This is a genomic window from Roseinatronobacter alkalisoli, assembly GCF_028745735.1.
GTDB lineage: Bacteria > Pseudomonadota > Alphaproteobacteria > Rhodobacterales > Rhodobacteraceae > Roseinatronobacter > Roseinatronobacter alkalisoli.
The window spans coordinates 1-57,671 of sequence record NZ_JAQZSM010000010.1; the positions used below are offsets into that span (position 1 = coordinate 1).

Genomic DNA, 57,671 nt, shown 5'->3' on the forward strand with positions numbered 1-57,671 from the left:
TTCGGGAAGTAAGGCGCCAAACGCGATATCTGCGCATCGCTTAACCAGAAAAGATCAGACATATCACCGCTCCGTTTTCGGGCGGTGAATCACGATGCACGCATGAAATCAATGGGTCCTGACCCTAGCGCCGTGTGAAGTTTGAAGGGTCTGTAAAGACTGATGCCAGTCAAGGTAAAATATGCCGACCCAGTAGGTGAAAAATCAAAGTTCCCGCCTTCATCAAGAAAAATGTATAACGAAGGAAGTTCTTGTGGCGCCACAGTGACGTTTGAATTTATTTCCATTTATCAAATATATTCCAATTAGATTTAGCAGCTGAATTTTGCTTATAGGTCTTCAACCATCACCACACCCCCAAGCGATTTCACTGCGCCCTTGATCTGTGGTGTTATCGCGAAATTCAGCCCTGTATCGATATCGATTTCGCGCGCCCTGGCCAGATCGGCCACGCAGAAACGCACTGGCCCCTGACCGCGCGCCGCCTGTGCCTGCCCCTGTCCCAGCAACTTGGCGACCATTTCAATCGCGGCGGCGTTTTCAACATGAATACGCAGCCCCGCACCGCCTGCGTCGGCCACAACAGAATCAATCGGCTGGATACCCCGCGCGAGCAGTTTGAGGGTTTCAGCTTCCATCGTCGCCTCTACCGTCAGAACGACATTCTGGCCGGTTTCAAGATATTGGCGTCCTGCTTCCAGCGTGTCAGAAAACACCGTCACTTCATAAAGCCCGGTCGTGTCTGACAGCTGAACAAAGGCAAAGCGGTTTCCACGCGCGGATTTACGTTCCTGCCGACCGGACACGGCACCCGCTATCCTTGCCACGAAAGCGCCGCCAGCGGCTTTCTTTTCGACCTCGGCCAAGGTCATGACCTGTTTGCGTTTCAATGCCGCCACGTAATCGTCCAGCGGATGGCCGGACAGATAGAAACCAATGGCCTGATGTTCATGTGCCAACCGTTCAGTCGGCAACCAGTCATCGCATTGTGACAGGCGGGGTTCGGGAATATCTGCGCCCGCTTCACCAAACAGCGACACCTGATTGGATGCCCGCGCGTCATGGATTGCTGCGGAATAGCTGACCAGCCCGTCAAGACTGTCAAACACCCGCCTGCGGTTGCGGTCAAGCTGATCAAACGCCCCGGCCCGCGCCAGCATTTCCAGCGCGCGTTTGCCCACGCGCTTCAGGTCCACACGGCGCGCAAGGTCGAACAGCGTGGCGAAGGGTTTATCGCCACGCCCGTCCACGATCAGGCCCATCGCATCCAGACCCACATTCTTGAGCGCGCCAAGCCCATAGACCAGCGCACCGTCCTGCACATCAAAGCGCGCGCGCGACCGGTTGACACAAGGCGGCACCACAGTAATGCCCATCCGGTCCACTTCGCGCTTATAAACAGCGAGTTTTTCCGTCAGGTGGATATCGCAGTTCATCACACCGGCCATGAATTCAACCGGGTAATTCGCCTTAAGAAAGGCTGTCTGATAGCTGACCACGGCATAGGCCGCCGCGTGGGACTTGTTGAAGCCGTAATTGGCGAATTTCTCCAGCAGGTCGAAAACCTCGCCTGCTTTTTTTTCGTTCACCCCGTTTGCCACAGCGCCTTTGACAAATTTCGGGCGCTCCTTGGCCATTTCCTCGGCGATCTTCTTGCCCATAGCGCGGCGCAACAGGTCAGCGCCACCAAGCGAATACCCCGCCATGACCTGTGCGATCTGCATCACCTGTTCCTGATAAACGATGATGCCCTGCGTTTCTTCGAGGATGAAATCAATCGAGGGGTGGATCGATTCCAGCGGCTTCAAACCGTTCTTCACCTCGCAATAGGTGGGAATATTTTCCATCGGGCCGGGACGATACAACGCCACCAGCGCCACGATATCTTCGATACAAGTGGGCTTCATGCGCCGCAGCGCATCCATCATGCCCGAACTTTCCACCTGAAACACGGCCACTGTGCGGGCGCTGGCATAAAGTTTGTAGGTCGCGTCATCATCCAGCGGAATGGCCGATATATCCAGATCGACGCCACGCCGTTTCAACAGATCAACCGCGTTCTGAATGACCGTCAGGGTTTTCAGGCCCAGAAAGTCGAACTTGACCAGCCCAGCCTGTTCCACCCATTTCATATTGAACTGCGTGGCAGGCATGTTCGATTTGGAATCGCGGTAAAGTGGCACCAGTTCATCCAGGGGGCGGTCCCCGATCACCACCCCCGCCGCATGGGTAGAGGCATTGCGCAGCAAGCCTTCGACCTGTTGGGCATAGGTCAGCAGCCGGTCCACCACTTCTTCGGTTCTGGCGGCTTCGCGCAGGCGCGGTTCATCGGCCAGCGCCTTTTCAATGCTGACGGGCTTCACCCCTTCCACCGGGATCATCTTGGACAGTTTGTCCACCTGACCAAACGGCAGTTGCAAAACGCGCCCCACATCACGCACCGCCGCCTTGGACAGCAGCGCGCCGAAAGTGATGATCTGGCCCACCTTGTCATCGCCGTATTTGTTCTGGGTGTAGCGGATGACCTCTTCGCGGCGGTCCATGCAGAAATCGATATCGAAATCCGGCATGGACACACGTTCGGGGTTCAGAAACCGTTCAAACAGCAATTGATAGCGCAGCGGGTCCAGATCAGTGATGGTCAGCGCATAGGCAACCAGACTGCCCGCACCCGACCCCCGCCCCGGACCCACCGGAATGCCGTTATCCTTGGCCCATTTGATAAAATCGGCAACAATCAGGAAATACCCGGGAAAACCCATCCCTTCGATGATGCCCAGTTCAAACTCCAGCCGTTTTTCATATTCCGCGACCGGGGCAGCATGGGGAATGACAGCAAGGCGCGCGGCCAGCCCTTCCTTTGCCTGACGGCGCAGTTCCTGCACCTCGTCATCGGCAAAGCGTGGCAATATGGGCGCGCGCATTTCGGCCTTATAGGCGCAGCGCCGCGCGATTTCGACAGTGTTTTCCAGCGCTTCCGGCAGATCGGCAAACAGGGCCGCCATTTCTTCGGGGGATTTCAGGTAATGCTGGGGCGTCAGGCGGCGGCGGGGGGCGGCCTGATCAACATAAGATCCCTCCTTGATGCACAAAAGCGCGTCATGGGCCTCGTACATCTTGGTTTTGGGGAAATAAACGTCGTTGGTGGCGACCAGCGGCAGGCCCAACTCATAGGCCATTTCCACGAACGGGCGTTCAGTCACGCGCTCCGCTTCCATCATCTGGCCGTCTTCGCCCGCGTGGCGCTGCAATTCGACATATAGCCGATCCGGATAGGTGGCGGCCAGTCGTTCCATCAACGCACGCGCCTTTGACAGCTGATTGGTCTGGATCAGCTTGCCGACCGCGCCTTCCGCCCCGCCGGACAGGCAGATCAGCCCTTCGGCATGCTGTTCCAACTCTTCCAGCGTCACCTGTGGCACGGGCCTGTCCTTCGGCAGATACAGGCAGGAGTTCAGCTTCATCAGGCTCATATATCCGGCCTCGGACTGCGCCAGCAGCACCACCGGGGCGGGCATGCGCAGCTTTTCACCGGGGGCGGGCGGGTCATAGGCAACCGAAATCTGGCACCCCAGAATGGGCTGCACGCCCGCGCCCGATGCCAGCACCGAAAATTCCAGCGCGGCAAACATGTTGTCCGTGTCGGTCACTGCAATTGCGGGAATACCCTGCGCGGCGCAATCCTTGACCAGCTTTTTCAGCGGCAAGGCCCCTTCCAGCAAGGAATATTCGGTATGTGTGCGCAGATGAATAAAACGGGGAGTCTGTGTCATGGGTCCACCATAGGGGCGCGGGCGTCGCCCTTCAATTGCAACGGCAGGCCAGCGGCCACGAAAACAACCCGGCTGGCAAGGGCGGCCATGCGCTGGTTCAGCAGACCCGCTTCATCGCGGAACCTGCGGGCAAGGGCATTCTCGGGCACAATGCCAAGACCAACTTCATTAGATACCAGCCAGACCGGCGCCTTGCACGCGGCAAGCACGGCTTCCAGCCCCGCAATCTGGTCGCGCAGGTCATGCGCAGCCAGCAGGTGGTTTGTCAGCCAAAGGGTCAGACAATCCACCAGAACCGGTTCACCATCCGGCAGATTTGTCAGGCGATGGGCCAGATCAAGCGGCGCTTCATGCGTGTGCCAGCCCGCCGCGCGGCGGTCCTGATGGTGCCGGATACGGTCGCGCATTTCGTTATCAAACGCCTGCGCTGTGGCGATGTAGTGCCAGGGCGCGGGCAGCGCGGTGATGTCGCGTTCGGCAAAAGCGCTTTTGCCGGACCGCGCGCCGCCAAGGATCAGGGTAAGGTCATGTTGCATCTGTGAACACCTGCGCGGAAAACGTGATCCATTGGCCAAAGGGCAGGTCCGACTGCCATGCACCATCGCCCATGATCAGACTGCGTGCGCATTTTATGACCCCATGGTGGGTGACGACAAGGGTTGCGGGGGCCGCGTGGTCACGCAGTGCCGCAAGCGCGCGCACACGCAGTGCCGCCACGCTTTCGCCCCCATGCGGGCGCGCATGCAGCACATCACCGGCCCATGCATCAAGCTGCGCGCGCGGAATATCATTCCATGGCTGGCCTTCCCATGTGCCGAAATCCATTTCGCTCAGCCGGGGGTCGACGGACAGGGGAATCGCCCGCGCATCCGCCACATGCCGGGCCAGTCGCAGGCAGCGCATCAAGGGCGAAGAGACAACCCGCAACACATCAGGCAGCGTGTCGACCAAGGTTTGCGCCGCGTCTGCAAAGCATGGCGCAAGGTCCGGATCGCTGCGCCCATAGCAAATGCCGGGTGCCATATCGGGCCGCGTGTGGCGCAGCAGGATCATAGCCATGCCGCAACCCCGACGAGGCAGGTTGTGGCCGCAATGACCTGCGCCGCGCCAAGCGTATCACCGGTGTCGCCCCCCAGTTTGCGCCGCGCGACCCGCAACCAGAACGCAGACACGCCCCCGCTGATGAAAACAGCCACCAGCAATGCCGGAGCCGGAACGCGCAGCACCAGTCCCAGACCGAGGGCACATAAAACCGCGCCCAGCGTCAGCACCAGTCCAAACACGCCCAAGGGGCGGTCTAGCCCTGTCCCTGCCCCGCTGACCCGCAGATACCGCCCTTGCCCAAGGGCCAGCGCCATGACAGATCGACTGAAAACATGCGCAAGCACCAGCGCGCCCATGGCCCGGTCCAGCGGCATCAACGCCAGACAGGCCGCTTGCAGCGCCAGCGCCATGATCAATGCAAGAACGCCGTAACTGCCAATGCGGCTGTCGCGCATGATATCAAGGGCACGTTCCGCCGTGCGCCCGCCGCCCATACCATCGGCGGCATCGGCCAGCCCGTCTTCGTGCAGCGCCCCGGTCAGCAGCAGCATCGCGCCCAGCGTCAGCAGAACCGCAATCCCCTGTGGCAGGACCTGCGCCGCCAGCCACAGAATGGCAGCAGCCAGCACCCCCAACACCAGACCAACGATTCCAAACCAGCGCGGAATACGCGCCCAGCGATCCGCGCTGTAGGTTTCCGCATGCCCTGCGGGAAGGCGGCTCAGGAATTGCAGGGCCAGGGCACATTCGGCCAGATTGTTGCGTATATGGGCCATTGCGTCAGCCTGTGCTGACACCGGCGCTTTCGAAACTGGCCATGTCACACAGCATCGCTGACGCAGCCCTGACAAGGGGCCAGGCCAGCACTGCGCCTGTGCCCTCGCCCAGCCGCATATCCAGATCCAGCAATGGCGACGCGCCCAGCCACTCCAGCGCCGCGCGATGTCCCGCTTCCTGCGAGCAGTGGCAGAAAATCATCGCAGGCCGGATATGCGGGGCACGCGCCAGTGCCGCCGCAGCCGCAGCCGTCGCGATGAACCCGTCGACCAGCACCAGCCGCCCGGTTTCTGCGGCTTCCTGCATTGCGCCTGCCATCATGACAATTTCAAAACCGCCATATTCAGCCAATATGGCATCGGGCGTCATGTCCTGCGGGCAGCGCGCCGCGGCCTGTTCCAGAATGCGGCGTTTATGCGCCAGCGCTGCATCATCAACACCGGTTCCCCGACCCACAAGACCATGCAGGTCCAGACCGGAAAGTTTGTGCAACAACATGCTGGCCGATGCCGTATTCGCGATGCCCATTTCCCCGAACGCAAGCGCATCTGCGGTGGTTTTGCGTGCAATCTCTGCGCCATGCGCAAGCGCATTTGCCAGTTGGTCGCGGGTCATCGCAGGGCCGTTCAGAAAACTGGCACTACCCGCAGCGATCCGATGCGACAACAGATCCGGGTGCGCAATGGGCGCACCCGCGATACCGGCATCCACGACCTGCACAGGCACGTTCTGGGTCGCCGCAAAAACATTCGCCGCTGCGCCGCCCGCAAGGAAATTCAGCACCATTTGCGCGGTCACTTCCTGCGGATAGGCGGACACACCTTCATGGGCAATGCCATGATCGGCGGCAAAAATCGTCAGGATGCAGCTTTCGACACGTGGCGTCAGGCTATTGCGGAACGCGGCAATCTGCGCGGCAAGCGTTTCGATCCGCCCCAAGGCACCGACGGGTTTGGTTTTGGTGTCAATCGCATGCTGGATTTCAGCAGGGCCAAGGCGATGGGTCTGGTCGGTCATGGGCGTCCTGATCTGGTTGGCAAAGGATGATGCGGCAGCCAAGCCTGCAAAAGCGCGGCCCCGCCAGATTTCCAGCCATGACAGTAAAGCGCAGCCCATCATGATGCAATCTGAAAGCAGGGGCGCGGGCTATTGCAGGAATGCTGCCTTGCCACATGAAGCCGCTGCATTTCCGGTTAAGGGTTTTCAACATGGATCAGCGCTGTTTCGCGCCGCAAACCGGTTGCGTCTACCGGTTCCGACTGCGGTCTAGCCAACCTCTGCGCGCTGCAATAGCTGGGCATTCACAGTGGCGGTGAAATCACTCAACGAGAAGGGTTTTGCCAGAAATACCGAATTGTCGATCCGCGCCTGCGCGGCAGAGCGGCTGTCTTCGGCATAACCGGAGATGAATATGACCGGTGTGTCCGGGTATTTTGCCCTGATTTTCTTCACCCATCCTGGCCCGTCAATGCCCGGCATGATGACGTCCGTCACAAATAGATCAGGACAAATATCGTCATCGGCCAGAATTTGCAGCGCAGCCTCGCCGGATTCCGCTTCCAGCACGCGGTAGCCCTGAAGCTGCAATGCCCGCGCCGCAAACGACCGCACCGGGGCCTCATCCTCTACCAGCAGAACAAGGCTGCGGCGTTTGCCCGGTTGTGCGGCCATGACCGTCCTGGCCTGCGCGGGCCTTGGGGTGATTGTCGCGGCGTGCTGCGGTTTGAAATACAACCGGACCGTTGTTCCGGCCCCTTCTTCACTGTCGATGAAGATGAATCCGCCCATTTGCTTGACCAGACCATAAACCGTGGACAAACCCAGCCCGGTCCCTTCACCCAACCGCTTGGTTGTGAAAAAAGGTTCAAACAGTTTCGACAGGTTGGCCCTGGGAATACCCTGTCCCTTGTCGCGCACCTCAATAACGGCGTAATCACCGGGCGGAAGCGTGACCTGATCACGGCAAAGCCCGTCCGGCAAGGAGTGAATCGCGGTTTCGATCACCACTTCGCCGCCCTGCGGCATGGAATCCCGCGCGTTCACGACCAGATTGACCAATATCTGTTCGAACTGCCGACGGTCCGACCGGATGGCAATCTGCTGATCCGCATAACGCAGGGTCAACGCAAATTTAGCGCCCAGAAGCCGGTTCAGCAGATGCACCAGTTCTGCCAGCGCCACCTGCAGGTCCAGCGTCTCAAACTGCAAGGTCTGTTTGCGCGAAAACGCCAGTAACTGCCGCACCAGTGCCGCCGCCCGGTTGGTGTTTTGCTGGATCTGCATCAGGTCCGGGTAATCCACATCGCTGCTGTCATGGCGCATGAGGATCAGTTCACAATGCCCGGAAATCGCCGTCAGGAGGTTGTTGAAATCATGGGCAACACCACCAGCAAGCTGACCGATGGCCTGCATTTTCTGACTTTGGGTGAATTTCGCTTCCAAGGATTTCAACTCCGTCGCGTCGTTCATGACAGCAAGCGTAAATCCGGCCGGGCCATGTGCAAGTTCGCGCAGCGATACCTGAATATAGGTTTCAACCCCGTGCCGGACCAGCCGCATGACTTCCGTGCTGCGTTTCAGACGGCCTGAACGGACATCTTCCATCCATTCGGCAATGGGCCTGCCCAATCCTTCCAGCCGGTCGCTGAACAAGACCTGTTCATGGATGTTGATATGCAAAAGACGTCGCGCTTCCCTGTTGGCGAAGGCGATCGTGCCATCCGGGGCGATATGGGCAATGGCGACAGGCAGTTGGTTCAGCGCGGCATCGCTGTCGGGCGGCGCGGTTCCCGCAGGTTGCACGGGAAGAAAGAAAACCGCTTCATTCCCGTCCGGTTCCGGCATGCGGCAGGCAAGCCGGTCTGCCCCTGTATGGGTCAGTTGCACAAGTGATGCCCGGTTCATATCGGGCAGATCAGACGCAACAATGTCACCAATCTGATCTGGTCGCATATCAAGACGAGAGTCGAGCGTGGGCGAAATGGACAGAATTTTTCCCGCCTGATTTAACCGCGCCCATTCCAGACATAGTTCAGCCGGTTCATTCACGGCGCTGGTGCATGCGATACGCCACAGAAAATCGCCGCCCTCCATCAGGACAACTTCGACATTATACGGATGCGCGCCAATACTCAGGCTACGCGACGCATTCCCCCGCGCGCTTGCCTGATCATGCAATCGCGCAATGAAGCTGTCCACCCTGGCGCAATAATCATCCAGCAGCGGCGCCAGATCAGGCCCGGCACCAAAACGCGCGCGGGCGCTGTTATTTCGCCACAGGATGCGACTGTCCCGCGATGACACCAGAAAACAGGACGCGGCAGAATTATCCAGAAGCCCCTGAACGGCCGTCACTTCGTGGCGGCGCAACGCGCTGAACACCATCTGGCACACCCGGAGAAGCCCTGCGACGATGACGAAGGACACACCTGTTGCTGCGCCCGCCATCGCAATGGCACCACCGGCGAACAGCAGCATGGCCCCGACGGCTGCCACCCCCCCTGCAAGCGCAAGATAAAGCAGATGACGGGGGTGAATCTCGGACACAAAATGCATTTTCTTCTTACATGTTGACAGGCATTGCGCACGGCATGCCCCGAAACGGTAACCTGAGCGCAAATGTGACACAGCGCCCTTTAGAAATGGTTAACGCAGCTTCCCCATGAAGTAACCTTTGGCGAAATATGTGTGGGGTATTTCAGCCGCAGTGTTGCAGCACAGCCAGAAAAAAGCCGTCACCCCCGTCCAGCGGGGTAAATTGCTGTTGCGAAACAAGCCGGAATGCCGGTTCGCGGTCCAGAAATCGCGTAATCTGCTGGGTGTTTTCCGACATCAGCAGGGAACAGGTCATATAACCCAGCACCCCGCCGGGCCGCAGATGGTCCGGTGCCTTGTCCAGTATGTCAGCCTGAACCTGCAACAGGGAATTCAGCATCGCACGGTTCATAGTCCATTTTCCAGCGGGCGCACGCCGCCAGCTTCCGGAACCGGAGCAGGGCACATCCAGCACTACAAGGTCGAACCGCCCCTGCGGCGCATGTGTCATATCGATGGTAACACCAGCGCGCCCGGCGCGTGCTGGAATATCCTTCATGCGGGCCGGGTCTGCGTCATGCGCGGTGACCTGCGCACCGCGCGCCGCAAGTGCCAGCGCCTTGCCGCCGCCACCGGCGCAATAATCCAGCACATCTGCGCCGTCCGGTATAGGAAGCGCCTGAATGACCGCCTGTGACGCGGCATCCTGCAATTCAACCAGCCCATCCATAAATGCGCTTGATTGCCGCACGCGGCGGGCATTTTCGGTCACTTCCAGCGCCGTTTCAGCAAGGGGGTGAGGCCGTGTGCCAATCCCCTCCTGTGCAAGGCGCGCCGCAGCGGTGGCGCGGGTGCCACGCGCCAGATTGACCCGCAGAAAAACCGGTGCGCGGTGCTGCAACGCCTGCAGGACGGGGCGGAACTGATCGTCCAGACTGACCTGCAGGTCCGGCGCAATCCAGTCCGGGCAATCAAGCGCAACATTATCGGGCATGGGCGACACTGCCGGAAGGGACTCGTCGGGCAATAGCGGGGATGGTGCATATCCCTGCCCGGTGAAAACTGTTTCCGGGTCCATACCCCTGGCCCGCAGCAGACCAAGCACCAGCCCCCGCCCGGTTTCCGCCCCGCCGACATGGGCAAAGGATCGTTTGCACCGCAGGCAGTCAAAAACATGGTCGCGAATGGCCGCACGGTCCCCGGACCCTGCAAAACGGTTGCCCCTTGCCCAGGTGGTCAGGGCCTGTTCGGCAGCTGCGCCATTCAGAATATGCTCCAGAATATCAATTGCGGCTTGCAGACGTGCGGCGGGGGTCATCGTGATCCTCTGGAAAACACTGGTTGATGCGCCATAGCAAGTCTGCGGTCGCTTGACCAGAACGCCCCACAAGCCCATGCGCAAGGCCCCTGACACCAGTCAGGGGCCGACAGGGCGGGCGGGTGGGGCGCATGGGCTTGTGGGGTCGCACCCTCACAACCTTAGCTGTCAGGCGCTGGCGGTATGGAATAGGTCAGTGATGCGCGCGCAACCGGGTTCTCCATCCCTTCGGAATAGATCAGACAGTCCCCGACGGCCAGCGCCCGCCCCAGTTTCAGAATGCGCGCCTGACAGACCAGATCAACGCCTGATGCGGGTTTGCGCATGAAATCGATTGAACAATTCGTGGTCACACTCAGGGCTTTTGGCCCGACCATGGACAGGATCGCCAGATAGACAGACACATCAGCCAGCGCAAACATGGCAGGGCCGGAAACGGTTCCGCCCGGTCGCAGATGGCGTTCATCATGCAACAGGCGCACGGTTACCCTGTCCCGCCCGACATCATCGATGGCGAACATTCCGGCCACTTGCCGGAATTCGGTTTTCAGAAATTCCGTCAGCGTTTCGCGGTTCATTTTCATGTCCGTCCCCTGTTCCGATTGACTTTTGCCGACACCCCTGCGCCGCTATAGTCTGCGCAGCACGGGAGGAATGACAAGATGAGCGATGCAATTGTCCGATGTGACGTCACGGCAGGGGTGGCGCGGGTCACGCTGAATTCACCCGGGAACCTGAATGCCCTGTCGGACGCGATGCTGGCCGCACTTTCAGCGCAGCTTGAAGCGCTGTCGCAACAAAATACCGTCAAGGCCATCATCCTGCGTGGCGCGGGCAAGGTATTCTGCGCCGGTCATGACCTGAAGGAAATGCAGGCCGGGCGGGCGGCACCGGACAAGGGTGCTGCCTATTTCGCGGATCTGTTCGCGCGCTGTGCGGCCCTGATGCAGATGATCCCCGCGCTGCCGCAACCCGTGATTGCCGAGGTTCACGGCATTGCCACTGCCGCAGGCTGCCAACTGGTTGCAAGCTGCGACATGGCCGTGGCAGCCGAGGGCACAAGGTTCGGGGTGAATGGGGTGAATATCGGCCTGTTCTGTTCTACGCCCATGGTGGCGCTGACCCGCAATATTCCGCGCAAACTGGCGTTTGAAATGCTGACAACCGGTCAGTTCATCGACGCCACGCGCGCCGCGGAACTGGGTCTGGTCAACCGTGTCGTGGCCGCGCACCAACTGGAATCCGAGACAGCGGCGCTTGCACAGACAGTGGCCGCGAAACTGGGGGATGCGGTGAAAACCGGCAAACAGGCGTTTTATGCGCAGGCTGAAATGTCGCTGGCCGACGCCTATGCCCATGCCGGGCGGGTCATGGTGGAAAACATGCTGTGGCGCGACACGGATGAAGGGATTTCCGCCTTTCTGGAAAAGCGAAAACCCGACTGGGCGCAGTAACCCGTCGCGTCTGGGGCGGCCCTCATGCAGAAGGCCGCCCCTGAAATATCAGTTTACAATCGCGGCTTCCGTTGCGGCGCGGATTTCGTCTTCGGTGACGCCGTCAGCAGTCTCGATGATTTTCAGGCCACCCTCGACCACATCCAGAACACCCAGATTGGTGATGATGCGCTTGACCACGCCCTGCGCGGTCAACGGCAGGGTGCAGGCTTTCAGCAGTTTGGATTCGCCCGCTTTGTTGGTGTGATCCATCACCACCACAATACGTTCCACCCCAGCTACCAGGTCCATCGCCCCGCCCATGCCCTTGACCAGCTTGCCCGGAATCATCCAATTTGCAATGTCACCGTTTTCGGCAACCTCCATTGCACCAAGGATGGCCATGTTGATCTTGCCGCCGCGGATCATGGCAAATGATTCAGCACTGTCGAAATAGGCAGTATGCGGCAATGCTGTCACGGTCTGCTTGCCTGCGTTGATCAGGTCTGCATCGACGTCTTCTTCGGTCGGGAAAGGGCCGATGCCCAGCATCCCGTTTTCCGATTGCAGGGTCACTGTCACACCTTCGGGGATATAATTCGCCACCAGCGTCGGAATCCCGATGCCAAGGTTCACATACATCCCGTCCTGCAATTCCTGCGCCGCGCGGGCGGCCATCTGGTTGCGGTCCCAAGCCATGTTGCGTTCCCCCTTATGCCGCACGCGTGGTGCGTTGTTCGATGCGTTTTTCGTGTTCACCCTGAATCATGCGATGGACATAAATGCCCGGCAGGTGAACATGATCGGGATCGAGGGTGCCGGGTTCGACAATCTCCTCAACTTCCAGAACACAGAACTTGCCGCATTTGGCCGCCGGCGGGTTGAAATTGCGGGCCGTCTTGCGGAAAATCGCGTTGCCGGTGGTGTCCGCCTTCCATGCTTTGACGATGGAAAGATCAGCCATGATGCCGCGTTCCAGAATGAAGGTTTCGCCACCGAATTCCTTGTGTTCCTTGCCTTCGGCAATCTGGGTGCCAACGCCGGTGCGCGTGTAGAAGCCGGGAATACCCGCGCCGCCTGCGCGCATGCGTTCGGCCAGCGTGCCTTGCGGGTTGAATTCCAGTTCCAACTCCCCCGACAGGTACTGGCGCATGAATTCAGCGTTTTCCCCCACATAGGAGGACATCATTTTCCGGACCTGGCGGGTTTTCAGCAGCACACCAAGGCCAAAATCATCCACGCCCGCATTGTTGGATGCGATGGTCAGATCTTTGGTGCCGGCGGCCCGTATGGCGTCAATCAGCAGTTCAGGAATGCCACACAGGCCAAATCCACCTGCCGCAATTGTCATCCCGTCGAATAACAGCCCGTCCAAGGCCTCTGCGGCAGTGCCGTAGACTTTCTTCATTGCTTCACTCCCTTCATTCCTGATCTGGACCAAACTGATGGCGTGACCCTGAGATTAAGTCAATCTTTGTGCAACCTGCTAGCGTGATGACATCATGCCGTGCTGCTTGATTTTGCGGATTTCTTTTTTGGGCTGGCTTTCTTAGCGGCAGGCTTTTTCGCGGGCGCTTTTTTGGACGCCGCAGCTTTTCTGGCCTTGGGCTTGGCGGTGGCCTTGGCATTGACCAGTTCAACCGCCTGATCGAAGGTTATGGTGTCAGGGTCCATATCCTTGGGCAGGGTCGCATTCACCTTGTCCCATTTCACATAAGGACCATAGCGCCCCTTCATCACGGCCAGTTCCCCACCATCGGGATGCGCGCCCAGCGTTTTCAGTGGTTCCGCCGCAGTGCGCCCGCGTGTCTGCTTGGCGGCCAGCACTTCGACCGCACGATTCATGCCAATGGTGAACACTTCGTCCACTTCGGGCAGGTTGGCGTATTTCTTGCCGTGTTTGACAAACGGGCCATAACGCCCGATCCCGGCCTCGATCAACTCGCCATCTTCGGGGTGGGGGCCGACCGGACGCGGCAGGGCCAGAAGCATCAGCGCACGTTCCAGATCAATGCTATCCACTTCCCACCCTTTGGGCAGCGATGCGCGGGGCGGCTTGGGGATGTCTGTCGTTGCCTCTCCGCGCTGGACATAGGGACCGAACCGCCCGGTGCGCAGCGAAATCGGATCGCCCGCGTCATGGCCCAGCAACTTGCCATCCCCCGAAAGTTCGGCATTCCCGTCATCTTCGCCTGCAAGCGGGCGGGTATAGCGGCATTCAGGGTAGTTGTTGCACCCGATGAATGCGCCGCCGGACCGCGCGGTTTTCAGGTTCAGCCGCCCTGAACCACATTTCGGACAAGACCGCGGGTCACTGCCATCCTCGCGCAGCGGATACAGGTGCGGTGCCAGAACTTCGTCTATCTTTTCAAGAACTTCGGTTATACGAAGTTCAGATGTTTCCGCAATTGCGGCGGAGAAATCACGCCAGAAACGCGACAGAACTTCCTTGTAGTCGCGTTCACCGGCGGACACATCGTCAAGCTGTTCTTCCAGCGCTGCGGTGAAATCATATTCCAGGTAACGCTTGAAATAATTGACAAGGAAGATGGTCACCAACCGGCCCTTGTCCTGCGCGATCAGGCGGTTCTTGTCCTTGATGACATAGCCACGATCCTGAATCGTGGTGACAATGCTGGCATAGGTGGACGGACGGCCGATGCCCAGTTCTTCCATCCGCTTGACAAGCGTGGCTTCGGTATAGCGCGGCGGGGGTTGGGTGAAATGCTGTTCCGGTGTGACGCTGCGCTTGCCCAGCGAGTCGCCCTGCGCAAGCTGCGGCAGGCGCTTGTCATCATCATCCACAACATCGTCGCGGCCTTCTTCATAGACTTTCAGAAACCCGTCAAACAGCACAACCTGACCTGTGGCGCGCAGGCCCACTTGCTCGTCACGGCTGCCGATATCCACAGTGGTGCGTTCCAGACGCGCGGCTTCCATCTGGCAGGCGATGGTGCGTTTCCAGATCAGGTCATACAGTTTGCGCTGGTCGGCATCGGCAATCTTCAACCGGTCGGGACTGATGGACATGTCCGTGGGGCGGATACATTCATGCGCTTCCTGCGCATTCTTGGCCTTGTTTTTATACATGCGCGGGGATTTCGGAACATATTCCGTCCCAAAGCGGTCCTTGATGACATCGCGCGTGGCCATCACGGCCTCTGGTGCCATGTCGATACCGTCTGTCCGCATATATGTGATATGACCCGCTTCATACAGGCGCTGCGCGGTGGACATGCAGTGCTTTGCCCCCATGCCGAATTTGCGGCTGGCTTCCTGTTGCAGGGTTGATGTCATGAAAGGGGCCGAAGGGTTGCGGCTGCCGGGTTTTGCCTCGACCGAGGTGACCGTCAGATCGCGCGACTGCACGGCCTGCACGGCGATTTCCGCAGCTTCCGATGTCGCAAGGTCGAACTTGTCCAGACGCTTGCCCGCAAGGCTGATCAGCTTCGCGCTGAAATCCTGCCCGCGCGGGGTGGTCAGACCGGCGGTCACACTCCAGTATTCCTGGCTGCGGAAGGCCTCGATCTCCATCTCGCGTTCGACAATCAGGCGCAGGCACACCGATTGCACCCGCCCCGCCGATTTGGCACCCGGCAATTTGCGCCAAAGCACGGGCGACAGGTTGAACCCAACCAGATAGTCCAGCGCGCGCCGCGCCAGATAGGCGCGCACCAGTGGCATGTCCACTTCGCGCGGGTTCTTCATGGCTTCGGTCACGGCGGTTTTCGTGATCGCGTTGAAGACTACGCGCTTGACAGAGGTGGTTTTCTTGATGGCCCGCGATTTTTCCAGCGCTTCGGTCAGGTGCCAGCTGATCGCTTCACCTTCGCGGTCGGGGTCAGTTGCCAGGATCAGTTCATTGTCGGTTTTCAGGGCTTCGGCAATGGCCTTCACATGTTTGCGGGAATCACTGGCAACTTCCCATTTCATGTCGAAATCATGCTCTGGATCGACCGATCCATCCTTTGGCGGCAGGTCGCGAACATGCCCGTAAGACGCAAGAACCGTGAATCCCGGCCCCAGATATTTGTTTATTGTCTTGGCCTTGGCGGGCGATTCGACGACGACGACTGCCATTAAATTCCTCGGTTATTTCATGCACTGGCGGGGTTGCACCGGCTGGCCTTAATGTGAGGGCGAGGGGGGGAATGTCAATGCAGCGGGACTCAAGAGCACAAGTTTGCGCTAAACTGCGACACGGGCAGACCCGTCATATTGCCCGCAAACGCGCGCAATGGCCCGCAATATCAGTGATGGGTTTGCGGCCTGCTGACCAGTCCGCCGGGGTGGCGCTGCACCACGCCTTGCAACTCCAGCGTGACCAGCGCCGGTGAAATCTGTGCCGCCGACATCTGCAGATCGCGGATCAGCTGATCTTCGGCAGTGGGGGTCGGGCCAAGCAGGGCGAGGATGCGGGCATCCAATTCATGCGGGGCGGTGCCCGTTGGTGAATTCGTGCGGGCTCCGCTGTCTGCCCGCCGCTTTGCGGTCTTGTCCTGCGTCACGGGCTTGTCCTTGGCCACCATCGCTGGCGGCTCATCGCGCAACCGCTGCAGAACTTCCAGAATGTCATCGACATGGCGCACAAGTGTTGCGCCATCGCGAATGAGGCGGTTGCAGCCACCCGCACGCCCATCAACCGGATGCCCCGGCACAGCCATGATTTCACGCCCCTGATCCAGCGCATCGCGCGCCGTGATCAGCGTGCCGGATTTTTCGGCGGCTTCCACGACGATCACGGCGAGCGCCAGACCGGATATGATGCGGTTGCGGGGCGGGAAATGGCGTGCCTGCGGGTAAAGGCCCATGGGCATTTCGGACAGGCGCAGCCCCTGATCGGCAATGGCAGCGGCAAGAACCGTGTTTTCCGTGGGATAAATCACATCAACCCCGCCACCCATAACCGCGATCGTGCCGGTTTTCAGACTGGCGTGATGGGCGGCGGCATCAACCCCGCGGGCCAGACCGGACACTATCGTATAGCCTTCATGCCCCAACCCTTCGGCCAGGGTCCGGGCCATGCGCGTTCCCAGGCTGGACGCATTGCGCGCGCCCACAAGGGCAACCATCGGCTGCAGGATGGGTCCGCGCCTGCCCATGCACCATAGAACCGGGGGCGGATCGCTGATGCTGGCCAGCGTTGCGGGATATGCTTCTGTGCCATAGCACAACATGCGCGCACCCTTGGCACGGGCAAGGTCAATCTCAGCGCGGGCCTTATCGATGGAAAAGGGCGCATAGGTATCAACCCCGGCAGCCTGCGCGATTTTCGGCAGGGCATCCAGCGCGGCGTCGGCGGTGCCATGTTCCGCCATCAGCCGAAAGAATGTCGTCGGCCCGACACGCGCAGATCGAATGAGGCGAAGCCAGGACAGCCTGTCTTCTTCCTTCGTGGGTGGGGTGAAGGGTGGGTGAGAAGAAAACAAATCTTTCGCCATCCGTATAACCTCGCCTCATTCTTGCCTCAATTTGCACAGCGATGGTTAAAACATGGTAAAGATTCGCAGCGATGCGGGTATGTTTTTCAAAATATCCGAATTTTCACATCGCACTGCCGCCAACGGTCAACCCGCCTATCATCAATGTCGGCTGGCCCACGCCGACGGGCACCCATTGCCCCGCCTTGCCACAGGTGCCCATGCCGGGATCAAGTGCCATGTCATTGCCGATCGCACGAATTTTGGTCAGCGCGGTCGCACCATCCCCGATAAGCGTGGCGCCTTTGACCGGGGCGCCGACCTTGCCATCCTTCACGCGGTACGCCTCTGTGCAGGAAAAGACGAATTTGCCATTGGTGATATCCACCTGCCCGCCGCCGAAACCGACTGCGTAAATTCCGTCCTTCAGGCCAGCCAGAATTTCGTCAGGGGTTGCATCGCCACCCTGCATATAGGTGTTTGTCATCCGTGGCATTGGCGCATGGGCATAGGATTCGCGCCGCCCGTTTCCGGTGGGGGCCACGCCCATCAGGCGGGCATTCTGGCGGTCCTGCATATAACCCACCAGCACGCCATCCTGAATAAGGACATTGCGTGCGCCCGGCGTACCTTCGTCGTCAATTGTGATGGAACCGCGCCGGTCCGGAAGGGTGCCGTCATCCAGCACGGTAACCCCTTTTGACGCAATCTGCTTGCCCATCAGCCCCGCAAAGGCCGAACTGCCCTTGCGGTTGAAATCCCCTTCCAGCCCGTGGCCAATGGCTTCATGCAGCAATATGCCGGGCCAGCCCGGGCCAAGCACCACATCCATCACACCAGCGGGCGCAGGTTCAGCGCGCAGGTTGACCAATGCAATACGCAGCGCTTCACGCGCCATGGCCTGCCAGACATCGCGCGCCATCACGCCATCCAGCCCCGCGCGCCCGCCACCACCGGCACTGCCCGACTCTCGCCGGCCGTCCTGTTCCACGATAACCGATATGTTCAACCTGCTCATGGGGCGGGTATCGCGCAGGCGCTGGCCTTCGGGGCGCAGAATCTCCACTTGCTGCAAGGATGCGGCCATCGACACCGAAACCTGAACAACACGCGCATCGGATGCGCGCAGAAAATCATCAATCTCGCGCAGCAGGTCCAGCTTGACGGAAAATGCCGCACCGGAAATCGGGTCTGCATCGGTATAGCGCCGCTGGTTGGTGGGGCTGGGCGCATCGGCAAGCATGCCACCCCCACCCCCTACAGCCAGGCGCGCGGTCTGCGCGGCACGGCGCAGGGCGTCCATGGTCATATGGGTAGAATGGGCGTAACCCGTTACCTCGCCATGAACGGCACGCAGGCCAAAGCCTTCGGCAGCATTATAACTGGCGGATTTCACGCGCTGGTCATCCAGAAGCAAGGATTCCGAAACGCGGCGCTCCAGAAATATTTCACCGTCATCGGCACCGGCTGTGGCATCTTGTAGCACCCTCAGCGCCTGCGCTTCGTCAAGCATGGTGTCAAAGGGGCGGAAATCTGTATCACTCATGTATATTTTGCCTTCTGTTCAGCGGGATGCCGCGCTGCGGCGCAGTCTGACATAGTGTCGTTGATCTGGATCAAAAACGACATTCTGTCGCATCGTTTTGCTTGTTCTATGTTCTGGAATATGATTTTACAAAGGCAAACCTCAATGGGATTCCGCGGCATGCCGTAATTGCGGATGTGCCAAGGCAAGCGGCAAGATCGCCGCATAGAAGAACGGGAAAAGAAATATGCGCCTTTTCAAAGCCATAACGCCAATGCTCGCTGCGCTTCTTTCGGTTGCTGCCGTAACAAAAGCTGCGGCCGACGACCTGTTGCCGCAGCTGCCGGTTCTTGGTGCGCCTGAACAGGACGGGATAGCGCTTCAGACCCCTTTCACCGCACTGGCGCGTGAAGTCCAGTTTCTGGACAACCTGTTGTTATGGATCATTGTTCCGATCACGATTTTCGTAACTGGTCTGATGATCTGGGTCATTGTGTTTCACAACCGCCGTGCAAACCCGGAACCTGCACGTTTCACCCATAACACGCCGATTGAAATTGCTTGGACCGTCGTGCCCGCGCTGATCTTGCTGTTTATCGCGCTGTTCACATTTCCCGCGCTGCGCCATCAGCAAATCATGCCCGAAGCGGATGTGACCATCAAGGTAACCGGCTTTCAGTGGTACTGGGGCTATGAATATGTCGATCATGACATCGAATTTTCGCAGTTCATACTGGAGCGCGATGAACTGGCCGACTATGGCTATACGGATGATCTGTATCTTCTGGCGACTGACACCGCGATGGTTGTTCCCGTCAACAAGAACATCGTTTTGCAGGTAACCGCCGCTGATGTGATCCATGCCTGGGCCATGCCCGCCTTTGGCGTGAAACAGGATGGTGTTCCGGGGCGTCTGGCCGAACTGTGGTTTAATGCCGAGGAAGAAGGCATTTATTTCGGCCAGTGTTCAGAACTTTGCGGTATTTCACATGCCTATATGCCGATCACAGTGAAAGTGGTCAGCGAAGAGGAATACATCGCATGGCTGGAACGTCAGGGCGCGGAATTTGCAGATGCGCCGCGCGCTGCGCAGCCTGTTCAGATCGCGACGTCGAACTAAATCAAGCAATGTCCGGGGCCAGCCGCGCCGGACAGCCACACCCCATCAGGTGAAGCAAATGACCGATATCCGTGCCGATATCAGCTATAGCGACGAAAAAGAGGCCCGTTTCAGCGACTATGTGGCGTTGCTGAAGCCGCGTGTCATGTCGCTTGTCGTGTTCACGGCACTGGTTGGTCTGATTGTTGCGCCGGGCGCATTGCACCCGATCGAGGCATTGGCCGCGATTATCTTCATTGCGCTGGGTGGCGGGGCTTCCGGCGCACTAAACATGTGGTGGGATGCCGATATCGACCGCGTGATGAAACGCACATCCGGGCGTCCGGTGCCCGCTGGCCGCGTTGCCGCAGGCGAAGCCATGGCGCTGGGTTTCGCGTTGTCGGGCATTTCGGTCATCATGCTGTGGCTGGCGACGAATGCGCTGGCGGGGGCGCTGCTGGCGTTTACCATCTTCTTCTATGCCGTGATTTACACGATGTGGCTGAAGCGCGCTACGCCGCAGAATATTGTCATTGGCGGTGCCGCTGGTGCCTTCCCCCCGATGATCGGCTGGGTCGCGGTGACAGGCAGCATCAGCATTGAAGCCTGCCTTATGTTCATGCTGATCTTCATGTGGACGCCGCCGCATTTCTGGGCCTTGGCGCTGTTCATGAAAAGCGACTACCACAAGGCCAATGTGCCCATGCTGACAGTCACTCACGGGCGCAAGGTCACGCGGGCGCATATCCTTGTCTACACTGTCGCGCTGATCCCGTTTGCGCTGGCGGCAGGGTTTACATCTATCGGCGGGCCGGCCTATCTGCTGCTGTCGCTGGCGCTGAATGCAGTTTTCCTGCAAGGCGCATGGGCCATATGGCGCCGCACCGAGCTTCAGGCCGAAGCGGACGGATATGCCGTTGAAAAACGTGTGTTCCGCTTTTCGCTGGCCTATCTGTTTCTGCATTTCGGGGCGTTCCTTGCCGAAGCTGCCCTGTCGCGCCTGCCTGCCTATGCCGAATTCGCCGCAAGCTTCAAAATACTGGAACTGTTCTGATGGCCATTACCCGCGAACACGAACTGCATAAGCGCCGGTCCGGGCGCAATGTCGGGCTGGCGCTGGTACTGGTAGCTTTTATCGTGCTGGTATTCGGGCTGACTATCGCCAAGGTGCAAAGCGGGGCAAGCCTGCAGGCCTATGACCACAGTTACAGACCTTCCCTTGATCCGGACAATGTAAGGTATCCGCAACGATGATCACATTCTGGAACCGGATGACTGGCATACAGAAAACCACCGTGCAAACCGTTGGCGTGGTGCTGTTCATGGGGGCAATGGGTTGGGCGGCCGTGCCCCTTTATGACCTGTTCTGTCGCGTGACTGGCTATGGCGGCACCACAAACACCGCCACCGCATCAACCGGTGTTGTCCTTGACCAGACGATGCGCGTGCGCTTCGACGCATCCGTGGCGCGCAATTTCCCGTGGCAGTTCAAACCCGTAGACCGGGTTGCGGAAATCCGCATTGGTGAAGTCGGCCTTGCATTCTACGAAGCATATAACCCCACCGACAAACCCATCGCCGGGGCGGCAAGTTACAACGTCAGCCCCTATGAAGCAGGCCGTTATTTTACCAAGATCGACTGCTTCTGCTTCGAGTTGCAGGTTTTGCAGCCCGGCGAATCGGTGCTGATGCCGGTGACCTATTTCGTTGATCCAGACATTCTGGATGACCGCGACGCGCACGGGACGCATACGATCACGCTGTCCTATACTTTCCACGCAACGGATATTCCGGCGGATTACGTCACCCCGGAACCCGCAATGACAAACTGAACTCGCGCACAAGACCGAGCAATACGAGGGAACTTTCACAATGGCGCATGAGAAAAACCACGATTATCACATTCTGCCGCCGTCAATCTGGCCATTCGTGGGGGCCGTTTCCGGCTTCGTGATGCTGTTTGGCGCCGTCATGTGGATGCAGGACAATGGCCCATGGATGTTCCTGATGGGGCTTGTGGGCGTGCTGTACGTCATGTTCGAATGGTGGAAGAACATTGTGATCGAAAGCCATTCCGGCGACCATACACCGGTCGTCGTGATCGGCCTGCGCTACGGGTTTATTCTGTTCATCATTTCGGAAGTGATGTTCTTTGCAGCATGGTTCTGGAGCTTCTTCAAGCATGCGCTGTATCCCATGCACCCCGAAGGACTTAGCCCCGCTGTGGATGGCACGTGGCCCCCTGCCGGTATCGAAACATTCGACCCCTGGCACCTGCCCCTGATCAACACGCTTATCCTGCTGTTGTCGGGCTGCGCCGCGACCTGGGCACACCATGCGCTGGTGCATGGCGGCAAACGCGATGACGTGAAAATGGGGCTGTGGATTGCGGTTGGTCTGGGCGTGATCTTCACCTTCCTGCAAGCCTATGAATACACCCATGCGGGCTTTGGCTTTGCGGGCAATATCTATGGCGCCAACTTCTTCATGGCGACAGGGTTCCACGGCTTCCATGTTATCGTCGGCACCATCTTTCTGGCGATTTGCCTGATGCGTGTTTATGCGGGCCATTTCACCGCCGAACGCCATGTGGGCTTTGAAGCGGCCGCATGGTACTGGCATTTCGTCGATGTGGTCTGGCTGTTCCTGTTTGCGTCGATCTATGTCTGGGGGGCCTAGGCGCGTTTAACGCGCCAGCCAGAACAATCACAAAGCGCGGGCCGAAAGGCGCGCGCTTTTCACTGTAAACCGTGGGGGCATATGCTGAAGCAGATCCTTATTCCGGCAATCTTCGGCCTGATCGGCACGGCAATTCTGGTCAATCTTGGCCTGTGGCAATTGTCGCGCGCCGATGAAAAAGCCGCGCTGATTGCGGAAATGGAATCGCGCATTTTTCAGCCGCCTGTTGTCCTGCCCGATGCGCCGGACCCGGAACAGGACCGCTACCTGCCAATAGAGGTGTCGGGGCGTTTTACAGCGGATCACAGTTTCGCAATGGCGGCGCAGCGGGCGCAGGGGCCTGGCTTTCACCTGATCACGGTGCTGGAAACCGACAACGGGCGGCGCATCATGGTGGATCGCGGTTTTCTGCCGGAAGCCGCGCGACAGGGGCTTGTCGTCGAATCAGGTGATGTGGTGTTGGCCGGAAACCTGCACTGGCCGCGCGACGCCAACCGCTACACCCCGGATTTCGACGCGGGCCGCAATCTGTTCTTCGCGCGCGATGTCGGCCAGATGGCAAACCTGTTGCAGGCAGAGGAAATGCTGGTGGTTTTGCGCCGTACATCTGAACCCAGCCCCCCTGCAACCCCCGTGCCTGTCTATGAGGTGCGCTTGCCGGACAACCATCTGGGATATGCTATGCAGTGGTTTTTGATGGCAATTGCATGGCTGGGGATGACAGTTTTCTTTCTGTGGCGTATCACGCGGCAACGCGATGAAGGATCAGACCGAACATGAAGTATATTTCAACCCGTGGCGCAGCCCCTGCGCTGAACTTTGAAGCAACAATGCTGACGGGGCTTGCCCGCGATGGTGGGCTGTATCTGCCTGATCATGTGCCGCCGATGACGCAGGCCGAAATCGCATCCCTTGCCGGTCTGAGCTATGAAGAACAGGCCTATGTCATCATGCGCCCGTTCATTGGCGACACGTTCGCCGATGACGAATTCCGCAGCCTGATTGCCCGCGCCTATCAGGGGTTCGGCCATCCGGCACGGGCACCGCTGAAGCAACTGGCACCAAATCATTTCCTGCTGGAACTGTTCCACGGCCCGACACTGGCATTCAAGGATTTTGCCATGCAGCTGATCGGCCAGCTGTTTCAGGCCGCGCTGGCAAGATCGCGTGACCGGGTGACAATTGTGGGCGCAACATCCGGCGACACCGGGTCCGCCGCGATCGAGGCGTTCAAGGGCCTGGACAATGTGGATGTGTTCATCCTGTTTCCCCATGGCCGCGTGTCCGATGTGCAGCGCCGCCAGATGACCACACCAGCAGAATCCAATGTCCATGCGCTGGCCATCGACGGTGATTTCGATACCTGTCAGGCGCTGGTCAAGGATATGTTCAACGATTTTTCATTCCGCGACGGGGTAAAACTGGCGGGCGTGAACAGCATTAACTGGGCGCGGGTTCTGGCGCAGGTGGTTTATTACTTTTCGGCGGCAGTCAGCCTTGGTGCGCCCTATCGCGCTGTCAGTTTCACTGTCCCCACGGGGAATTTCGGTGATATTTTTGCAGGCTATATCGCACGGCAAATGGGGCTGCCGATTGAAAAGCTGATTGTCGCCACCAACCAAAATGACATTCTGCACCGCGCCATCACATCGGGCGGGTATGTGACGGATGGGGTCAAACCCTCGATCAGCCCGTCGATGGATATTCAGGTCAGTTCCAATTTCGAACGCGCGCTGTTCGATGCATACGGGCGGGACGGGGCGGCTGTGGCGCAGTTGATGGATGAACTGAAATCGAGTGGTGGGTTCCACATCTCTCAGGGGGCGCTGGAATTCCTGCGCGAAATCTTCACCTCTGGCCGCGCGTCCGAGGGGGAGACATCGCAAACCATTTCCCGCATTCACGCCAATACCGCCGAAATTCTGTGCCCGCATTCCGCTGTGGGCGTTCATGTCGCGGAACAGAATCTGTCAGCCACCCCGATGGTCACGCTGGCAACTGCGCATCCCGCCAAATTCCCTGATGCAGTCGAATCGGCCATGGGCACCCGCCCTGCCCTGCCCGAACGCATGGCCGACCTGTTTGACCGTCCCGAGCGCGTGACCCGGCTAAGCGGCGATCTTGCCGAATTGCAGGCCCATATCCGGGGAAACATCCGTAAATGAGCATCCAGGTCACAACATTGTCCAACGGGTTCCGGATTGTCACCGAACCCATGCCGGGGCTGGAATCTGCTGCGATCGGGCTGTGGATTGAAGCAGGCGCACGGCATGAAGGCGCGCATCAGAACGGTGTCGCGCATTTTCTGGAGCACATGGCCTTCAAGGGCACGGCACGGCGCAGTGCCCTGCAAATTGCCGAGGAAATCGAAGATGTGGGCGGGTATATCAACGCCTACACCTCGCGCGAGATGACGGCCTATTATGCGCGGGTACTGCGCGCCGATGTGGCGCTGGCACTGGATGTGCTGGCCGATATCGTACTGAATCCGGCCTTTGAGCAGCGCGAAATTGAAGTTGAACGCGGCGTTATCCTGCAGGAAATCGGTCAGGCGCTGGACACGCCTGATGATGTGATTTTCGACTGGTTGCAGGAAGCGGCGTATCCGTCGCAACCGCTGGGGCGGTCCATTCTTGGTCCCAGTGCTGCGGTTTCGGGGTTTTCCAAGGATGATCTGCGCGCCTTTGTCGGCACCCATTACGGGCCGGGCCAGATGATCCTGTCAGCGGCGGGTGCGGTTGATCATGATGCGCTGGTGCGGCTGGCCGAACCGCTTTTCGGGCATCTGCCCGCCAAGGCATTCCAGACCGCCGAACCCGCGCGTTTTCATAATGGTGAACGGCGCGAAACCCGCAATCTGGAACAGGCGCATTTTGCCTTCGCGCTGGAAGCGCCCAGTTACAGGGCCGATGACTTCTACACCTCGCAGATATTTTCGGGGGCATTGGGCGGGGGCATGTCGTCGCGCCTGTTCCAGCGCCTGCGCGAGGATCGCGGCTTGTGCTACACGGTCTTTGCGCAATCGGGGGCCTATTTTGATACCGGAATGATCACGATCTATGCCGGAACCGGCGCAGATGAAATTTCGGATCTGGCATGGCTGACGATGGATGAGTTGAAGCGTGCCGCCGACACGCTGTCTGAAACAGAGATTGCGCGCGCCCGCGCCCAGATGAAGGCCGGGTTGCTGATGGGGCTGGAAAGCCCGTCGGCACGCGCCGAACGGCTGGCGAAATTGCTGTCAATCTGGGGGCGGGTGCCTGATATTTCCGAAGCAATCGCACGGATTGACGCCGTGACAGCCGAAGGCACACGCGATCATGCGCGCGCATTGCTACAGGGCAGCCGCACGGCGCTGGCGCTGTACGGGCCGATTGAACGCGCGCCACGTCTGTCGGAACTTGGCGAGAGGCTGGTTGCCTGATGCTGGGTCTTCGCGGCAAGCTGATGCTGGAAACCGAAAGACTTTTCCTGCGTCTGCCGCAGCATTCCGATTTTCGCCAATGGTCCGGGCTGCGCCACCAGTCTGCCGGGTTTCTGACGCCTTGGGAACCCACATGGTCAGACGATCATCTGACACGGCGCGCCTTCACCAACCGTGTCAGTTGGGCCGCGCGCTGCCACAAGCAGGACACGGCCTTGCCGCTGTTCATTTTCCGGCGCGCGGATTCGTATCTTATCGGTGCAATCACATTGGATAATATCCGCCGTGGACCGGCGCAGGCCGGCACGCTGGGGTATTGGGTGGGCACCCCCTTCGCCCGGCAAGGGTATATGCGCGAAAGCATTGCGGCTTTGGTACATTATGCGTTCACGGCAATGGACCTGTCACGGATCGAAGCAGCCTGCCTGCCGGAAAACGCGGCATCGCGCGGGGTGCTGGAACGCTCGGGGTTCAAGTATGAAGGCGTCGCGCAAAGCTATTTGCAGATCAATGGCAGGTGGCGCAATCATGTGCTTTATGCCAATTTGCGCCATGACCGGCGCGGGCGCACGGATGTAGGCTAGGCCACAGACCCCCGCCCGGAATGCCCGGCACACCGACAGACGTAAGGACGCCGATGACCCTGACCCCTTGCACCGCCGATTTTCTGAACGAATTGTCGCCCAGACTGCCCGAAGGCACATTGCGCGCGCCCGCGCCGCGTTTTCTGGAAGAACCGCGCGGTCGCTGGCAAGGACAGGCCGGTGCGGTTGCCTGCCCGAGCTGCACAGAAGATGTTGCAACCATCCTGCGCGCGGCCAATGACGCGCGGGTCGCGGTGGTGCCATATGGCGGGGGCACGGGCCTTGTGGGTGGTCAGGTCGCGGCTGACGGCGCTTCGCCACTGGTACTGTCGCTGGAACGGATGCGCAATATACGGGCTGTGCATCCCGCAGAGAATGTTCTGATTGCTGAAGCGGGCGCTATCCTTGCCGATGTGCAGAAGGCCGCGGAAGATGCGGGCCGCCTGTTTCCCTTATCGCTGGCGTCCGAAGGGTCGGCGCAGATCGGCGGCTTGCTGGCCACGAATGCGGGCGGCGTGAATGTGCTGCGCTATGGAAATGCGCGCGATCTGGTGCTCGGGCTGGAAGTGGTCATGCCTGATGGTCGTATCTGGAACGGGCTGAAACGCCTGCGCAAGGACAATACCGGCTATGACCTGCGGCATCTGCTGATCGGGTCTGAAGGGACGCTTGGCGTGATCACTGCGGCCAGCCTGCGGCTGTTTGCACGCCCTGCCCGTCAGGGGGCCGCGTTGATGGTGGTGCAAAACCCTGCTGCGGCGCTGGCCCTTCTTGCCCTTGCCCAAACGCGGCTGGCAGAAGGAATTTCCGCGTTCGAGCTGATCAGCGGCATGGGTCTGGAATTCCTTGCGCGGACCATGCCACAGGTGCGCCAGCCTTTTGCAGCACCGCCGGAATGGATGGTCCTGATCGATCTGGGCCTACCACAGGGAATTGACCCCTCCGGCGCGCTGGAAGCGCTGTTTGCCGATGCGCTGGACGCGGGGTTTGTCAGTGACGGGGTAATCGCGCAGAACATGTCGCAGCGCGCGGAATTCTGGTCCTTGCGCGAATCCATTCCCGAAGCAAACCGCCATATCGGGGCCGTGTCGAGCCATGACATATCGCTGCCCCTGTCCGCTGTACCGGAATTCATTGACCGCGCAGGTCCGGCGCTGGCCGGAATCGGGGAATTCAGGGTCAATTGCTTTGGCCATCTGGGCGACGGGAACCTGCACTACAATGTTTTCCCCACCCATGGCCGCAGCCGCGCCGACCATGACCACCAGCGCGACCGTATCAAAACATGCGTGCATGATCTGGTGCATGACATGGGTGGGTCCGTCAGTGCAGAACACGGGATCGGACGACTTAAAACCGGCGATCTTGAAAAATACGGCGATCCGGTGAAGCTGGCGGCAATGCGCGCGATAAAGCACGCGCTGGACCCCAACGGCATCATGAACCCCGGCGCGGTGTTAACCGATACCGAAATGCAGCGCGAATAAAACCGCAGCACCACCGAAAATCGTCAGAACCGCATTCTTTGTCCATAAGCTGATCGCAACTGTGGCAAGGGCCGCGCCCAGGCGTACAGGGTCCAACTCGCCCCCCGAAGCCTGTGGAAACAGGATCAGCGGCGTGATCATTCCGGGCATCACAGCAACCGCAGTATAGCGCAGATGGCGCAGCACCCATTCGGGCAAATCCCGGTTGCCGATTATCCCCAGAAAGGAAAGCCGCAGCAGATAAGACCCAAGCCCCAACCCCACGATGACGGTCCATATCTGGGTGGTGGTAAAGCTCATTCCGGCCCCCTGTTGCGGGACATGCGGCGTTCCACCTCTGCCCCGGCCATCATGGCCAGCGCGGCGGCAACCAGAAGCCCAAGGTTGAACGGCATGAAGCTGAAGACCAGCATCCCGACAATCGACACAAGCGCTGCAATAACATGCGCCAATGTACGCAGCATCGGCACGATCAGCGCCAGAAAGGTAATCGGCACCGCAAAATCGATGGGCAGCCCTGCAGGAACGGCCGTTCCCAATGCAGCCCCTGCCCATGTCGCAATATACCACGGCGGACAGATCGGGGTGACAACGCCCATATAATAGGCGAATTTACGTCCCGTCGACATATCCGGAGCCTGGTCATATTTCAGGATTGACGCGGCATAGGCCTGATCCACCATGAAATAGGCAACCACACTGCGCCGCCACCAGCTGATCGGCCCCAGATGCGGGGCAAGCGATGCAGAATACATTGCCATGCGCAAATTCACCGCCAGCGACGCGGCCAGAACAATCAACACAGGGGCATTCTCGACCATCATCTGCAGGGCCACAAACTGCGCTGCACCCGCGATGACCAGCACCGAAAAGCCCATTGTCTGCGCGATGTTCAGGCCAGCTTCGGTTGCGACAATCCCGAACACTGCACCAAAAGGCACAATGACCAGAATGAAGGGCGTTCCGTCCCGGAATCCTTGCCAGAAATCACGCGAATAGGTCATCTTGGCGCTTTGGTCCCGCGAAATGTTTTTGACATTGCCCGTCGCGGCACGCCTTGCCCGGATACTGACAATCCGGCGGGAACATACCAACGGTTTATTTCATGTGTTCAGAAAGACTATCCCTGTCCGAACAGGGTTTCAAGGCGGTTTCAGCGCGAAAAAATACCGCTGACCCGCCCCAGCAGCATGAATGCGCGGGCCGACCGCGTGTCTGACATGGCAACAATCTGCGCGTCATCAGCCTGTTTCTCGAATTCGGAAAACACCTTGTCGAATTCACGCAGAAACAGATGCACTGCCTGTCTGAAATCAGGGTCACTGCGCATCCGCCCGGATGTCAGCGCCAGGCAGGACCGGTCCCGTATGCCGCCCAGCGGCGCAATCAGCGCGCCGCGCGTGCCATTTGCGAAAGCACGCCAGAATTCAGGGCGGGCGCGATCAGGGCGCAGGTCATCCATATAGATGCCTTCCTGCGCCAGACGTGTCAGAACATCCTGCGCCGCGCGCACCAGCGGCGCAGACCGGGTGTCCGACAGCGCCTTGCGCAATGCGTCAAACCCGTCGGTGTCGTTTTCATCTTCGGGAAAATGCAGGGCGCGGATCAGTTCGGCGGCTGTCGGCGCATCAGCCTGCGCTTGCGCCATGCCGCCCAGCGCCAGAAGAGGCTGCGCGTCATCCGAACCGGCGGAGGTGGCGCTGCGCGGTTCTGCCCCCCCGTCGTGCGCGCGGTGCGAGAAGAACAGCGTCAGGCGCGACTCGGTTTCTTCCTGCGCGCTGGACAGTGCGTCAATACGGCTTTGGGCGACAGGCGACAGCGGCAGGGTGTCGTGCTTCTGTTCGGAGATGACGCGGCGCAATTCATCGCATAGGCGCTGCAACTGCACCGTTTCGCTGCGCAAATCTGCGGCTGCCCTGATCAGATACAACACGCCTGAAACCAGCGCGGCAGGCATGAAGAATACTGCCGCCAGCAGACTAATGGTCGCACGCTCCATGCTGCCGAAATCCGTGGTCAAGGCAAAGCCCGCCGCCGCCAGAAGCCAGATTGCGATCCCCACCGCCAGCGCAGTGCCGGTTTTTGACCCCGATATCCCCCGGCCTGACGGGGGTGTGGTGTCAATGGGGATGGGCGCGCGGGCCATTGGCTAGCCGTACTTTATTTCCAGGATTTCATAGCTTTTGGTGCCGCCGGGTGTGCTGACATCAACGCTGTCGCCTTCATCCTTGCCGATCAGCGCGCGCGCAAGCGGCGATTTGATGTTCAGAAGGCCCTTTTCCAGATCTGCCTCTGCCTCGCCGACGATCTGGAAGTTGCGCTCTTCATCGGTGTCTTCGTCCAGCAACTTCACGCGGGCGCCGAATTTAATCGATCCCGACAGTTTTGACGTGTCGATGACATCCGCCCGTGACAGGATGGCTTCCAGTTCCTTGATGCGCCCTTCGATGAAGCTCTGCTTTTCGCGAGCGGCATGGTATTCGGCGTTTTCGGACAGATCGCCATGTTCGCGCGCTTCGGCGATGGCCTTGATGATGGTCGGCCGGTCCTGCGATTTCAGTTGGCGTAACTCGGCATCCAGCAGTTGCTGACCAGCGCGGGTGAGGGGCAGTTTTTCCATGTCACGTCACCATTATAATGTAAAAGACCGCCCGCGGCGAAGGCCGGGGCCGTCCAGATAAGTCACCCCATCAGAACGCAGCCTTGCCCGGATTGCAAGAGGAATGACACCGCCCGGTCCTTACGGTTGCGCGAACAGGTCGTTTCCGGCGGTTTGGACGCCGCGTATCCATTGACCACAATACAACACCTGCGCTAGGTCAACTGCGACAGATCGTGTCCCACATGCCAAGCCATGCGCAATAACAGGAGCCACCATGACCGGGATGATACGCGAAACCATGGAATATGATGTCGTCATCGTAGGTGCCGGACCTGCGGGTTTATCAGCCGCAATCCGGTTGAAACAGCTTGATGCCGACCTGAATGTCGTCGTGCTTGAAAAAGGGTCCGAGGTGGGCGCGCATATCTTGTCGGGTGCGGTGCTGGACCCTTGCGGACTTGACGCGCTGATCCCCGACTGGAAGGAACGCGGCGCGCCGGTCACGGTGCCGGTGCGGCATGACAATTTTTACATGCTGGGCGAAGCGGGGCAAATCCGCATACCCAACTGGCCGATGCCGCCCCTGATGAACAACCATGGCAATTACATTGTGTCCATGGCCAATCTCTGCCGCTGGATGGCGGAACAGGCCGAGGAACTGGGCGTCGAGATATTCCCCGGCATGGCCTGTTCGGAACTGGTTTATGACGGTGACCGCGTCAAAGGCGTGGTCGCAGGCGAATTCGGCAAGAGTGCGGATGGAACGCCCGGCGATGGCTATGAACCGGGGATGGAGCTGCACGGCAAATATGTTTTCCTGTCCGAGGGGGTGCGCGGGTCGCTGTCCAAGGAAGTCATGGCGAAATACGACCTGTCACAGGGCAAGGAGCCGCAGAAATTCGGCCTTGGCATGAAGGAAATCTGGGAGATCGACCCCGAAAAGCACCGCGAAGGCACAGTCACCCACACGATGGGCTGGCCGCTGGGCGGCAATGCGGGTGGCGGCAGTTTCATTTACCATATCGACAACAATCAGGTCTATGTCGGGTTTGTCGTGCATCTGAACTACGCCAACCCTTATCTGTCGCCCTATCAGGAATTCCAACGCTTCAAGCATCATCCAATGGTGGCGGAGCTTCTGAAAGGTGGCAAGCGCGTGGCGTATGGTGCGCGCGCCATTTCCGAGGGCGGCTATCAGTCCATTCCCAAACTGGTGTTTCCCGGTGGCGCGCTGCTGGGCTGTTCGGCAGGGCTGGTCAATGTGCCGCGCATCAAGGGCAACCATAACGCCATGCTGTCAGGAAAGGCAGCCGCCGAAGCGGCGTTTGACGCCATCAGCGCCGGGCGCGAAGGTGATGAACTGACCGCCTATGAAACTGACCTGCGCAAAGGGCCTGTCGGGCGAGACCTGTGGAAGGTGCGCAATGTCAAACCCATGTGGTCGCGCTGGGGCCTGCTGCCCTCGTTGAAACTGGGTGGTCTGGACATGTGGACCAATACGATCGGCTTTTCACTGTTTGGCACCATGGCGCACGGCAAGACCGACGCCGCCGCCACGGGAGAGGCCAAGGACCACACCCCGATTGATTACCCGAAACCCGATGGCAAACTCAGTTTTGACCGGCTGACCAACGTGGCCTTCAGTTTCACCAACCACGAAGAAAGCCAGCCCGCACACCTGACGCTGAAAGATGCGGATGTACCGATCAGCGTCAACCTGCCGAAATACGCGGAACCTGCGCAACGCTATTGCCCTGCAGGTGTGTATGAAGTGGTCACCGAAGAAGGCAAAGACCCGCGCTTTGTCATCAACTTCCAGAACTGCGTGCATTGCAAGACATGTGACATCAAGGATCCCAGCCAGAATATCCATTGGGTGACACCACAAGGCGGGGACGGGCCGAATTACCCGAATATGTGACGGTGGTTGTCTGACGTTTCTGTGCGCGGGTGGCTTTTTCCAGTATGGGCGATTGCCACCTGCCGGACGGGGCACTAGTCTTGGCGGAACCGCAATTCAGACGGAGCGCGCGCCTCGTGTCAAGTTTCCGCCATCTGGCTTCTGCCATCAGTATTGTTACCCTTCTGGCCGCCCCTCCAGTACTGGCCCAACAGCCGGAACCTGCGGGCGGGCCTGCGGAGCCGCCAGATCTGGCTTCAGGTCTGGCCGGGGCATATCTGGCCGGGCGCGTCGCGGTTGCGTCCGATAATTTCCTGCAGATGGCGCTGAATTACGACCGCATTTTGCAGGCTGACCCTGAAAATGCCGGTTTCCGTGAACTGGCCATGCAAGGCTATCTGCTGGCGGGCGATTTTTTGCGCGCCGCGGAACTGGCAGCAGAGGCAGTGAGCCGCGAAAGCGGCAGTCAGGTTGCACAGATCATTCTGCAGGCTGATGAATTCAAGCGCGAAGCCCATGGTGCCGTGCTTGCGGCCATGGAAGATGGCCGACAGACCGGCCCCCTGACCGATGCATTGGCCAAGGCATGGGCCTATCTGGGCATGGGCAGCATGTCGGACGCACGCACCGCCTTTGATGCAATCATCAATGACACGCCCGATCTGGCCCCGTTTGCGGTCTATCACAAGGCACTGGCGCTGGCCTATGCCGGTGACATGGAAGGGGCCAGTGACTTGCTGACCGGCGATGTGGACGGACCTGTCAGCCTGAGCAGACGCGGCATTGTCGCCCATATCACCATTCTGTCGCAACTGGGCCGGTTTGACGCTGCACTTGAACTGGCCACAGGCATGTTCGGCCAGAACCCGGAAGGGGATGTTGCGCAGATCATGGCAGAACTCGCTGATGGCAGGCCAGTTCCGTTTACCATTGTCCAATCCGCGCGTGACGGCATGGCAGAAACGTATCTGCTGCTTGCATCCGCGCTGATCGGTGAACAGGGGGACTGGCTACCGCTGATCTATGCGCGCCTTGCGCTGGCGCTGCGCCCTGACCACCCCGATGCCATCCTGCTGGCGGGCGAGTTGCTGGAACAGGTGGCGCAATATGATCTGGCGCAGCAGGTCTATGACCAGATGCCACAAGATGACCCCCAGTTCCTGAACGCGCAACTGGGCAAGGCGAATGCGCTGTATCGCGCGGGCGACACCGACGCGGCAATCGACTGGTTGCAGGGCTTCGTTGCCGACACGCCGGATTCTATCATGGCGTTCAGCACCCTTGGCGATATGCTGCGTCAGGAAGAACGGTTCGAAGAAGCCGCCGCTGCCTATGCCCGCGCCATCGACCTGATTGGCGATGTAGAAGAACGGCATTGGATGCTGCTGTTCACCTACGCCATTGCACTGGAACGCATGGGCGACTGGGACAGTGCCGAAACCCAGTTTCGCCGCGCGCTGGAATTCGTGCCGGATGAACCACAAGTGCTGAACTATCTTGGCTATTCGCTGGTCGAACAACAGCGCAATCTTGATGAAGCGCTGGACATGATCGAACGCGCGGTCGCGGGCGAACCGGACAGCGGCTATATTGTTGACAGTCTGGGTTGGGCACTGTTTCGGATGGGGCAGTATGAAGATGCGGTTCCCGTGATGGAACGCGCGGTCGAGCTGATGCCGAATGATCCGATCCTGAACGACCATCTGGGCGATGTGTACTGGGCCGTCGGCCGCCACCGCGAAGCGCGTTTTCAATGGAGTCGCGCCATTTCATTCGCCCCGCATCCCGACCTGGACCTTGACCGCGTGCGCAGCAAGCTGGATGTCGGGCTTGATGCTGTTCTGGCCGAGGAGGGCGCGCCTGCGCTGGGCGCATCCAACGAATGACAACCGGCGAAGATGCACCGGCAAAGGTCAATCTGTCCTTGCATGTGACAGGCAGGCGCGCAGACGGGTATCATCTGCTGGATTCGCTGGTGGTGTTTACCAGCGCGGGCGACAGGCTGGATATGGCCGCCGGAACCGGCCTGCGAATCAGCGGGCCGGAAGCATCGGGCCTGTCGGCGGGACCGGACAATCTGGTGACCCGTGCCGCGGCATTGATGGGCATGCAGGAGATTGGCCTGCATCTGAGCAAAGCACTGCCTGTCGCGTCCGGCATCGGTGGCGGATCAGCAGATGCGGCGGCGGCGTTACGGCTTCTGGCGCGGACATGCGGCAAGCCGCTTCCCCCCATGGCAGACATTCTTGCACTTGGCGCGGATGTTCCCGTCTGTCTGGCGGGGCGGCATTGCCGGATGCAGGGCATAGGCGAGGTTCTTGACCCGCTGCCGCCCCTGCCGCCCGTCTGGCTGGTTCTGGTCAATCCGCGCGTTCAGATCAGCACGCCGCAGGTATTTCGCACGCTGCCCTGCCGTGACAATGCCCCGATGCAGGCCACATTGCCACAATGGCGGGACACGCCGGCGTTTGCCGCATGGCTGCGCGATCAGCGCAATGATCTGGAATCGCCCGCACGGGCATTGGCCCCGGTGATTTCACAGGTGTTGCGGGTGTTGGCTGCGCAACCGGAATGCGCGCTGGCGCGCATGTCGGGGTCAGGGGCGACCTGTTTTGGATTTTTCGCAACCGAAATGGCCGCCAGCCTTGCCGCACAGGCGGTGCAGGCATCGCATCCGGACTGGTGGGTCAGGGCAACGGGTATTCTGCCGCACCGGTCAGATCAGTTGACGCGCGCCACAACGTAATCGGCCAGATCGCGCAGCATTTGCCGCAACGGGTGGTCCGGCAATGGGTCCAGCGCGTCCTTGGCGCGCTGCGACCATGCGATGGCTTGCGCGCGCGTGGCCTGCATTGTGCCATGGCGTTCCAACAGCTCAAGCGCGTGGTCCAGATCGCCCTCGCGCTGATTGCCTCTGCCGATGGTGCGCGCCCAGAAGGCGCGTTCATCGCCATCTGCCGCCGCAATCGCGCGGATGACCGGCAGCGTGACCTTACCTTCGCGGAAATCATCGCCGATGTTCTTGCCGATACCATCGCCTGCCCCGCCATAGTCCAGATAGTCATCAACAATCTGGAAACTGATGCCCAGCGCATCGCCATAGGCAACCAGCGCCTGAACCTGCGGGTCCGGCGCGGCGGCAATAACCGCACCCGCTTCGGTGGCGGCGGAAAACAGCGCCGCTGTCTTGCCGCGGATCACGCGCAGATACTGGTCTTCGGTGGTGTCGATATTCTGGGCGGTGGTCAGTTGCAGCACTTCGCCTTCGGCGATTGTGGCCGAGGCATTTGCCAGAATGTCCAGCACCCGCATGGACCCGCATTCCACCATCAGCTGGAACGCACGCGCAAACAGGTAATCACCCACCAAAACGGAGGATTTGTTATCCCATAACAGGTTCGCTGTCGCCCGCCCGCGCCGCTGCGCGCTTTCGTCCACCACATCATCATGCAGCAACGTGGCCGTGTGAATGAATTCAACCGTTGCGGCCAGGTGGTGGTGATATGGCCCGTGATATCCGCATAAATGGCTTGCGGCCAGAACCAGCATGGGACGAATCCGCTTGCCGCCCGATTCAATCAGATGGGCGGTCACTTCCGGGATGCGCGGTGCATGTTCCGATGCCATGCGCGCGCGGATCAGCTTGTTCACTTCGGACAGATCATCGCGCAGATACTCTGCCAGAACGTCATGCGGGGCCCTGCTGATGTGCTTCGTATCCATTGCTATTGTGATGTCCTGTCTCGACAAGTTTGCCCAATGGCAAATAAGGTGTTTTCATGAAAGAGCTGTTGCGCACGACTGACCCAACGATCATTCCCTTCGCTACCGCCCTGCTTCAGGGCGAAGGTATAGAGGTGTTCGATATAGACGTCCATATGCACACGATCGAATCGACATTGGGCATGATGCCGCGGCGCCTGATGGTTCGGCGTGAAGATCACTTCATGGCCGTATCTGTCCTGCGTGAAAACGGTGTGCCCCTGCATGACTGAACAGTTTTCCGATGACGTCCTGACGCAGGATGCGTTCCTGAACGGCCGCGTGATGGCCCGTCAGCCGCGCCATGGCTACCGCGCTGCGACCGACCCGGTTTTCCTTGCGGCCAGTGTTCCCGCCCGCGCGGGCCAAAGCGTGCTGGAACTGGGCTGCGGGGCGGGCGTGGCGTCGCTTTGTCTGGCGGCGCGTGTGGGCGGGCTGAGCCTGGCAGGTGTGGAATTGCAACCCGCCTATGCAGCACTTGCGCGGCGCAATGCGGCGTCAAACGGGACGGACATGACAGTTTGGGATGCCGATCTGACCGCAATGCCGACGCAGTTGCGCAACCAGCGCTTTGACCACGTGATCGCCAACCCGCCCTATTATGCGCCGCATGGCCCTGCAGCGCAGGATGCGGGCCGTGACCGCGCCTTGCGCGAGGAAACACCGCTGAAGGATTGGATGGATGTCGCCCTGCGCCGGGTGCGTGATGGCGGATATGTCAGTTTCATCCATCTGAGCGAACGCCTGCCCGAATTGCTGGCCGGTTTTGCGGCGCGCGCATCAGTTATGGCCTTGCCGTTGGCCGCACGCACGAAGCGGCCCGCGCGCCGGGTAATCGTACAGGCCCGCAAAGGTGGGCGCGCGCCATTTGTCCTGTTGCCGCCGCTGGTCATCCATCAGGGCGACGCCCATCCCGGCGATGGCGAGCATTTCACCGATCCTGTCCGCGCCTTGATGCGCGATGCGTCTGCGCTGGACCTGGCCGCGATGGCGCAGGCCTAACTGCTTGCCCCTGCGGCGTCTGCGTTGCATACAAAACCCATGACACCGCAGCTTGATTACCAGACAATCAACGAGATATTCCGTCGCTTTCATGCGGCCGACCCCGAACCCAAGGGGGAGTTGGAACATGTCAACGTCTTCACCCTTGTCGTGGCTGTGGCGCTTTCGGCGCAAGCGACCGATGTGGGCGTGAACAAAGCCACGCGCGCCTTGTTCCGGATTGCAGACACGCCCGAAAAGATGCTGGCACTTGGGGAAGACGGGCTGGTTCAGCATATCAAGACAATCGGCCTGTTCCGCAATAAGGCAAAGAATGTCATCAAGCTCAGCCGTATTCTGGTTGAAAAATATGGCGGCGAAGTACCGTCCAGCCGCGCTGCGCTGCAATCGCTGCCTGGCGTCGGGCGCAAGACCGCAAATGTCGTGCTGAATATGTGGTGGCGCATGCCCGCGCAGGCAGTGGACACGCATATCTTCCGCGTTGGCAACCGCAGCGGCATTTGTCCGGGCCGCGATGTGAATGCTGTTGAGCGCGCGATAGAGGACCACATTCCCGCCCAATACCAGCTTCATGCCCATCACTGGCTGATTCTGCATGGCCGTTATACCTGCAAGGCCCGCAAGCCCGCCTGCGCCACCTGCCTGATCCGCGATTTATGCCTGTATGAGGAAAAAACCCTATGAAAACCTACCAGATTGCCGGTATCGGCAATGCGATTGTTGATGTGATTTCCACAGTGGATGACCGGTATCTGGACCGGATGGACATTCATAAGGGCATCATGCAGCTTGTGGACCGCGACCGCGCAGAAGACCTGTTCGCCACCATGGACGACCGCGCGCAGGCATCGGGCGGATCGGTTGCCAATACATTGGCGGGCGCGGGAAAACTGGGGCTGAAATCCGCATTTCTGGGGCGGGTGAATGCCGATGAACTGGGCCGGTTCTACGCGCAGGACGCTGAGTCAATGGGCACACGCTTCGTCAACGCGCCTGTGGCGGGCGGTGAATTACCAACCTCGCGCTGCATGATTTTTGTCACGCCGGATGGCGAACGCTCGATGAATACTTACCTGGGCATTTCATCCGAATTCGGCCCGGATGATGTGGATGAAACAGTCATCGCTGACAGCGATATCGTGTTTCTGGAAGGGTATCTGTTCGACAAGGACAAGGGCAAGCAGGCCTTTCAGAAGGCAGCGCGCGCCTGCCGCGCTGCGGGCGGCAAGGCCGGTATTGCGCTGTCGGACCCGTTCTGCGTGGACCGCCACCGTGACGATTTCCGCGCCCTTGTCGCGGGTGAAATGGATTTCGTTCTGGGCAATGAACAGGAATGGGTGTCGCTGTATCAGGCGAATGATCTGGATGACGCGCTGGCGCAGGCGGCACGGGAATGCCCGCTGCTGGTCTGCACGCGGTCCGGTGATCCGGTGGTGATTATCCAGAACGGCACGCGGGTTGAAATACCGGTCACCATGGTCACCCCGGTAGACGCGACCGGTGCAGGTGATCAGTTCGCGGCAGGGTTCCTTTACGGGCTGGCAACAGGGCGCGACATGCAAACCGCAGGGCGCATGGGCTGCATCGCAGCGGCAGAGGTCATCAGCCATATCGGTGCCCGCCCGAAGACAGACCTGCGCGGCGCGTTCAGGCGCGCGGGGCTTGTGGACTGACATTCGGGGGGCACGCAATCCGCCCGGCGCGGGTGGTTACTGTCTGAATCGGGGTTTTAGAACTCCCAAAGGCGCGGAGCAAAGGGCGCAAGCCCGCCGCGCCACCGGTGGGCCGTCCTGCGGCCTGCCGGTGGCGCAGGCTTTGTGAATCCCCCGACACCCGCTTCAAGCTTGATAACCAGCCGCCTTTGCGCGTCCACAGCTACCGGGCAAATCCCGGTTGTGCCAGCGCGCTTGCCAGTGCTGCCACCGCCTGCGCCATCACATCAGGGGTGACATATTCATCGGGGTGGTGGCTGACACCGCCGCGACAAGCCGTGAAGATCATGCCAACAGGGCACAGATCAGCCATGGCCGATGTGTCATGTGTCGCCCCTGATGCAAGCGTCATCCCCGTGCCTCCCCCGGCGCGCACAGCGCCTGTCAAGGCAAGGGTCATTTCCGTATCGCAAGGGGTGGCCGCTTGTGCGTAGCTGCGGCGCATGTTCAGGGCTAGGTTTCGATCCGCGGCGATCATTTGTGCCTTTTGTTCAATCTGCGCGCGGGTTGTGGCGCGGCTGTCATCATGGGGCGCGCGAATCTCAACAGTCAGCGACACATCGCCCGGCACCGCGTTGACGACATTGGGACGGGTGTGAATGCTGCCCACTGTGGCGAGGACACCATCAGCGCGGCGCGCGACACCCTCTACCGCCAGCACCAGTTCAGCGGCACCGGCCAGCGCATCCCGCCGCAGCGCCATCGGTACAGTGCCGGCATGCGCGGCACTGCCGGTCAGGGTCACGCTATGGCGTTCAATTCCGCAAATGCCCGAAACAACGCCCAGCGCCTGCTGCGCCTGCTCCAGAACCGGCCCCTGTTCCAGATGGCATTCGATCCAGCCCAGACAATGCGACGGATCGCGCTTCAGGTCCGGCAGCGCATCTGGATTCAGGCCGAAATCCTGCATGGCGTTGCGCAGGCTGATGCCGTCACGGTCGCTCAGCTCCAGCGCCGCCATGTCGAATGTGCCCGCCAATGCACGCGGCCCCATCAGCGCGGTTGGAAAGCGCACGCCTTCTTCATCGGCGAAGGCCAGAACCTCGGTCGCAAATGGCAGGGACACGCCGTCTTGTCGCAGTTTCATCAGCGCAAGCACCGCAAGCACAACGCCCATGATCCCGTCATAGGCCCCGCCTTCGCGCACCGAATCCTGATGCGACCCAAGCAACAGGGCGGGCGCATCCGCTGGTCCGTCGCGTCGGCCAATCAGCGTGCCTGCGGCATCCAGATGCACGGCAAGCCCCGCAGCTTCCATCAATTCACGCAGCACGGCCAGCGCAGCGCGGTGCTCCGGCGTAAACGGCAGGCGCGTTACACCGGCGCCGGGTTCCGAGCAGGCCGCCAGCCGGTCCAGCCAGTTCTGCGCCACCATGCCCCAATCAGTTTCAGTCATGGCCGCGCTCCGGGTTGTTGCGCGTGGGAACAGTAGGCAACCATTCAGCATAGGCCCCGGTCTGGCTGCGTCGGTACAGGTCATGCAGCTCGGAAAGCGGGTCTTGCGCCCAGTCAATGCGCAAATTCAGCGGCGGCGCATCATCGGACACAATCAACAACGCGGCGGATTGCAGGCCGCGACTGTCCCCGCCCGCAGCTTCGGCGGCACGCAGCCCGGCCAGCAGGCGTTCGGCAAATGTGCCGGTCGTAGTCAGGAACCCGCTGCGCAGTGCATCCAGAACCTGCGGACCGGCCAGCATATTACCCGACACCACAAATCCGTTATCCCCGACCGATCCGCACCATGGCGTGTTGCGCTGCCCGCTATGGCTGGCTGTGCCGCCATGGCGGTCCAGTGCGGACAGTTGGCGCCAGGCACGCCCCCTGTCCACTGCGGTAACCTGGGTCACCGCCTGTTCGGCGGATTGGCCCGATCGCATGCTTTCCAGCGCATCCTCGCCCCACATGGTGGACGGGGCCGCGCCCTGCGATGCGGTCATTCCTGCGCGCGAATCGCCCCGCAGCACCCATCCGCCAACGCAAAGCGCGCCAGTCGCCGCCGCGCCACCCATCGCGCCGCTGCCCAAATCCTGCGCAAGAATCGAAAAGGTCATGCGTTTGTTTCCTTCCTTTATGTCTATTTATCATGAAAATTTTGACGGATGCAAATTATCATGATAAATAAGCTTCAACAATCATCACAACAGGGAGTGCCTGACATGGCCAACTCATCTTTTACTCGCCGCGGCACCGGCCTGCTGGCGGCAGCGCTTCTGGCGTCATCAGCGCTGGTGGCACCCGCGCTTGCACAAACACCGCCGGGCGTGCTGGTCGTGGGCCAGATTGCCGAACCACAGGCGCTGGACCCGCATGCCGTAACGGCGGTGAATGATTTCCGCATTCTTATGAATGTTTATGACGGGCTGGTGCGCTACGCCTCCGGGACACTGGAAGTGGAACCGGCACTGGCGGAGTCGTGGGAGATTTCGGATGACGGCACTGTCTACACCTTTGCCCTGCGCGAAGGTGTCAGCTTCCATGATGGCAGCGCTTTCGACGCCGATGCCGTCGTCTGGAATTTCGAGCGCATGCTGAACGAAGATCACCCCTATCACGGCACCGGCCCCTTCCCGCTGTCGTTCTTCTTCAGTGCCGTGGACTCGGTGGTAGCGCTGGATGCAAACACCGTGCAATTCACACTGAACGAACCCTATGCACCGTTTCTGTCGAACATGGCTTATCCGACCGGGCTGATCGTCTCTCCCGCCGCAGTGATGGAACATGGTGATGATTTCGGACGCAACCCGTCTGGAACCGGCCCGTTCCGCTTTGCTGAATGGCGGTCCAATGAACGTGTGGTCGTTACCCGCAATGAAGATTACTGGGATGGGGTCGCAGGCACCGAGGCCGTGATTTTCCGCCCCATTTCCGATGCCAATACCCGCGTGGCCGAAATGCTGTCGGGCGGAATTGACATGATGGTCGAAGTCCCGCCCGTGGCCTTGTCGCAGTTTCAGGGGGACTCCTATGAACTGGTCGAACAGGCAGGCCCGCATGTCTGGTTCCTGATCCTGAACGCAAAGGAAGGCCCCTTTGCCGACCAGCGCGTGCGTCAGGCCGCGAATTACGCCATCAACAAGGAAGCGCTGGTGAATGACGTGCTGGAAGGCACGGCAGATATTGCCGCGGGCCCGACACCGCCCGCCTTTGCCTGGGCCTATAATGACGCGCTGGAACCCTATCCCCATGACCCGGAACGCGCGCGCGAACTGCTGGCCGAAGCAGATGCCGAGGGCGCAAGCCTGACCTTCTATGTGACCGAAGGCGGGTCAGGCATGCTGGACCCCATTCCCATGGGCACCGCCATTCAGGCCGATCTGGCCGCAGTAGGGTTTGATGTGACGATTGAAACCTATGAATGGAACACCTTCCTTGGCCGCGTGAATCCGGGGCTGGAAGGCAAGGCCGACATGGCACAGATGGCCTGGATGACAAATGACCCCGACACCCTGCCTTTCCTGACATTGCGCACGGATGCCTGGCCCGATGCGGGCGGGTTCAATTCCGGCTATTATTCCAACCCGGACGTGGATGCGCTGCTGGAAGCGGCCCGCGTGGAAACCGATCAGGAGACACGCGCGCGGCTGTACCGTGAGATGCAGGAAATTGTGCAGGATGATGCGCCATGGGTCTTCGTGGCGAACTGGAAACAGAATGCCGTGACATCGGACGCGGTAGAAAACTTCCAGCTGGAGCCATCCTTCTTTCTGCTGCTGAAAGACGTGGTGAAAAACTGAAGCGACAGCAGGGGGGCGCTCGCGCCCCCCTCTTGGGCCTGATGGCCCAATTCACCCCCCTGAGGATATTTTCCCCAGAATGAATGAGAAAAGGGGCTGGCGCCATGGGTGGCTACATTCTGAAGCGGCTTTTGTCGGCTGTTCCGGTGCTTCTGGGTATTACGGTCATCGTGTTCCTGATCATGGCCATGATTCCGGGCGATCCGGCCACTGCGATCCTCGGGTCATATGCAACGCCCGAGAATGTCGAGCGGCTGAACCGGCATCTGGGACTGGATGAGCCGTTGTGGCGGCAGTATTTCATCTGGCTTGGCAATCTGCTGCAGGGCGATTTCGGGCGGTCATTCGCATTGAACCGTCCGGTTCTGGATGAGATTCTGGACCGGTTTTCAGCCACGCTGATACTGGCGGGCACGGCATTTGTTCTGTGTTCCCTTCTGGGCATTCTGGCCGGGGTTGTTTCGGCAGCGCGCCAATACGGGCTGGCGGACAAGGCAATTACCTTTGTGGTGATCCTTGGCATTTCGGTGCCGTCCTTCTTTCTGGGCATGATGATGATCCTGCTGTTTGCGGTGCAGTTGCGCTGGCTGCCAGTGTCGGGGATGTATTCGATCTGGGGGGGTGGCGACCTGCCGGACCTGATCCGGCATCTGACCATGCCGGCCTTCGCGCTGTCGGTCGTGGCCACGGGTGTTATCGCGCGACTGTCGCGCGGGGCCATGCTGGAAGTGCTGCGGCAGGATTTCATCCGCACCGCGCGCGCCAAAGGCGTGCATGAGCGCCGCGTCATCTGGGGCCATGCGCTGCGCGCCGCGATGGTCAGCATCATTCCGGTTCTGGGCATTCAGGCGGGGTTTGTGCTGTCAGGTGCGGTCTATATCGAAATGGTATTTCAATGGCCCGGTGTCGGGCGGATGCTGGTGGATGCAATCCTGAAGCGTGACATCCTGCTGGTGCAGGGCGGCGTTGTTTTTGTTGCGGCCTGCTATGTGGGTTTCAACATTGTTGTGGATGTCGCGCAAAGCTGGCTCGACCCGAGGATCCGGACATGAAATTGTTTTTGCGACTTCTTTTCCGCAACCGTCTGGCGGGTTTCGGCGCTGTGGTGCTTGGCGCTATCGTGGTTCTGGCGGTGTTGACGCCTGTTCTGCCATTGCATGCCCCCAATGAAACCAACACCGCCAACCGGTTTTTGCGGCCCTTCGCAGAGGGGCATTTGCTGGGCACCGACCATCTGGGGCGTGATCTGTTGTCGCGGCTGATGTGGGGCACACGGCTGTCGCTGGCGGTGGGCTTTGCTGCCGCGCTGGTGGCCGGGCTGGCGGGGGCCGCAATTGGCGTGATTGCGGGCTATTTCGGCGGGCGCACGGATAATGTGACCATGCGCGGTGTCGATATGCTGATGGCGTTTCCCTATATCCTGCTGGCGCTTGCCATTGTTGCGGTGCTGGGGCCGGGATTGCTGAACGCGCTGATTGCCGTGGCGGTGGTGAATATTCCGTTTTTCGCGCGCAATATCCGCGGCATCACTGTGGGGATTGCCCATCGCGAATTCATTGATGCCGCGCGACTGGCCGGTATGGGACATACCCGCATCCTGCTGACAGAAGTGGTGCCGAATGTGGTGCCGGTGGTGGTGATTGCCATGTCCACGACCATTGGCTGGATGATTCTGGAAACCGCCGGCCTGTCCTTCCTGGGTCTTGGCAGCCAGCCACCACAGGCCGATCTGGGGTCCATGCTGGGCGAGGCGCGTTCAGCCCTGATTACCGCGCCGCATACATCCATCGTTCCCGGTGTGATGATCCTGCTGATCGTGATGTCGGTCAATCTGCTGGGCGATGGCATTCGTGATGCGCTGGACCCGCGGCTGCGTTCTGGCGCATTGGCACGGCCCATGGCGGCCACGCGGGTAGAACGCAAAACCGTGCCCGCACCAGAGGGTGAGGGCTTGTTGCGCATTGACGGGCTGGAGACGCAGTTTCATATCGGCGCGCGCGTCTACAAGGCCGTGAACAAGGTGTCGCTGGACCTGAAACCCGGCGAATGCCTGGGCCTGATCGGCGAAAGCGGGTCGGGGAAATCCGTGACTGCGCTGTCCGTCATGGGGCTTGTGGCATCGCCCCCCGGGGTGATTACCGGGGGTGCCGTGCGGCTGAATGGGCAAGACCTGATCGGCGCACCCTATGAGGTGTTGCGCGCGCTTCGCGGGCGCAAGGTGGCGTATATTTTTCAGGACCCGCTGTCCACGCTGCACCCGCTATACCGCATCGGCGATCAGTTGATTGAGGCCATCCGCGTGCATGAACCTGTCAGCCGGGCGCAGGCGCATGAACGCGCCATCAAACTGCTGGAAGATGTGCGCATTCCGAATGCCCGCGCGCGCGCGCGTGCTTTCCCACATGAATTGTCTGGTGGCATGCGTCAGCGGGTGGGCATTGCCATGGCGATGGCCAATGACCCTGACATCATCATCGCAGATGAACCCACCACTGCGCTGGATGTGACTGTGCAGGCGCAGATTCTGGCGCTGCTGGATGATCTGCGCCGTTCGCGCGGGTTGGCGATCCTGTTCATTACCCATGATTTCGGGGTTGTGGGCCAACTATGCGACCGTGTGGCGGTCATGTATGGCGGGCGGATTGTGGAAACCGGCCCCACCGCCGAGGTGCTGGAAGCACCTGCCCATCCCTATACGCGCCGCCTGATTGCCTGCGTGCCTGAACTGGGCGGCGGGCGGCGTGTTCTGGCCGCCATTCCCGGCCTGCCGCCCGCTGTGGATGACCTGCCGCAGGGCTGCGCCTTTGCACCGCGCTGCGACAAGGCGCAGGACGCCTGCCGCAAGGGCGAAATTGCGCTGACAGGGGCCGCGCGTCAGGTCCGTTGCCTGTATCCGGAGGTGGCACCATGACACTTGCCCTGAAAACCACTGATCTGGCCCGTACATTCGACATTGGCAAGCGCCTGTTCGGCCCACCGCGCGCGCAGGTTCATGCGGTGCATCCGGTGTCGCTGGATGTTCAGCAGGGCGAAACGCTGGGTATTGTAGGCGAGTCGGGTTGCGGTAAATCCACGCTTGCGCGGATGCTGGTAGGGCTGCTGCCGCCCACATCGGGCAGTATCGAGATAGAGGGGCGCGCATTGGACCGCGCGGATCCTGCGGCCTTCGGTCGGCTGATCCAGTATGTGTTTCAGGACCCGGTTTCCAGCCTGAACCCGCGCAAGACCATCCGCCAGATCATGGAAGCGCCCTTGCGCCAGTTGCACGGGCTGAAAGGGCGCGCGCTGGACGACCGGATTGCGGAACTGTTCGATGCCGTGAACCTGCGCCCAGAATTCCTGAGCCGCTACCCGCATGAATTTTCCGGCGGGCAGGCGCAGCGCATCGGAATTGCCCGCGCATTGGCCGCCAGCCCGCGCATTCTGATTCTGGATGAACCCGTTTCTGCACTGGATGTGTCGGTACAGGCGCAGGTGCTGAACCTGCTGGCGGATCTGAAATCCCGCCTTGGACTGACATATCTGTTCATCAGCCATGATCTGGCCGTGGTCGAGGCGGTCAGCGACCGCATTGCGGTGCTGTATTTCGGGTCAGTGGTGGAAACCGGGCCTGCAGAAAGCCTCTTTGCAGCGCCGCGCCATCCCTATACGAAGCTTCTGGCGGAGTCGGCGCCGGTTGTGGGGCGCCCGCTGGGTGGTGCACAATCGGGGGAATTGCCGGACCCGCTGAACCCACCGCCGGGTTGCGCCTTTGCAGGCCGCTGTCCGCGCGCATCCGACCTGTGCCGCAGCGAAGTCCCGCATCTGCGCGCTGTTGAAGGAGACCAGTTTGCCGCCTGCCATCACCCCATCACGGACTGAACGCCTGTCGCGACCGCAAAAAGTTGCCGAAGCGATCAAGCAATGGGTGATGGAAAACGGCTGGCAACCCGGTGACCGCCTGCCATCCGAAGCGGAACTGATACACCGTTTCGGCATGGCCAAGGGCACAATCCGTGAAGCCGTGCGCATACTGGAAGCGCAGGGGCTGGTCAAATCGCGGACCGGTCCGGGCGGCGGGGTTTTCGTGCATCAGGTGTCAGAAGGGCGCGCAACGGCCCTTCTGGGGAATTACTTTTATTTTCAACAGCTTTCGATCGACGATCTTTACCAGATCCGCGAGGCGCTGGAACCGGAACTTGCGGCCTCGCTTGCGGGCAAGCTGACGGAAGACCAGCTTGCCGCACTGGAATCGGTAATGGAATGCTATGCGGAACCTGCCGGAAATGCGGAAGAAGAACGCGAACAGCATATTGCATCGCTGCGGTTTCATGCGCTGTTGGCGGAAATGTCCGACAACCGGCTGCTGCGTTTCCTGATCAGGTTCACCGCAAATATGCTCGCGGATGTCACAGTTTCGCGCAAGCTATATGCCCGGCCCAACCGCGAGCTTTGGGCGTCCGGGCGGGATTACCAGTCGCGCCTGGTTGGGGCGTTGCGCAATGGGGACGGGCCAGCGGCACGGCAGATTCTGCATGAACATATGCGCGGCGCGCACAGGTTGATGCGGTTGCAGGAAGTGGAACTGAACAAGCGTTTCCTGCCTGAAATTGACATCATCTGACGCCGCATTATCCCGACCGGGCACGCGACAGTTTCAGGATTTTGCCCCGACAACCAGCATCGCCTGCCGCAGATTCCCTTCTGCATCGCCCAGCGCGGCATGGGCAATGTCCGTGCTGACGCCAAGGGCCACCAGAACCGCCGGTTTGATGCGCCAGTCCGTCTGCACCAGCGCAGATTCGGCATCAGCCACGGACACATCGGCAATCCGCGCCACCATGTCACAGGCGCGGCGGCGCAGTTTCTGGTTCAGGGGGCGCATATCGACCATCAACCCATCATGCACATGGCCCAGATGCACCATGATTTGCGTGGACAGCATGTTCAGGACCACTTTCTGAACAGTGCCTGCCTTCATCCGGGTGGAACCGGCCACCACCTCTGCGCCGGTTTCAATGGCGATGGCGTGTTTTGCGGCATCCAGAAGCGGGGTACCCGTGACGCAGGCAATGCCCGCAGTCAGCGCGCCTGCGCGGCGCGCAGCCTCCAGCGCGGCAATGGTAAAGGGGGTGCGCCCGCTTGCTGCCAGACCGATAACCACATCGCGGGGGGTCAGTTCGGCGTCCCTGACCTGCGCGCGGGCATCATCGGCGCTGTCTTCGGCACCTTCGACCGCGATACGCAGGGCTGTTTCCCCGCCGGCAATCAGATACAGGGTGCGATCCTCCGGCCAGTTGAATGTCGGGCCAAGTTCCGTTCCGTCCTGCACCGCAATACGGATAGACGTGCCCGCGCCCGCATAGACCAGCCTGCCGCCCGCGCGCAGCCGTGGCACAGCATCTTCCACCAATGCCGCCAGCGCAGGCAGGACCGGCCCGATCATTGCAACCGCAGCAATCTGGCTTTCCCAGATGGCGCGCAGGGCGGTCAGACTGTCCCAACGATCAAGATCGCGGAAGCGGGGGTCAGCAATTTCGGTCATGACGGCATTGCCTTTGCTTGGAAGTGGTCCGATGGCGCGTGGTTCTGTACCAGTGGTACCGAAAAAATTGCCGAGCGTCTGTCACAAATGGCATCCGCAAACAAATTCACCGCCCCCTTCAGGGGCGGTGTTTCAAAAGGCGATGTCTGCGTGGGGTCAGAAAAACCCAAGTTTGTTCGGGTTATAGCTGACCAGCATGTTCTTGGTCTGCTGGTAGTGGTCCAGCATCATCTTGTGCGTTTCCCGCCCGATGCCCGATTGCTTGTAGCCGCCAAAGGCCGCATGCGCCGGATAGGCGTGATAGTTATTCACCCAGACGCGGCCCGCTTCGATGTTGCGGCCAAACCGGTAAGCGCGGGTGCCGTCACGGGTCCAGACACCTGCGCCAAGGCCATAGATCGTGTCATTAGCGATGGCGAGCGCTTCTTCTTCGTCCTTGAATGTCGTGACCGACACGACAGGGCCGAAGATTTCCTCCTGGAAGACGCGCATCTTGTTATGGCCTTTCAGGATGGTGGGCTGAATATAGAACCCGCCCGCCAGATCCCCGTTGAAGCGCGCGGCATCGCCGCCAACCAGCACTTCTGCCCCTTCTTCTGCACCGATGGTCAGATAGGACATGATCTTGTCATATTGCATCTGGCTGGCCTGCGCGCCCACCATGGTCGCCATATCGCGCGGGTCGCCCTGCTGAATGGCCTTCACCCGCGCGATGCAGCGCGCGATGAATTCTTCATAGATGTCTTCCTGTATCAGCGCGCGACTGGGGCAGGTACAGACCTCGCCCTGATTGAAGGCGAACAGCACGAACCCTTCGACCGCCTTGTCAAGGAAGGCGTCATCCTGCGCCATAATATCCGAAAAGAAGACATTGGGCGACTTGCCGCCCAGTTCCAGTGTGACCGGAATCAGGTTGACGGTCGCGGCTTCCATGATCTTGCGGCCGGTGGCGGTGGAACCGGTGAACGCAATCTTGGCAATGCGGTTTGACCGTGCCAGCGCATCACCCGCTTCCGCGCCCAGTCCATTGACGATGTTCAGCACACCGGCAGGCAACAAATCGGCAATCAGTTCAGCCAGCACCAGAATGGCCGCCGGGGTCTGTTCGGCAGGCTTCATCACGATGCAATTGCCTGCTGCCAGCGCGGGCGCCAGTTTCCACGCCGCCATCAGGATAGAAAAATTCCATGGAATGATCTGACCCACCACACCCAGCGGTTCATGGAAATGATAGGCGACCGTGTCATGGTCGATTTCCGACATCGTGCCTTCCTGCCCGCGCAACACACCTGCGAAATAGCGGAAATGGTCAATGGCCAGCGGAATATCAGCCGCAGTCGTTTCGCGGATCGGCTTGCCGTTGTCCCATGTTTCGGCTGCGGCCAGCAAATCAAGATTGGCTTCCAGCACATCGGCAATTTTCAGCAGGATATTCGAACGCTGCGCGGCGGCGGTCTTGCCCCATGCATCGCGCGCGGCATGGGCTGCATCCAGCGCAAGGGCAATATCGGCAGCATCCGAACGGGCAACTTCGCAGACAACCGCACCTGTGATCGGGGTAATATTGTCCATGTAGCGCCCCGCCACCGGGGGAACAAATTTGCCGCCGATGAAATTGTCATACCGCGCCCGGAACGGCGACTGGGTGCGGAAATCTGCCTGGGTCATCTGGTTCATGTGTCTTTCCTCCTGAAAGCCGCCTCCTCGCGGCCGATAGGGGAAAGATGCGCGCGACGCTGCCCGCAGTCACCCCATGCAGGACAGGGCGCGCGGTCGGGTTGTCGCAGATCTGCGACAGTCAGCCATGGAAAAAACTCAGCCCCGCGCCAGCTTGCGGTGCAGCGTGGCCCGCGACACACCCAATGCGCGCGCTGCGGCCGAAATATTGCCCGCATTGCGGGCCAGGGCGCGCGTCAGGACAGCGCGTTCGGCATCCTCGATTCGGTCATGCATCGCGATATCCAGCAAATCATTCAGCGGCTGCGGCAGGATTGCGGGATCGCCGGACAAGCCAAGCGTCAGCCGCGCTGCGCGCGTGGCCCCGATGACCAGATCATCCACATCCACAGCCAGAAATCCGCCACTGGCCCCATCCGGGCGGGGCACCAGAACAATCCGCGCCTTTGGAAAGGCCGCGCGAAAGATATCGGCTTCAACCCGATGTGCGGCCTCTGCCACGGTCTGGGCAATCAGCGCCACCACCGCATCCGGCAGGCGCGACACCGACATGGACACATCGACGACAGCAGTCAGATTCCCGGCCGCGTCATGTACCGGGGCCGAAGAACAGGTCAGCGCAGTGTTTCCGACCAGAAAATGCTGATCCCGGTGAATGGTGACGGCCTTGCCTTCGGCAAGGCAGGTTCCGATCCCGTTGGTCCCGACGACGGCTTCGGACCAGTTTGCCCCTGTCCACAGGCCCGCTGCACGGAAATCGTCATCATGCCGGGGGTGGCCGCGCCGATCCAGCGCCAGACCGTCCGTATCGGCAAGCACCACACAGGCCCCCAGATCACCGACCACCTGTATCAGATGATCCAGATGCGGGGCGGCGGCGCGCAGCAAAGGGCGGTGGCGGTCGCGCGCAATGCGCATCTCTTCCTGCGAAACCCGTGCATCCGTCCTGCCCCGCGCCGGATCAAGCCCATGCAGCAAGGCCGAACGCGCCCATGATGCCGCCAGCGCCGAACGCGCCGCCTCTCCCTTGGCCAGGGCGGCTTCAATCCGGTGCTGGTGCTGTATGGCAAAACTTTGCACTGGCTTTCCCCCCCTTGCCAGATTCAGAGTAGCTGATTCCTGACATGTTCTGTCCACAGCCGCATGGCTTGTCCCGGCCGGGACATAAGATACCTTAATCCACCCCCGCGCAATGCGACCAAAGCCCAATGTAACGGGGGTGGATAAAGGTGAACTCTCGCCCTTGACCGGCCGGACGAAACTGCCCCCCAATGGCGGGTTTCGTCTTGGCAAACCGACGCCAAGCCATCATGTAGAACCCATGCTGTCCCGCAAACTCATCTCGCTTTGGCACCATATAAGATACCTGCCGTTGCTGTCTGTGCTGACTATGTCGCGCTGGCGCGGTTTCGATATGCGTTCGCGCGCGCTGGGGTCCGCTATTGGGACAGTGCTGCGCTGGTTCCCGCCCGCCATACGCCGTTTTGACCGCGAAATCCGGCATGTTTACCCCGACATGCCACGGCGCGACCGTGCGCGGCTTCGTCGCAACATGGGCCGGAAAATGGGCCAGACGCTGTTCGAAATCTATCACTGCGCCGAATTCCAGACGCAGCATGGCCGATTCAGTGCCTCTGGCCCCGGCCTTCTTGCGCTGGAGAATGCGAAGGCGGCAGGCAAGGGCGCGATTATCGTTTCGGGCCATTTCGGGCAATGGGAAGCGGTGCGCGCCATCCTGAAATCCCGCGACATGGAAACCGGGGCAGTATACAGGCGGCAGTCCAACCACCATTACCAGCGCAGGCTTCTGGCCGGTATAGAAGCAGGCGGCAAACCGATCCTGGAGACCGGAACCCTTGGCACGAAAGCGCTGGTGCGGCATTTGCGCAACGGGGGGTTCATCGCAATCCTGCTGGATGAAAAATATGCCGAAGGCGTGCGCATTCCGTTTCTGGGGCGCCCGGCGCTGACATCGCTGGCGGCAGCGCAGCTTGCACTGAAATACGATCTGCCGATGGTTCCGGCCTATGGGACGCGCAATCCGGATGGCAGCAGTTTCAAGGTCGATTTTGAAGCACCCATTCCCCATACCGACGCCATGGCAATGACGCAGGCTTTCAATGACAGCCTGTCCGCCCGTATCCGGACTGACCCGGATCAGTGGTATTGGCTGCTTCGCCGCTGGAAGGGCGCATGACCAGCTGAGCAAGGCATACATGACCTGCGCCGGGATGGGGGTCAGTGATCGCGTTGCCCGAAGATCGCCCGCGCCACTGCCGTGCCTTTCGGGCGAAGGGTCAGCAACCCGTCACGGCGTTCGATCAGGTCGCGGTCATGCGCGCGCAGCACAGTTGCGCGGGCGCGTGGCTCTGGCCAGCGCAGATGGTCCACAAGGGCGCGCAGGGTGTTTTCCTCGGCCATGGCGGGGGTGTCTTCGTGGGTGAACAGATGGGCCACCAGCACGCGGCAATCATGGTCCAACCGTTCCGTCCGCCAGCGCAATGCCTGCGCAAACAACCCGCGACCCGGTGCAAACAGCAATGCAAGCGCGAACCACACGCCTGTCATGCTGGCCATCATCCCGCCGATGGAAACATTCCAGCGCAGTGCCAGAAAATAGCCGCTTACACAGGCCGCCACCGACAAGCCCACCGCCAGCACGACCATAAGCCACAAGCGGCGGGTCAGCAGATAGGCGGTCGCGGGTGGCACAATAACGAAGGCAATGAACAGGATTGCGCCCACCGCGTCAAACGCCGCCACGGCTGTCACGCTGGTCAGTGTCAGGATGGCGTAATGCAAAGCACCGGGCAGAAAACCCAGCGCAGCAGCGAGGCCCGCGTCAAAGGTCGCGAGCTTCAACTCTTTCCACAGCACCAGCACGAAGGCCAGATTAACGGCCAGCACAACCCCCAGCGTCGCCACAGCCACCGGAACCCGCACCCCGAATACAGTGACGGTATGCAACCAGACGAAGCCGATTTCACCCAGGAGCACAGTGTCCACATCGATATGCACATTGCGGGCATGGATCGAAATCAGGATCACCCCGGCGGCGAAAAGCGCGGGAAACACCAGGCCGATGGCCGCGTCCATCTTCACCAGCCGCGACCGCGCCAGCAGTTCCGACAGAACCACCGTCAGCACCCCGGTCAGCGCGGCACCCAACACCTGCACCGGCCCCGACATATGCCCGGTCAGCAGCCAGACCACGATAATGCCGAACACTATGGAATGGCTGATCGCATCGGTCAGCATCGCATTGCCGCGCAGCACAAGGAACGACCCCAGTAGCGCAGCCGACGCGCCGACCAGCACACCGGTCAAAATTATCATTGCCGGAATGGATCCGAAGACGGCAGCGATCATTGCGGGCGCTCCTTGCGGGGCTGGCCCGACAGGGCTGCGGCTTCGGCATGGCCCGCATCGGTCAGTTCCCAATGCGGTGTTGTTTCGGGCGGGTGTGTCACGGACCGTATCAGCCCGCGCTGTTCCAATGACGAAATCCGTCTGGCGGGCGGCATGGCACCCAGCGCGGTTTGCAGCATTCCCTGTTCCACCGGATAGCCCGCATTGTCATGCGCAGTGGCCAGCCCCTGCAGGGTTGCCAGCATCCGCCCGTCGCTGATGCGCGCCCGCGCACGCCGCGCGGCCAGCATCTGCCACAGCAACCCCCGGCCAGGGGCCACCAGCAACGAAACCAGCACCACCGCCGTTGCAATCAGCACCACCACCGGGCCGGTTGCAAGACCACGGGTGGTGGCACTGATCAACGCCCCGCCAGCCCCCGACCCTGCCCCGATAGCGGCAGACAACAACACCATAGGCCCCAGTGAACTGGTCCATTGCCGCGCCGCTGCAGCAGGCGCAATCAACAGCGCGACCATCAGCACCACGCCCACAAGTTGCAGCCCCGCAACGATTGCAAGCGCGACCATCACTGTCAGACCCGCTTCCAGCATCGTCACCGGAAACCCCTGTGCGCGGGCGAAATCAGCGTCGAAGCTGACCAGTTTGAATTCCTTCCAGAAGGCCAGCACCACTGCCAGCGCAGCAAGTCCGATGCCACCCATGACCCACAGATCGCTGCGCAGGATCGCCGCTGCCTGCCCGAAAAGAAATGTCATCAGACCCAGACTGCCGGCCCCGCCCCGCGTCTGGATAACTGTCAGCAACACGATGCCGACCGCGAAGAACACGCTCAGCACGATTCCCAGCGCGGCATCGGTTTTCAGCGTGGTACGCCGGACAATCAGCATCATGACCAGCGCAGCCAGTGCCCCGGTCAGAAAAGCGCCCGCCAGCACACTGCCCAGATCACGCCCGCCAGCAACCAGAAACCCAAGGCATACACCGGGAAGCGCGGCGTGGCTAAGCGCATCCCCCAACAGACTTTGGCGGCGCAGCACGGCAAAAGCGCCCAGCATCCCCGACAGCGCGCCAAGCATGGCCGCACCCATCAGAACCGTGCGGACAATCCCGCTGGAAAACAGATCCAGCAACGCGGTCAAGGCGCGGCCCCTTCTGACGGGACCGCAATCATTGCCAGATGCCGCCCATAGGCGGCACGCAGGTTCTGCGCGGTGTAGACATCATTCACCGGCCCTTGCGCGATGATGCGGATATTCAGCATCACCAACCAGTCGAAATAGCTTTGCACTGTGGTCAGGTCATGATGCACCACAATGATAGTGCGCCCTTCGTCGCGCAGGCGCTTCAGCAGCGCAATGATCACGGCCTCTGTGCTGGCATCGACACCGGCCATCGGTTCATCCAGCACCAGAATGGGCGCATCCTGCACCAATGCGCGGGCAATGAAAACGCGCTGTTGCTGCCCGCCCGAAAGCTGGCTGATCTGGCGATCCGCGTAGTCCTGCATGCCCATTTCGGCCAGCGCCGCCATAGCGCGCGCATGCGCTGCCTTGCCGGGGCGTCGCAACCAGCCAATATGCCGGTAAAGCCCCATTTCCACCACGTCGCGCACAGTTGTCGGGAAATCCCAGTCAACGCTGTGGCGCTGGGGCACATAGCCGATCTGACCGCGCATCTGCGCCACCGGCCTGCCCAGAAACCGCACGTGCCCCGCCACTGGCCGCACAAGGCCAAGCGCGGCTTTCAGCAGCGTGGATTTGCCCGCCCCGTTCGGCCCCACGATTGCACACATCACGCCGGGGGGAATATCAAGGTCAATATCCCATAGCGCCGGTGTTGCGCCGTAGCTGACTGTCAGATCCTCGACATGAAGGGCCTGATCGGGTTCGTGCAGCATATCTTCACGCATGATCTTCTACTCCAACGCTGACGGCGCGCCCGGGTCATCCGGACACGCCGCTGGCTGACTGACTATACTAAGGCGTCAATAAGCTATGTTCCAGTCATCCGCCCAGTCATGCAAGGCTTCGGGCCAGTCCGGAAGCACCCCGCCAAGCGCTTCGGTCACGGTCACCGTATTTGCCCGGATCATGCCGATATAGGTTCCCTCGGCCGTGCCCGCATCACCCATCGCATCAGAAAACAACTCGCCGCCGATAGTGACATCATGACCCTGGCTTTGCACTTCGGCAACCAATGCCTCTATGGTGCGGGGGTTGATGGTGGTTTCAACGAACACTGCCGGCACCCCGCTTTGCGCCACAAATGCCGCAACTTCGCGGATATCGCCAATGCTTGCCTCGGATTCCGTGCTGATCCCCTCAATCGCTTCGGACGCTTCTATCCCATAGGCTGCGGAATAGTACTCAAACGCGTCATGCGCCGTGACCAGCAACCGCTGCCCTTCAGGGACAGACGCGATGGCATCGCCGACCCAGCCATGCAGCGCGTCAAGCCGGGCTGTGTAACTTTCGACATTCGCGGCCATGGCATCGGCGCAACCTGGGCGCTGTTCCGCGATGGCATCTGCGATCACCGGTGCGATACGCACCCAACGGCTGACATCCATCCACAGATGAGGGTCAATCGCCCCCGCTTCGCCGGGATCATCCAGAAGCGCGTCACCGTCAAATGCAGCGCGCGCCAGTCCAACCGTAGGAGTGCGGTCAGCAAAGCCCGCCAGAACGTCGGCAAGCCGCGCTTCAAGTGCGGGATCGACATAGAAGATCAGATCAGCGCCAGCGAGTTTATCAACATCTGCCGCTGTCGCACGATACAGATGCGGGTCACTGCCCGCCCCCAGAAGCGACGACACCGCTGCGCATTCCCCGGCCACATTGGCCGCGACATCCGCGATCATCGCAACCGTTGCCAACACGTTCAGCGGTTCGTCCTGTGCAAAAGCGGGTGTACTCAGAACGATGGCGGCAGCCGACGCCAGAAGCCGTGCCTTCAGTCGGTCAGTGGACATTGATCTCTCCTTGATTCGGTAAATGCATGCCGCATAAATATGCAAATGATAATCGTTTGCAAGTAGATAATCGACATGTGCCGCAAATCCGGGTGGGATACATCACATCGACCGGTGCAGGTTGGTATGCTGACCCCGGAATTGCAGTTCCGGGGTCACGCGCGACTCAGTGGTTGTGGCTATGCTCATGACCGCAGTCGCCGCCATGATCAGCCGTGCGTTCCAGATCCACGGGAATAGCCAGTTCCAGATCATCGCCATTTTCCAGAACCAGCGTCACCGCAATCTGATCACCGTGGTGCAGCGGCTGGTTCAGGCCCAGAAACATCACATGATCGCCGCCGCGCGCCAGCTTATGCTCGCCTTGTGCTGGCACTGTAATTCCCCCTTCGATTTCGACCATGCGCATAACGCCATCGGCATCTTCCAGATGGGTATGCAGTTCCACGCGCTGCGCGGCATCTGAACGCGCGCCGGTGATGCGGCAATCAGTGTCAGCATGGTTCGCAATATGCATGAATACCGCGCCCGATTGCGACATTGCCGTAGATGTGCGGGCATAGGCGTCGTGAACTTCCAGCTCGCACGCAAGGGCGGGCAGGGAAAATGTGACTGCGGCAGCAGTCGTCAGCAAAAGTTTTCTCATTCTTTGGTTCCTTGTCTGATGGTAAAAGTTTCCGGAAATCAGACAAATTCGGGGGGCGCGCGCGATCTGGCCCAGAACCCGGCGGCACCCGCCTGCCATATCGGTTCACTGACATGCCATTGCATGCGGTGGAACCGCACCAATGCATCGGGAAACTGCACCGTGTCGGACAGGCCCGCAATGACCGTGACCACGCAATCGGGGCAAGGCACAGTCTGTTCAACCGGGTTGCCATCCGCATCTATGGTAATGGACACCAACCCATAGCCGGTGCAGATGACAAGCGTCTGCGCGCCTGCTGCAAGGTGGCGTGCCTGAACAAAGCCAATACCGGCCAGCGCCAGTGAAAGCGCCAGCGCAACAACGGACAAGGTTCGCGCCAAGTTTGTCATGGCCGCAATCTATGCCCCTGGCAGGGTCATGAAAAGCGCCATCTCAGGGCACCATCTGCTTTATGGCTGCGACATGTCCGCGCGATGCGGCAGCGGCGTCCTGCGTCAGGGCGATGGCGTCCTGCATCAATGCATCCGGCGCGGACAACCGGTCCACCAGCCCCCATGACAGCGCTTCCTGCGCATCAATGCGCGCGCCGACCATCAGGATCATTTTTGCGCGCGCCGGTCCCACCAACGCGGCCAGTCGCCCAGGGTCCGAGGGTTGCGGCAGAAAACC

Annotated in this window: 54 protein-coding genes (1 of these 54 running past the window's edge); 24 read left to right on the plus strand and 30 right to left on the minus strand. The window is 60.4% G+C overall.

The genetic code is table 11. The features are described 5' to 3' along the window. Positions 1–329 precede the first annotated feature (329 nt). The 8 genes from dnaE to PUT78_RS11825 all read right to left on the minus strand — a co-directional run bounded on the left by dnaE (position 330) and on the right by PUT78_RS11825 (position 11,024). Positions 330–3,773 (minus strand): DNA polymerase III subunit alpha, encoded by a 3,444-nt coding sequence (gene dnaE, locus PUT78_RS11790; protein WP_274352467.1) that lies wholly within the window; start codon positions 3,771–3,773, stop codon positions 330–332. Then, on the minus strand, positions 3,770–4,309 hold the full coding sequence (gene cobU / locus PUT78_RS11795; RefSeq protein WP_274352468.1) for a bifunctional adenosylcobinamide kinase/adenosylcobinamide-phosphate guanylyltransferase: 540 nt from the start codon (positions 4,307–4,309) through the stop codon (positions 3,770–3,772). Before cobU ends, dnaE begins: the two co-directional genes overlap by 4 nt. Then, positions 4,299–4,832, minus strand: a complete 534-nt coding sequence (locus tag PUT78_RS11800; protein WP_274352469.1) for a histidine phosphatase family protein — start codon at positions 4,830–4,832, stop codon at positions 4,299–4,301. The genes cobU and PUT78_RS11800 overlap by 11 nt, the downstream gene beginning before the upstream one ends. Continuing rightward, on the minus strand, positions 4,823–5,593 hold the full coding sequence (locus tag PUT78_RS11805) for an adenosylcobinamide-GDP ribazoletransferase (RefSeq protein ID WP_274352470.1): 771 nt from the start codon (positions 5,591–5,593) through the stop codon (positions 4,823–4,825). The genes PUT78_RS11800 and PUT78_RS11805 overlap by 10 nt, the downstream gene beginning before the upstream one ends. A gap of 4 nt (positions 5,594–5,597) precedes the next feature. Further along, positions 5,598–6,713: a nicotinate-nucleotide--dimethylbenzimidazole phosphoribosyltransferase gene (gene cobT, locus PUT78_RS11810; RefSeq protein WP_274352471.1), complete on the minus strand. Its 1,116-nt coding sequence runs from the start codon at positions 6,711–6,713 to the stop codon at positions 5,598–5,600. A gap of 147 nt (positions 6,714–6,860) precedes the next feature. After that, positions 6,861–9,140 carry a hybrid sensor histidine kinase/response regulator gene (locus PUT78_RS11815; protein WP_274352472.1) on the minus strand — a complete coding sequence of 760 codons (2,280 nt, stop codon included), beginning with the start codon at positions 9,138–9,140 and terminating at the stop codon, positions 6,861–6,863. Between the two features lie 151 nt (positions 9,141–9,291). Beyond that, complete coding sequence (locus PUT78_RS11820) at positions 9,292–10,446, minus strand: RsmB/NOP family class I SAM-dependent RNA methyltransferase (protein WP_274352473.1); 1,155 nt, start codon at positions 10,444–10,446, stop codon at positions 9,292–9,294. Between the two features lie 161 nt (positions 10,447–10,607). Beyond that, positions 10,608–11,024, minus strand: coding sequence for a PaaI family thioesterase (locus PUT78_RS11825; RefSeq protein ID WP_274352598.1), 417 nt, complete (start codon positions 11,022–11,024; stop codon positions 10,608–10,610). A gap of 84 nt (positions 11,025–11,108) precedes the next feature. Here PUT78_RS11825 and PUT78_RS11830 point away from each other — a divergent pair, with 84 nt between their 5' ends. Beyond that, positions 11,109–11,900: an enoyl-CoA hydratase gene (locus PUT78_RS11830; RefSeq protein WP_274352474.1), complete on the plus strand. Its 792-nt coding sequence runs from the start codon at positions 11,109–11,111 to the stop codon at positions 11,898–11,900. Between the two features lie 48 nt (positions 11,901–11,948). Here PUT78_RS11830 and PUT78_RS11835 read toward each other — a convergent pair whose 3' ends face one another. The 5 genes from PUT78_RS11835 to tldD all read right to left on the minus strand — a co-directional run bounded on the left by PUT78_RS11835 (position 11,949) and on the right by tldD (position 18,845). Further along, entirely contained in the window at positions 11,949–12,578 is a 630-nt protein-coding gene (locus PUT78_RS11835; RefSeq protein WP_274352475.1) for a CoA transferase subunit B, read from the minus strand. Positions 12,579–12,591: 13 nt separating this feature from the next. Next, the gene (locus PUT78_RS11840) at positions 12,592–13,287 is read right to left on the minus strand and encodes a CoA transferase subunit A (RefSeq protein WP_274352476.1); all 696 of its coding nucleotides are present in this window, start codon (positions 13,285–13,287) and stop codon (positions 12,592–12,594) included. A gap of 92 nt (positions 13,288–13,379) precedes the next feature. Further along, positions 13,380–15,959 (minus strand): type I DNA topoisomerase, encoded by a 2,580-nt coding sequence (gene topA, locus PUT78_RS11845; RefSeq protein ID WP_274352477.1) that lies wholly within the window; start codon positions 15,957–15,959, stop codon positions 13,380–13,382. Positions 15,960–16,129: 170 nt separating this feature from the next. Continuing rightward, positions 16,130–17,320 (minus strand): DNA-processing protein DprA, encoded by a 1,191-nt coding sequence (gene dprA, locus PUT78_RS11850; protein ID WP_274352478.1) that lies wholly within the window; start codon positions 17,318–17,320, stop codon positions 16,130–16,132. 103 nt (positions 17,321–17,423) lie between these two features. Continuing rightward, positions 17,424–18,845 carry a metalloprotease TldD gene (gene tldD / locus PUT78_RS11855; RefSeq protein WP_274352479.1) on the minus strand — a complete coding sequence of 474 codons (1,422 nt, stop codon included), beginning with the start codon at positions 18,843–18,845 and terminating at the stop codon, positions 17,424–17,426. Positions 18,846–19,071: 226 nt separating this feature from the next. Between tldD and coxB the strand changes: the two genes are divergently transcribed. The 10 genes from coxB to PUT78_RS11905 all read left to right on the plus strand — a co-directional run bounded on the left by coxB (position 19,072) and on the right by PUT78_RS11905 (position 28,097). Continuing rightward, complete coding sequence (gene coxB / locus PUT78_RS11860) at positions 19,072–19,944, plus strand: cytochrome c oxidase subunit II (protein ID WP_274352480.1); 873 nt, start codon at positions 19,072–19,074, stop codon at positions 19,942–19,944. A gap of 58 nt (positions 19,945–20,002) precedes the next feature. After that, a complete protein-coding gene (gene cyoE / locus PUT78_RS11865) occupies positions 20,003–20,977 on the plus strand; it encodes a heme o synthase (protein WP_274352481.1) in 975 nt (324 codons plus the stop codon). Beyond that, entirely contained in the window at positions 20,977–21,177 is a 201-nt protein-coding gene (locus PUT78_RS11870; protein ID WP_274352482.1) for a hypothetical protein, read from the plus strand. The genes cyoE and PUT78_RS11870 overlap by 1 nt, the downstream gene beginning before the upstream one ends. Beyond that, a complete protein-coding gene (locus PUT78_RS11875; RefSeq protein ID WP_274352483.1) occupies positions 21,174–21,755 on the plus strand; it encodes a cytochrome c oxidase assembly protein in 582 nt (193 codons plus the stop codon). Before PUT78_RS11870 ends, PUT78_RS11875 begins: the two co-directional genes overlap by 4 nt. A 40-nt stretch (positions 21,756–21,795) precedes the next feature. After that, positions 21,796–22,602: a cytochrome c oxidase subunit 3 gene (locus PUT78_RS11880; RefSeq protein ID WP_274352484.1), complete on the plus strand. Its 807-nt coding sequence runs from the start codon at positions 21,796–21,798 to the stop codon at positions 22,600–22,602. Between the two features lie 81 nt (positions 22,603–22,683). Further along, positions 22,684–23,382, plus strand: coding sequence for an SURF1 family protein (locus tag PUT78_RS11885; RefSeq protein WP_274352485.1), 699 nt, complete (start codon positions 22,684–22,686; stop codon positions 23,380–23,382). Next, positions 23,379–24,767, plus strand: a complete 1,389-nt coding sequence (gene thrC, locus PUT78_RS11890) for a threonine synthase (protein WP_274352486.1) — start codon at positions 23,379–23,381, stop codon at positions 24,765–24,767. The genes PUT78_RS11885 and thrC overlap by 4 nt, the downstream gene beginning before the upstream one ends. Further along, positions 24,764–26,026 carry a M16 family metallopeptidase gene (locus PUT78_RS11895; protein WP_274352487.1) on the plus strand — a complete coding sequence of 421 codons (1,263 nt, stop codon included), beginning with the start codon at positions 24,764–24,766 and terminating at the stop codon, positions 26,024–26,026. Before thrC ends, PUT78_RS11895 begins: the two co-directional genes overlap by 4 nt. Further along, positions 26,026–26,610, plus strand: coding sequence for a GNAT family N-acetyltransferase (locus PUT78_RS11900; protein WP_274352488.1), 585 nt, complete (start codon positions 26,026–26,028; stop codon positions 26,608–26,610). The genes PUT78_RS11895 and PUT78_RS11900 overlap by 1 nt, the downstream gene beginning before the upstream one ends. Before the next feature lie 53 nt (positions 26,611–26,663). Continuing rightward, positions 26,664–28,097, plus strand: coding sequence for an FAD-binding oxidoreductase (locus PUT78_RS11905; protein ID WP_274352489.1), 1,434 nt, complete (start codon positions 26,664–26,666; stop codon positions 28,095–28,097). Here the strand turns inward: PUT78_RS11905 and PUT78_RS11910 are convergent. The 4 genes from PUT78_RS11910 to greA form a co-directional block, all read right to left on the minus strand. Beyond that, complete coding sequence (locus PUT78_RS11910) at positions 28,068–28,397, minus strand: AzlD domain-containing protein (protein WP_274352490.1); 330 nt, start codon at positions 28,395–28,397, stop codon at positions 28,068–28,070. The genes PUT78_RS11905 and PUT78_RS11910 overlap by 30 nt on opposite strands. Further along, complete coding sequence (locus PUT78_RS11915; protein ID WP_274352491.1) at positions 28,394–29,101, minus strand: AzlC family ABC transporter permease; 708 nt, start codon at positions 29,099–29,101, stop codon at positions 28,394–28,396. Before PUT78_RS11915 ends, PUT78_RS11910 begins: the two co-directional genes overlap by 4 nt. A gap of 149 nt (positions 29,102–29,250) precedes the next feature. Continuing rightward, complete coding sequence (locus tag PUT78_RS11920; RefSeq protein WP_274352492.1) at positions 29,251–30,243, minus strand: hypothetical protein; 993 nt, start codon at positions 30,241–30,243, stop codon at positions 29,251–29,253. A gap of 3 nt (positions 30,244–30,246) precedes the next feature. Continuing rightward, positions 30,247–30,717: a transcription elongation factor GreA gene (gene greA, locus PUT78_RS11925; protein WP_274352493.1), complete on the minus strand. Its 471-nt coding sequence runs from the start codon at positions 30,715–30,717 to the stop codon at positions 30,247–30,249. A gap of 241 nt (positions 30,718–30,958) precedes the next feature. Here greA and PUT78_RS11930 point away from each other — a divergent pair, with 241 nt between their 5' ends. The 3 genes from PUT78_RS11930 to PUT78_RS11940 all read left to right on the plus strand — a co-directional run bounded on the left by PUT78_RS11930 (position 30,959) and on the right by PUT78_RS11940 (position 35,345). Continuing rightward, positions 30,959–32,620 (plus strand): electron transfer flavoprotein-ubiquinone oxidoreductase, encoded by a 1,662-nt coding sequence (locus PUT78_RS11930; protein WP_274352599.1) that lies wholly within the window; start codon positions 30,959–30,961, stop codon positions 32,618–32,620. Between the two features lie 116 nt (positions 32,621–32,736). After that, entirely contained in the window at positions 32,737–34,485 is a 1,749-nt protein-coding gene (locus tag PUT78_RS11935; RefSeq protein WP_274352494.1) for a tetratricopeptide repeat protein, read from the plus strand. Next, positions 34,482–35,345: a 4-(cytidine 5'-diphospho)-2-C-methyl-D-erythritol kinase gene (locus PUT78_RS11940; protein ID WP_274352495.1), complete on the plus strand. Its 864-nt coding sequence runs from the start codon at positions 34,482–34,484 to the stop codon at positions 35,343–35,345. The genes PUT78_RS11935 and PUT78_RS11940 overlap by 4 nt, the downstream gene beginning before the upstream one ends. Here the strand turns inward: PUT78_RS11940 and PUT78_RS11945 are convergent. Beyond that, a complete protein-coding gene (locus PUT78_RS11945; RefSeq protein ID WP_274352496.1) occupies positions 35,321–36,322 on the minus strand; it encodes a polyprenyl synthetase family protein in 1,002 nt (333 codons plus the stop codon). The two genes, PUT78_RS11940 and PUT78_RS11945, sit on opposite strands and share 25 nt — an antisense overlap. Positions 36,323–36,378: 56 nt before the next feature. On the opposite strand from PUT78_RS11945, the gene PUT78_RS11950 reads away from it, so the two are divergent. From PUT78_RS11950 to PUT78_RS11965, 4 genes are read left to right on the plus strand one after another with little or no spacing between them, the layout of a single operon-like run. Next, complete coding sequence (locus PUT78_RS11950) at positions 36,379–36,594, plus strand: putative signal transducing protein (RefSeq protein ID WP_274352497.1); 216 nt, start codon at positions 36,379–36,381, stop codon at positions 36,592–36,594. Continuing rightward, on the plus strand, positions 36,587–37,363 hold the full coding sequence (locus tag PUT78_RS11955) for a tRNA1(Val) (adenine(37)-N6)-methyltransferase (RefSeq protein WP_274352498.1): 777 nt from the start codon (positions 36,587–36,589) through the stop codon (positions 37,361–37,363). The genes PUT78_RS11950 and PUT78_RS11955 overlap by 8 nt, the downstream gene beginning before the upstream one ends. 39 nt (positions 37,364–37,402) lie before the next feature. Beyond that, a complete protein-coding gene (nth, locus tag PUT78_RS11960; RefSeq protein WP_274352499.1) occupies positions 37,403–38,047 on the plus strand; it encodes an endonuclease III in 645 nt (214 codons plus the stop codon). Then, positions 38,044–39,036 carry an adenosine kinase gene (locus PUT78_RS11965; protein WP_274352500.1) on the plus strand — a complete coding sequence of 331 codons (993 nt, stop codon included), beginning with the start codon at positions 38,044–38,046 and terminating at the stop codon, positions 39,034–39,036. The genes nth and PUT78_RS11965 overlap by 4 nt, the downstream gene beginning before the upstream one ends. Before the next feature lie 202 nt (positions 39,037–39,238). Here the strand turns inward: PUT78_RS11965 and PUT78_RS11970 are convergent, their stop codons facing one another. Next, positions 39,239–40,471: a M20 family metallo-hydrolase gene (locus tag PUT78_RS11970; RefSeq protein WP_274352501.1), complete on the minus strand. Its 1,233-nt coding sequence runs from the start codon at positions 40,469–40,471 to the stop codon at positions 39,239–39,241. Continuing rightward, complete coding sequence (locus PUT78_RS11975) at positions 40,464–41,126, minus strand: DUF1028 domain-containing protein (protein ID WP_274352502.1); 663 nt, start codon at positions 41,124–41,126, stop codon at positions 40,464–40,466. Before PUT78_RS11975 ends, PUT78_RS11970 begins: the two co-directional genes overlap by 8 nt. A 105-nt stretch (positions 41,127–41,231) precedes the next feature. Between PUT78_RS11975 and PUT78_RS11980 the strand changes: the two genes are divergently transcribed. The 5 genes from PUT78_RS11980 (at position 41,232) to PUT78_RS12000 (ending at position 47,412) form a co-directional block, all read left to right on the plus strand. Further along, positions 41,232–42,809 carry an ABC transporter substrate-binding protein gene (locus tag PUT78_RS11980; RefSeq protein ID WP_274352503.1) on the plus strand — a complete coding sequence of 526 codons (1,578 nt, stop codon included), beginning with the start codon at positions 41,232–41,234 and terminating at the stop codon, positions 42,807–42,809. Positions 42,810–42,913: 104 nt separating this feature from the next. Next, a complete protein-coding gene (locus tag PUT78_RS11985; RefSeq protein ID WP_274352504.1) occupies positions 42,914–43,861 on the plus strand; it encodes an ABC transporter permease in 948 nt (315 codons plus the stop codon). Then, positions 43,858–45,720 (plus strand): dipeptide/oligopeptide/nickel ABC transporter permease/ATP-binding protein, encoded by a 1,863-nt coding sequence (locus tag PUT78_RS11990; RefSeq protein ID WP_274352505.1) that lies wholly within the window; start codon positions 43,858–43,860, stop codon positions 45,718–45,720. The genes PUT78_RS11985 and PUT78_RS11990 overlap by 4 nt, the downstream gene beginning before the upstream one ends. Then, complete coding sequence (locus tag PUT78_RS11995) at positions 45,717–46,670, plus strand: ABC transporter ATP-binding protein (RefSeq protein WP_274352506.1); 954 nt, start codon at positions 45,717–45,719, stop codon at positions 46,668–46,670. The genes PUT78_RS11990 and PUT78_RS11995 overlap by 4 nt, the downstream gene beginning before the upstream one ends. Next, positions 46,639–47,412 carry a FadR/GntR family transcriptional regulator gene (locus PUT78_RS12000; RefSeq protein ID WP_274352507.1) on the plus strand — a complete coding sequence of 258 codons (774 nt, stop codon included), beginning with the start codon at positions 46,639–46,641 and terminating at the stop codon, positions 47,410–47,412. Before PUT78_RS11995 ends, PUT78_RS12000 begins: the two co-directional genes overlap by 32 nt. A 33-nt stretch (positions 47,413–47,445) precedes the next feature. Here PUT78_RS12000 and PUT78_RS12005 read toward each other — a convergent pair whose 3' ends face one another. The 3 genes from PUT78_RS12005 to PUT78_RS12015 all read right to left on the minus strand — a co-directional run bounded on the left by PUT78_RS12005 (position 47,446) and on the right by PUT78_RS12015 (position 51,090). Beyond that, entirely contained in the window at positions 47,446–48,333 is an 888-nt protein-coding gene (locus PUT78_RS12005) for an N-acetylmuramic acid 6-phosphate etherase (protein ID WP_274352508.1), read from the minus strand. Positions 48,334–48,489: 156 nt separating this feature from the next. Then, positions 48,490–50,010, minus strand: a complete 1,521-nt coding sequence (gene exaC / locus PUT78_RS12010; RefSeq protein ID WP_274352509.1) for an acetaldehyde dehydrogenase ExaC — start codon at positions 50,008–50,010, stop codon at positions 48,490–48,492. Between the two features lie 138 nt (positions 50,011–50,148). Beyond that, entirely contained in the window at positions 50,149–51,090 is a 942-nt protein-coding gene (locus tag PUT78_RS12015) for a helix-turn-helix domain-containing protein (RefSeq protein WP_274352510.1), read from the minus strand. 241 nt (positions 51,091–51,331) lie between these two features. On the opposite strand from PUT78_RS12015, the gene PUT78_RS12020 reads away from it, so the two are divergent. Continuing rightward, a complete protein-coding gene (locus PUT78_RS12020) occupies positions 51,332–52,207 on the plus strand; it encodes a lysophospholipid acyltransferase family protein (RefSeq protein ID WP_274352600.1) in 876 nt (291 codons plus the stop codon). A gap of 41 nt (positions 52,208–52,248) precedes the next feature. Here the strand turns inward: PUT78_RS12020 and PUT78_RS12025 are convergent, their stop codons facing one another. The 7 genes from PUT78_RS12025 to PUT78_RS12055 form a co-directional block, all read right to left on the minus strand. Continuing rightward, a complete protein-coding gene (locus tag PUT78_RS12025) occupies positions 52,249–53,379 on the minus strand; it encodes a metal ABC transporter permease (RefSeq protein WP_274352511.1) in 1,131 nt (376 codons plus the stop codon). Then, positions 53,376–54,521 (minus strand): metal ABC transporter permease, encoded by a 1,146-nt coding sequence (locus PUT78_RS12030; protein ID WP_274352512.1) that lies wholly within the window; start codon positions 54,519–54,521, stop codon positions 53,376–53,378. The genes PUT78_RS12025 and PUT78_RS12030 overlap by 4 nt, the downstream gene beginning before the upstream one ends. Further along, positions 54,518–55,291 carry a metal ABC transporter ATP-binding protein gene (locus tag PUT78_RS12035; protein ID WP_274352513.1) on the minus strand — a complete coding sequence of 258 codons (774 nt, stop codon included), beginning with the start codon at positions 55,289–55,291 and terminating at the stop codon, positions 54,518–54,520. Before PUT78_RS12035 ends, PUT78_RS12030 begins: the two co-directional genes overlap by 4 nt. 75 nt (positions 55,292–55,366) lie before the next feature. After that, the gene (locus tag PUT78_RS12040; protein ID WP_274352514.1) at positions 55,367–56,353 is read right to left on the minus strand and encodes a metal ABC transporter solute-binding protein, Zn/Mn family; all 987 of its coding nucleotides are present in this window, start codon (positions 56,351–56,353) and stop codon (positions 55,367–55,369) included. 166 nt (positions 56,354–56,519) lie between these two features. Next, the gene (locus PUT78_RS12045; RefSeq protein ID WP_274352515.1) at positions 56,520–56,999 is read right to left on the minus strand and encodes a copper chaperone PCu(A)C; all 480 of its coding nucleotides are present in this window, start codon (positions 56,997–56,999) and stop codon (positions 56,520–56,522) included. 38 nt (positions 57,000–57,037) lie between these two features. Beyond that, positions 57,038–57,391: a hypothetical protein gene (locus PUT78_RS12050; RefSeq protein WP_274352516.1), complete on the minus strand. Its 354-nt coding sequence runs from the start codon at positions 57,389–57,391 to the stop codon at positions 57,038–57,040. 43 nt (positions 57,392–57,434) lie between these two features. Then, positions 57,435–57,671, minus strand: the 3' portion of a protein-coding gene (locus PUT78_RS12055; protein ID WP_274352517.1) for an enoyl-CoA hydratase/isomerase family protein. Its footprint extends 378 nt past the window's final position; 237 of the gene's 615 nt are visible here — the last part of the coding sequence; its start codon lies off the right edge, out of view; its stop codon occupies positions 57,435–57,437.

Coding starts and splice junctions, on each gene's coding strand:
- dnaE (WP_274352467.1), bottom strand. CDS start 3,773: ATGACACAGACTCCCCGTTTTATTCATCTGCGCACACATACCGAATAT.
- cobU (WP_274352468.1), bottom strand. CDS start 4,309: ATGCAACATGACCTTACCCTGATCCTTGGCGGCGCGCGGTCCGGCAAA.
- PUT78_RS11800 (WP_274352469.1), bottom strand. CDS start 4,832: ATGGCTATGATCCTGCTGCGCCACACGCGGCCCGATATGGCACCCGGC.
- PUT78_RS11805 (WP_274352470.1), bottom strand. CDS start 5,593: ATGGCCCATATACGCAACAATCTGGCCGAATGTGCCCTGGCCCTGCAA.
- cobT (WP_274352471.1), bottom strand. CDS start 6,713: ATGATGGGCTGCGCTTTACTGTCATGGCTGGAAATCTGGCGGGGCCGC.
- PUT78_RS11820 (WP_274352473.1), bottom strand. CDS start 10,446: ATGACCCCCGCCGCACGTCTGCAAGCCGCAATTGATATTCTGGAGCAT.
- PUT78_RS11825 (WP_274352598.1), bottom strand. CDS start 11,024: ATGAACCGCGAAACGCTGACGGAATTTCTGAAAACCGAATTCCGGCAA.
- PUT78_RS11830 (WP_274352474.1), top strand. CDS start 11,109: ATGAGCGATGCAATTGTCCGATGTGACGTCACGGCAGGGGTGGCGCGG.
- PUT78_RS11835 (WP_274352475.1), bottom strand. CDS start 12,578: ATGGCTTGGGACCGCAACCAGATGGCCGCCCGCGCGGCGCAGGAATTG.
- PUT78_RS11840 (WP_274352476.1), bottom strand. CDS start 13,287: ATGAAGAAAGTCTACGGCACTGCCGCAGAGGCCTTGGACGGGCTGTTA.
- topA (WP_274352477.1), bottom strand. CDS start 15,959: ATGGCAGTCGTCGTCGTCGAATCGCCCGCCAAGGCCAAGACAATAAAC.
- dprA (WP_274352478.1), bottom strand. CDS start 17,320: ATGGCGAAAGATTTGTTTTCTTCTCACCCACCCTTCACCCCACCCACG.
- tldD (WP_274352479.1), bottom strand. CDS start 18,845: ATGAGTGATACAGATTTCCGCCCCTTTGACACCATGCTTGACGAAGCG.
- coxB (WP_274352480.1), top strand. CDS start 19,072: ATGCGCCTTTTCAAAGCCATAACGCCAATGCTCGCTGCGCTTCTTTCG.
- cyoE (WP_274352481.1), top strand. CDS start 20,003: ATGACCGATATCCGTGCCGATATCAGCTATAGCGACGAAAAAGAGGCC.
- PUT78_RS11870 (WP_274352482.1), top strand. CDS start 20,977: ATGGCCATTACCCGCGAACACGAACTGCATAAGCGCCGGTCCGGGCGC.
- PUT78_RS11875 (WP_274352483.1), top strand. CDS start 21,174: ATGATCACATTCTGGAACCGGATGACTGGCATACAGAAAACCACCGTG.
- PUT78_RS11880 (WP_274352484.1), top strand. CDS start 21,796: ATGGCGCATGAGAAAAACCACGATTATCACATTCTGCCGCCGTCAATC.
- PUT78_RS11885 (WP_274352485.1), top strand. CDS start 22,684: ATGCTGAAGCAGATCCTTATTCCGGCAATCTTCGGCCTGATCGGCACG.
- thrC (WP_274352486.1), top strand. CDS start 23,379: ATGAAGTATATTTCAACCCGTGGCGCAGCCCCTGCGCTGAACTTTGAA.
- PUT78_RS11895 (WP_274352487.1), top strand. CDS start 24,764: ATGAGCATCCAGGTCACAACATTGTCCAACGGGTTCCGGATTGTCACC.
- PUT78_RS11900 (WP_274352488.1), top strand. CDS start 26,026: ATGCTGGGTCTTCGCGGCAAGCTGATGCTGGAAACCGAAAGACTTTTC.
- PUT78_RS11905 (WP_274352489.1), top strand. CDS start 26,664: ATGACCCTGACCCCTTGCACCGCCGATTTTCTGAACGAATTGTCGCCC.
- PUT78_RS11910 (WP_274352490.1), bottom strand. CDS start 28,397: ATGAGCTTTACCACCACCCAGATATGGACCGTCATCGTGGGGTTGGGG.
- PUT78_RS11915 (WP_274352491.1), bottom strand. CDS start 29,101: ATGACCTATTCGCGTGATTTCTGGCAAGGATTCCGGGACGGAACGCCC.
- PUT78_RS11920 (WP_274352492.1), bottom strand. CDS start 30,243: ATGGCCCGCGCGCCCATCCCCATTGACACCACACCCCCGTCAGGCCGG.
- greA (WP_274352493.1), bottom strand. CDS start 30,717: ATGGAAAAACTGCCCCTCACCCGCGCTGGTCAGCAACTGCTGGATGCC.
- PUT78_RS11940 (WP_274352495.1), top strand. CDS start 34,482: ATGACAACCGGCGAAGATGCACCGGCAAAGGTCAATCTGTCCTTGCAT.
- PUT78_RS11945 (WP_274352496.1), bottom strand. CDS start 36,322: ATGGATACGAAGCACATCAGCAGGGCCCCGCATGACGTTCTGGCAGAG.
- PUT78_RS11950 (WP_274352497.1), top strand. CDS start 36,379: ATGAAAGAGCTGTTGCGCACGACTGACCCAACGATCATTCCCTTCGCT.
- PUT78_RS11955 (WP_274352498.1), top strand. CDS start 36,587: ATGACTGAACAGTTTTCCGATGACGTCCTGACGCAGGATGCGTTCCTG.
- nth (WP_274352499.1), top strand. CDS start 37,403: ATGACACCGCAGCTTGATTACCAGACAATCAACGAGATATTCCGTCGC.
- PUT78_RS11965 (WP_274352500.1), top strand. CDS start 38,044: ATGAAAACCTACCAGATTGCCGGTATCGGCAATGCGATTGTTGATGTG.
- PUT78_RS11970 (WP_274352501.1), bottom strand. CDS start 40,471: ATGACTGAAACTGATTGGGGCATGGTGGCGCAGAACTGGCTGGACCGG.
- PUT78_RS11975 (WP_274352502.1), bottom strand. CDS start 41,126: ATGACCTTTTCGATTCTTGCGCAGGATTTGGGCAGCGGCGCGATGGGT.
- PUT78_RS11980 (WP_274352503.1), top strand. CDS start 41,232: ATGGCCAACTCATCTTTTACTCGCCGCGGCACCGGCCTGCTGGCGGCA.
- PUT78_RS11985 (WP_274352504.1), top strand. CDS start 42,914: ATGGGTGGCTACATTCTGAAGCGGCTTTTGTCGGCTGTTCCGGTGCTT.
- PUT78_RS11990 (WP_274352505.1), top strand. CDS start 43,858: ATGAAATTGTTTTTGCGACTTCTTTTCCGCAACCGTCTGGCGGGTTTC.
- PUT78_RS11995 (WP_274352506.1), top strand. CDS start 45,717: ATGACACTTGCCCTGAAAACCACTGATCTGGCCCGTACATTCGACATT.
- PUT78_RS12005 (WP_274352508.1), bottom strand. CDS start 48,333: ATGACCGAAATTGCTGACCCCCGCTTCCGCGATCTTGATCGTTGGGAC.
- exaC (WP_274352509.1), bottom strand. CDS start 50,010: ATGAACCAGATGACCCAGGCAGATTTCCGCACCCAGTCGCCGTTCCGG.
- PUT78_RS12020 (WP_274352600.1), top strand. CDS start 51,332: ATGCTGTCCCGCAAACTCATCTCGCTTTGGCACCATATAAGATACCTG.
- PUT78_RS12025 (WP_274352511.1), bottom strand. CDS start 53,379: ATGATCGCTGCCGTCTTCGGATCCATTCCGGCAATGATAATTTTGACC.
- PUT78_RS12035 (WP_274352513.1), bottom strand. CDS start 55,291: ATGCGTGAAGATATGCTGCACGAACCCGATCAGGCCCTTCATGTCGAG.
- PUT78_RS12040 (WP_274352514.1), bottom strand. CDS start 56,353: ATGTCCACTGACCGACTGAAGGCACGGCTTCTGGCGTCGGCTGCCGCC.
- PUT78_RS12045 (WP_274352515.1), bottom strand. CDS start 56,999: ATGAGAAAACTTTTGCTGACGACTGCTGCCGCAGTCACATTTTCCCTG.
- PUT78_RS12050 (WP_274352516.1), bottom strand. CDS start 57,391: ATGACAAACTTGGCGCGAACCTTGTCCGTTGTTGCGCTGGCGCTTTCA.